The organism is Amycolatopsis ponsaeliensis, from assembly GCF_030182635.1.
GTDB lineage: Bacteria > Actinomycetota > Actinomycetes > Mycobacteriales > Pseudonocardiaceae > Amycolatopsis > Amycolatopsis ponsaeliensis.
In genome coordinates this window covers 1-44,998 of sequence record NZ_JAPZLD010000070.1, presented here as the reverse complement: position 1 = coordinate 44,998, position 44,998 = coordinate 1, and the positions used below count along the sequence as shown (strand labels likewise).

Below are 44,998 nucleotides of genomic sequence, written 5' to 3'. Positions count from 1 at the left end.
AGTGAGAAACAGGGTTCTAACCCTGTTTCTCACTCACGACGGGGTCAGTCCAGGCGCTCGATGATCGTCGCGTTGGCGAGGCCGCCCGCCTCGCACATCGTCTGCAGGCCGTAGCGGCCGCCGGTCTGCTCCAGCACCGACAGCAGCGTGGTCGCCAGGCGTGCGCCGCTGCCGCCGAGCGGGTGGCCGAGCGCGATCGCGCCGCCGTTGACGTTGACCTTCGCCAGGTCGGCGCCGATCTCGGCCTGCCAGGCGAGCACGACGCTCGCGAACGCCTCGTTGACCTCGAAGGCGTCGATGTCGCCGACCGAAAGCCCGGCGCGCGCCAGGACCTTGCGGGTGGCCGGGATGACGCCGGTCAGCATGTACAGCGGGTCGTCGCCGACGACGGCGAAGCTGTGGATCCGGGCCCGCGGCCGCAGTCCGAGCGCCTTCGCCGTCTCGGAGCTGGTGATCATCAACGCGGCGGCGCCGTCGTTGATCGGCGACGAGTTGCCCGCGGTGACGTGCCAGCCGAGGTCCGGGAACCGCTGCTCCCAGACGTCCGCCCGGAACGCGGGCTTCAGCCCGGCGAGGATCTCCGGCGTGGTGCCCGGCCGGACCGTCTCGTCGGTCGTGACGTCGGCGAGCACGCCGTCGGGACCGGGCGCCTTAAGCGGCGCGACCTCGCCGGCGAACTTCCCGTCCGCCCACGCCTTCGCGGCCCGCTGGTGGCTCTCGGCGGAGAACTCGTCCAGCTGCGCCCGGCTCAAGCCCCACTTCGCGGCGATCAGTTCCGCGCTGATGCCCTGCGGCACCAAGCCGTCGGGGTAGCGGGCGGCGACCTGCGTGCCGAACGGGTCGCGCCCGGCCACCTGGCTGCCCATCGGCACCCGGCTCATCGACTCGACCCCGGAGGCGATCACGACGTCGTACGCGCCGGCGATGACACCCTGCGCGGCGAAGTGGACGGCCTGCTGGCTGCTGCCGCACTGCCGGTCGACGGTCACCGCGGGCACCGACTCCGGCAGACCTGCGGCGAGCGCGGCCCAGCGGGCGGTGTTCATGCTCTGCTCGCCGATCTGGCCGACCGCGCCGCTGATCACGTCGTCGACCCGGCCCGGATCGACGCCGGTGCGCTCGACGAGCGAGCGGAGCGCGTGGGCGTGCAGGTCGACCGGGTGCACCCCGGCGAGCGTTCCGCTCGGCTTGCCCTTGCCGATCGGGGTCCGTACCGCGTCGACGATCACCGCGTCCGTCATGGCGTCTGCCTCCTCGCAGATCGGGGATACGTTCGGTATACGCCGGGTAAGTTGGATTCCACAACTCGCTTGTTCGCCAGGTCACACCCGGTCGACGTGCTAGGTTGGATTTTCAACCCCATGGGAGGTGGCATGGTCCGGCGTGGTCGGGAGTGTTCGGTCGCCGAGGCCCTGGAGGTCGTCGGCGAACGCTGGAGCCTGCTCGCGCTGCGCGAGATCATGCTGGGGGAGCGGCGTTTCAACCAGATCGCCGAGAACACCGGCGCCAGCCGCGACATCCTGGCCGCGCGGCTGCGCAAGCTCGTCGACGCGGGCGTGCTCGAGAAGGTCCAGTACGAGGCCCACCCGCCGCGCCACGAGTATTACCCGACCGAGGCCGGCCGCGCGCTGCAGCCGATCCTGCTCGGCCTGATGGCCTGGGGCGACAAGTACGTCCACCAGGGCGAACCGCCCACGCTGTGGCGTCACGCCTGTGGTGAGGTGCTGGAACCGGCGACCGTCTGCGCCCACTGCGGCGAGCCGGTCAACGCCCCGGGCACCCACGCGATCCGCCTGGGCGCCGTCCACTCCTGACTCCGACCTCCGAAAGGCCTCCTCGCATCCCCCGCGAGGAGGCCTTTCCGGCGTTTGGGCGTTGACTTGAGACCCCGGTCACTGTAAGTCTTGAACGAATCAGTGCAAGAACCTGACAACAGTGCGAGAAATTGCGGCAGGCGTCAGGAAGATCCCGCCCAGCCCCTCGAAGAAGAGGTGCCCATGACGGTTGCCCCGTGGTGCTCGCGTGCGCCCCCGGACCGGGTCCGCGCGTCCCCGTTCCCCGGTTTCCGCCGTCCCGCCGCCCACGGGACGTGCGAGCTCGAGTCGTCTCCCCTCCCTCCCCGGATCAGAGGAAACCCATGAGCACGAAGCGACTTCTGTCGCGCGCGGCGACCTACGCCGCCCTGTCCCTCCTCCTGGCCGCACCCGCCGTGGCCGCGAGCGGCGTCCCGGCCGCCGCGCCCGCCGTCCAGCCGGCCGCCCAAGCCGCGGCCGCGACCTACACCGCGAGCAGCCAGCTCGCCGGCTACCCCGTCTCGAACGTCGGCGACGGCAACCAGGCGTCCTACTGGGAGAGCACGAACAACCAGTTCCCGCAGTGGGTCCAGGCCGACCTCGGCGCGGCCACGAACGTCGCCCAGCTCGTGCTCAAGCTGCCGACCGGCTGGGAGGCCCGCACCGAGACCTTCAGCGTGCAGGGCAGCACCAACGGCACCAGCTTCAGCGACTTGAAGGCCTCGGCCGGGTACCGGTTCGACCCCGCCAGCGGCAACACCGTGACCGTGGACGTCACCGGGAACACCCGGTACGTCCGGCTCAACGTCACGGCCAACACCGGCTGGCCCGCCGCGCAGCTGTCGGAGTTCGAGGTGCACGGCCCGGCAGGCGGGGACACGCAGCCGCCGTCCGCGCCCGGCAACCTCGCCTACACGCAGCCGGCGAGCGGCCAGATCCGGCTCACCTGGTCGCCCTCGACCGACAACACCGGGGTCGCCGGTTACGACGTCTACGCCAACGGGCAGCTCCGCGGCAGCGTCGCCGGGACCGTCCTGAACTACACCGACAACCAGCCGGACGGGACGACCGTCGCCTACTTCGTCCGCGCTCGCGACGCCGCGGGCAACCAGTCCGGGGACAGCAACACCGTGACCCGCAACGGCACCCAGGCCGGGACGAACCTGGCGCTGGGCAAGCCGATCACGGCGTCCTCGACGGAGTTCACCTTCGTCGCGGCCAACGCCAACGACAACTCGCTCACCACGTACTGGGAGGGCGGCGGCGGGACCTACCCGAACCTGCTGACCGTCGCGCTCGGCTCGAACGCCGACCTGAACCAGGTCGTCGTGAAGCTCAACCCCGACGCGTCCTGGGGCCCGCGGACCCAGACGATCGCGGTCGAAGGCCGTGACCAGGCTTCGAGCGCGTTCACCACGCTGTCGGCCGCGCAGACCTACAGCTTCAGCCCGTCCTCCGGCAACACCGTGACGATCCCGCTGAGCGGCCGGGCCGCCGACGTCCGCCTGCGCGTCACCGCCAACTCCGGCGCGGGCGGCGGGCAGGCCGCGGAGTTCCAGGTCTTCGGCGTCCCCGCGCCGAACCCCGACCTGACGATCTCGGGTGTGTCCTGGTCGCCGCAGAACCCCGTCGAGACCGACGCGATCACCGCGTCGGCGACCGTCCGCAACGCCGGGACGGCGGCCTCGGGCGCGACGAACGTGAACCTCTACCTGGGCACGACCAAGGTCGGCACGGCGAACGTCGGCGCACTCGCCGCCGGCGCTTCGACGACCGTGTCGGCGAACATCGGCACCCGGGACGCGGGCAGCTACCAGCTGACGGCCAAGGTCGACGAGGCCAACGCCGTCATCGAGCAGGACGAGGCCAACAACTCCTACACCGGTTCGACGGCGCTGGTCGTCAGCCCGGTGCAGAGCTCCGACCTCGTCGCGGCCACCGCGTGGTCGCCGAACAACCCGTCCGCGGGCAACACCGTCACGTTCACCACGACCCTGCGCAACCAGGGCACGGTCGCCTCGGCGAGCGGCGCCCACGGCATCACGGTGACGATCGCCGACCAGAACGGCACCGTCGTCAAGACGCTGAGCGGGACGTACACGGGCGCCATCGCCGCCGGGGCCACCGCGGCGCCGGTGACCGTCGGCACCTGGACCGCGGCCAACGGCCGGTACAGCGTCAAGACGGTCGTCGCGAACGACGCCAACGAGCTGCCGGTGAAGCAAGCCAACAACACCAGCACGCAGGCGTTGTTCGTCGGCCGGGGCGCGAACATGCCCTACGACATGTACGAGGCCGAGGACGGCGTCGTCGCGGGCGGGGCGTCGGTGGTCGGCCCGAACCGCACGATCGGCGACCTCGCGGGCGAGGCGTCGGGCCGCAAGGCCGTGACGCTGAACTCGACCGGCTCGTCGGTGGAGTTCACCACCCGCGCGTCGACCAACACCCTGGTCACGCGGTTCTCCATCCCGGACTCCGCGGGTGGCGGCGGGCAGAACTCGACGCTGAACGTCTACGTCGACGGCACGTTCCTCAAGGCCATCGACCTGACCTCGCACTACGCGTGGCTCTACGGCGCCGAAACCGGTCCGGGCAACTCGCCGGGCGCCGGGCCGCGTCACATCTACGACGAGGCCAGCGCGATGCTCGGCACGACCGTGCCCGCCGGGCACAAGATCAAGCTGCAGAAGGACGCGGCCAACAGCACGAACTACGCGATCGACTTCGTGAACTTCGAGCAGGCCACCGCGACCGCCAACCCGGACCCGGCGCACTTCGCGGTGCCCACCGGGTTCACGCAGCAGGACGTCCAGGCCGCCCTGGACAAGGTCCGGCAGGACACCACCCTCACCGGCGTCTACCTGCCGGCCGGGGACTACTCGCTGTCCGGCAAGGTGAACGTCTACGGCAAGGCCATCACGCTGATCGGCGCCGGGCCGTGGTTCACGAAGTTCTCCGCGCCCGCCGGGCAGGAGAACACCGACATCGGCTTCGACGTCCAGCCGACCGCCAACGGGTCGACGGTCAGCGGGTTCGCCGTGTTCGGGAACTACACCTCCCGCATCGACGGCCCCGGCAAGGTGTTCAACCTGGCCAACGTCGCGAACCTGACGATCGACAACATCTGGGTGGAGCACCAGGTGGTCATGGTGTGGGGCACCAACGTGGACAACACCACGATCAAGAACTCCCGGATCCGCGACACCTACGCCGACGGGATCAACCTCACGAACGGGAGCACCGGAAACCACGTCGTCAACGACGAAGCCCGGTCCACCGGTGACGACAGCTTCGCGCTGTTCGCCGCCACGGACATCAACCAGGGCAACCAGTACGACAACGTGTTCGAGAACCTGACCGCGCTCACCCCGTGGCGCGCGGCCGGGCTGGCGGTGTACGGCGGGTACAACAACACCTTCCGCAACCTCTACATCGCGGACACTCTGACGTACTCGGCGATCACGATCAGCTCGCTCGACTTCGGCTACCCGTTCCTCGGGTTCGGGCCGCAGCCGACGACGGTCCAGAACGCCTCGCTCGTCCGGGACGGTGGCCACTTCTGGGGCCAGCAGACGTTCCCGGCGATCTGGCTGTTCTCCGCGTCCAAGGAGTTCCGCGGCATCCGGGTGTCCGACGTGGACATCCAGAGCCCGACCTACAGCGGCATCATGTTCCAGACCAACTACGTCGGCGGGCAGCCGCAGAACACGGTCCAGGACACGGTGCTGACGAACGTGTCGATCACCGGCGCGCACCGCAGCGGTGACGCCTTCGACGCCAAGTCGGGGATCGGGATCTGGGCCAACGAGCTGCCGGAACCGGGGCAGGGCCCGGCCGTCGGCTCGGCGACCTTCACCGGGCTGACGCTGAGCGACAACGACCAGGACATCCGCAACACGACGTCCACCTTCACCATCAACCGCACCTGACGCAGATCTGATCAAAAGCATGCCGTCAAGGCCACCTTACGGGCGACAGACGCCCGTAAGGTGGCCTTGACGGCATCACAGCGGGAGGCGGCTCGTGCGGATCCTGGTCACCGGCGGGACCGGCCAGCTCGGCAGGCCGGTCGTGGAACGGCTGCGCGCGGCGGGGGAGGAGGTCCGCGTGCTGAGCCGGCGGGCCGCGCCCGGCGTGGTGCCCGGCGACCTGCGGACCGGGCGCGGCATCGACAGCGCGGTGGCCGGGGTGGACGTGGTCGTCCACTGCGCCACCGACTTCTTCGGCCGGGAGACGGACTTCGCGCGCACGCTCGTCGAGGCGGCGCGCTGGGCCGGTGGGGCGCACCTGGTGTACGTCTCGATCGTCGGCGTCGACCGCGTCCCGCTCGGCTACTACCGGGCGAAGCTCGAAACCGAGGAGTTCCTCGCCGCGTCCGGGCTGCCGGTCACGATCCAGCGGGCCACGCAGTTCCACGCGCTGGTCCGGACGCTGTTCGCCGGCGCGGCCCGGCTGCCGGTGGTCCCGGTGCCCCGGGTGTCGTTCCAGCCGGTCGACGTCCGCGACGTCGCCGGGCGGCTCGCGGAACTGGCCCTGGGCGACCCGGCGGGCCGCGCGGAGGACTTCGGCGGCCCCGAGGTCCTTGTCGCGGCCGAGCTGGCACAGGCGGTGGTGGAAGCCAGCGGCCGACGCCGGCGGATCGTCCCGGTGAGCGTGCCGGGGGAGGCGTTCCGGGCTTACGCCGGCGGCGGCCATCTGGCGCCGGAGCACCTCGACGGGAAGATCACGTTCGCGGAGTACCTGGCCGAGCAGGCCGACGCGGGTGTGCTGCGCTACCGGAAGCGTTAGGCGTCACCAGCAGTTTGAGCACGTCGCTGAACAGCGTCGGCGGGACGGCCGCCGCATCGATGCCACGCTCGACGGCCAGGCCGTTCGACAGCGCCAGGACCACCACCGCGAGGTGCTCCGGCGCCAACGGGAGCTCGACGCCGTGCAGAGCAGCCGCCTTGCTGATCGCCGCGGTGACCGCCTCCCTCAGGCGGGCGCGGCGCTCGGCGAGTCCGTTGTGGACGGCCGGGTTGCGCATCGCCAAGCCCCAGTACTCGAGCAGCAGCCGGTGCCACGTCGCGTCGGCTTCGATGCCCGTCAGGAGCCGGGCGCCGGCTTCCGTGGTGGCCTCCTCGAGGTCGGCCAGGTCGGCGAACGCCGTCGTCGCGCGTTCCATCCGCTCGACCATGTGCTCTTCCATGATCGTCAGCACCAGGTCATCGCGGCCGGCGAAGTTCGAGTAAACCGCTCCCTTGGTGAGCCCGGCTTCGGCCGCGATGTCGTTGAGCGACGTCGTGGCGATGCCCTGGCGGGCGAACACCGCGGTGGCGGCGTCGATGATCCGCCGCCGGGTCTCGGCGCGGCTCGGGCGGCGGCGCGGGGAGCCGGTCATGGGGCGCAACGGTACAACCTCGCCCACGCGGAGGGGATTCGTTGACCGTGACCGGCGTCACGTGGTAACTCCTTCACTCGATACCGGTCGGTATCGAAACCGGGAGGTCCCGTGCACACTGTCAACGCCGACACTCGCCGAACCCTCGTCGCCACCGCTGCCGCCGTCCTGGCCGCGGCGGCCCTGACCGCCGCCACCCCCGCCGCTTCGGCGGCCGCCCTGCCCCCGCACCCCGCCGCCGATCCGTTCTACGCGCAGCCGTCGCCGTTTCCGGACGTCGCGCCCGGCACGGTCCTCGACTCGCGCCCGATCACGATCCGGGCGCTCACCCTGCCGGTGCCGATCCGGGCGTGGCAGGTCAAATACCGCTCGTCGGACACCCGCGGCGGCGCGATCGCCGACGTCGCGACGATCATGCAGCCGCTCTCACCGCCCGCCGGCCCGCGGACGCTCGTCTCCTACCAGACCGCGCAGGACGGGCTCAGCCTCGACTGCGCGCCGTCGTACGTACTGGCCACCGGGACCGCGCTGCCCGCCGAGGAACTGGCGCTGATGGTGCCGCTGCTCGCCGCGGGCCACACCGTCGTGACCGCCGACTACGAAGGCCCGGACTCCGAGTGGACCGCCGGCCTGAACACCGCGCACGGCGTCATCGACGGCATCCGCGCGGCCCAGTCGTTCGCGCCCGCCGGGCTCGCCGGGGCGTCGACGCCGACCGCGTTGATGGGCTACTCGGGTGGCGCGCTGGCCAGCCAGTGGGCGAACGAGGTGCAGCCGTCGTACGCGCCGGAGCTGAAGTTCGCCGGGGTCGCCGCGGGCGGCGTGCCGGCCGACATCGAGTACGTCGCGCGCCGGATCGACGGCGGGCCGCTGTCGGGGATCTACATCGGCGCGGCCGTCGGGCTCAGCCGCGCCTACCCGGAGATCGACACGGACACGCTGCTGAACGACCGCGGGAAGCGCGCCTTCGCCGAGGTCGGGAAGCAGTGCATCAGCCAGTTCAGCGTCACGCAGGCGTTCAAGCGGATGTCCGGCTACACGACCGTGCCGCAGCTGCTGGACGTCCCCGCGGTGCGGAAGGTGATCTCGGAGAACGTGATGGGCACCCGGAAACCCGGCTCGCCGACGTACTTCTACCAGGGCATCTTCGACGAGCTGGCGCTCACGCCGCCGGTCGACGCGCTGGTGCGGAAGTACTGCGCGGAAGGCGTCACGATGCAGTACGACCGGATCCCGATCGGCGACCACGTGACGGTCGCGGTCCAGGGTGCGCCCGGCGCGCTGGCCTACGTCCACGACCGGCTGGCCGGGAAGCCCGCGCCGCACAACTGCTGATGTCTCGTATGTAATCGGATTAATTACGAAGAATCTTGACCTCGGATCCGGATAGGTCATATGTTTGGCGGGCTGCACGCCGGTCCCCGCCTTCAACGCCGAACGGATCCGACATGTCGAACCCTTCCCTCCCGCCCTCGCGCCGCACCTTCCTCAAGCTCGGTGGCGCGGTCGGCGCCGGGATCGCCCTCAGTGGCGTTCGTCCTTTCACCGCAAGCGCAGACGTCGTGCGCCCGGCTGACGCGGAGCTCGTTCCCGACAGCCGGGCGACGACGCTGTGGTACCCGGCGCCCGCCGCCGAGGACAAGATCATCGAGCAGGGCCTGCCGATCGGGAATGGTCGGATCGGTGCCCTGGTCGGTGGCGACCCGGCCGCCGACTTCCTCTACCTGGCCGACGCGTCACTGTGGACCGGCGGCGCCAACGACGTCCTCGAGGACGACGGCCAGTTCCCCTACGAGCGCGAGAAGTTCGGCACTCTCGGCCTGCTGGCGAAGGTGCGGATCTCGGTCCCCGCGCACACCGGCGTGACCGACTACCGCCGGACGCTCGACCTGAGCAACGGCCTCGTCGTGATCACCTACCGGCACCATGGCGTGCTCTACCGCCGTGAGTACTACGCGAGCCACCCCGACGACGTCGTGGTCGTGCGGCTCAGCGGTGGTCCGATGACCGGCTCGGTCTCGCTCGAACCCACTCGCGGCGAAGCGATGTCCGGCACCGCCGCGTTCACCGGCACCTTCGACAACGGCCTGAAGTACGCGTGCGCCGTGGCCGGTGGCGTGACTTTCAGCGGGAGCCGTGACGTCGTCATCGTGCTCAGCGGCGGCACGAACTACGTGCCCGACGCGGCCCGGAAGTTCCTCGACGCCTCACTCGACCCGCTGGCGCTGGCGAAGCAGAAGGCGTCGAAGGCCCTGCGGGCCGGGGGAGGGGCACTGCTGGGGACGCACGTCGCCGACTACCGGCGGCTCTACGACCGGATGACCGTCGACCTGGGACAGTCGCCGCCGGCGAAGCGCGCGCTGGACTCGTGGTCGCGGCTGCTGGCCCGCCACGACGACCCGGCGACGCCCGACCCGGAACTGGAGGCGAGCTACCTGCAGTTCGGGCGGTACCTGACGATCACCGGCTCGCGCGACGGCCTGCCGATGGGCCTGCAAGGGCTGTGGCAGAACAACAACACGCCCGACTGGATGAGCGACTACCACACCGACATCAACGTCCAGATGAACTATTGGCTGGCCGACCGCGCGGCCCTGCCCGGGAGCTTCACTGCCCTGGCCGACTACTGCCTCGCGCAGCTTCCCGTGTGGACGGACAGCACGAAACGGCTGTTCAACGACCCGCGCAACAGGTTCCGGAACACCAGCGGCAAGATCGGCGGCTGGGCGGTCGCGTTCTCGACCAACATCTACGGCGGCTCCGGCTGGTGGTGGCACCCCGCCGGCAACGCCTGGCTGTGCAACTCGCTGTGGGACCACTACGCGTTCACCCAGGACAAGGCGTACCTCGCCCGGATCTACCCGTTGCTCAAGGGTGCGGCCGAGTTCTGGGAGGCACGGCTGGTCCCGCTGACGGTCGACGGCCGCGAGGTGCTCGTGGACGACCACGACTGGTCGCCCGAGCACGGCCCGCAGGACACCCTCGGGAACACCTACTCGCAGGAGATCGTCTGGGACCTGTTCGAGCACTACCGCGACGCCGTCGCGGTGCTGGGCCGGGATCGTGCCTACGGCGACCGGATCGCCGGGCTGCAGAAGAAGCTGTACCTGCCGAAGGTCAGCCCGGCGACGGGCTGGCTCGAGGAATGGATGTCGCCGGACAACCTCGGCGAGACGACGCACCGGCACCTGTCGCCGCTGATCGGCTTCTTCCCGGGCGACCGGATCGCCGCCGACACTTCGCCGCCCGAACTGCTGAGCGGCGTGCGCGAGCTGCTGATCGCCCGCGGGATGGACAGCTTCGGCTGGGCGTGCGCGTGGCGCTCGGCGTGCTGGGCCCGGCTGAAGGACGCCGACAAGGCCTACCAGCTGCTGCTCACGGTCATGCGGCCGTCGGTGGCCAACGGGAACGGCACCGCGCCGAACTTCTTCGACATGTACAGCCAGGGCAGCTACACGATCTTCCAGATCGACGCCAACCTCGGCGCCCCGGCGGCGATGGTGGAGATGCTCGTCTACTCGCGGCCGGGAGTCCTCGAACTGCTGCCGGCGCTGCCCGCGGCGTGGGCCCGGTCCGGCCGGGTGACCGGGATCGGCGCGCGCGGCGGCTTCGAGGTCGATCTGTCCTGGCACGACGGGAAGGTGACGCGGGCGGTGATCCGGAGCGTCGGCGGGACCCGGACCGAGGTGCGCGCGGGCGGCTGGCGTCGCACGATCTCGCTGCGGCCCGGCCAGTCGGTCACGGTCCAGCCAAGTTGAGGAATAACCTCCGGAAACGATGTAGTGTTCAATCACTTTCTTCGGACCGGAGGTCTCACCGTGAACGTCGTCCTGTGGGTCGTGGCGGGTCTGCTCGCCGCGCTGTACTTGGCCGCCGGCGGCATGAAGCTGGTGACGCCGCGGGAGAAGCTGCTGGAAAACCCGAACATGGGCTGGACGGCGGACTTCTCCGACGCGGGCGTGAAGGGGATCGGCGCGGTCGAGATCCTCGGCGCGATCGGGCTGATCCTGCCGTGGGCTCTGGACATCGCGCCGGTGCTCACCCCGCTGGCCGCCACCGGGCTGGCGGTGATCCAGATCGGTGCGATCATCGTGCACGCACGGCGCAAGGAGACCAAGGCGCTGCCGATGAACGTCGTGCTGCTGGTGCTGGCGGCGTTCGTCGCGATCGGCCGGTTCGCCGGCTGAAAGCTCGTTCGGAGGATCGATGACGCTTCCCGGTTACACCGATCACGGTGGCGACGGCCCGGTGGTCGTGCTGCTGCACAGCTTCCTGATGGACGGCCGGATGTTCGCTCCGCAGCTCGCGGCGCTGGAGGGCTTCCGGTGTGTCACGGTCGACGAGCGTGGCCACGGCGGCACGCCCGCCACCGGGCCGTTCGACTACTGGGACGTGGCTCGGGACGTCCTGGCCGTGCTGGACGAGCTCGGCGTCGCGCGTGCGGCGGTCGTCGGGACCAGTCAAGGCGGGTTCGTCGCGCTCCGGATGGCGCTGCTGGCGCCTTCGCGGGTCTCGGCGCTCGCGGTGCTCGGGACGTCGGCGGCCGCGGAAGATCCCGCCGTCGCCGCCGGGTACCGCGCGGTGCTGGACGCGTGGGTGAGCGGTGGCGCGCCGCCCGAGGTGCTCGACGGCGTCGCCCAGATCTGCTTCGGCGGCTTTCCCGTGGACGAGTGGAAGGAACGCTGGACGTCGGTCGCGCCGGATCAGCTGAAGCTGACCATGGGGGCGCTCGTCGACCGCGACTCCGTGCTGTCGCGGGCCGGTGAGATCACGTGCCCGGCGCTGGTGCTGCACGGCACGGCCGACCTCGCCTACCCGGTCGAGCGAGCCACCGAGCTGGCGGACGCGTTGCCCGCGGCCGAGCCCCTGGTCGTCGTCGACGGCGGCGCCCACTTCCTCAGCTACACCCACCCGGACGAGGTGAACCCGGCGCTGGCGAAGTTCCTCGGCGCGCACGCGTAATACCCTGGAGGTCTCAGGGAGGTCGGGTGGACGTCGATCTGCGGAAGCTGCGGTACTTCGTCGCGGTCGCCGAGGAGCTGCACTTCGGCCGGGCCGCCGCGCGGCTGCACATCGCGCAGCCGGTGCTGTCGCGGCAGATCCGCGCCCTCGAAGGTGAGCTTCGCGCGCAGTTGTTCGTGCGGGACAAGCGGTCCACGTCGCTGACCGAGGCCGGTCGTCAGCTGCTGGAGGACGCGCGCCCGCTGCTGGCCTCGGCGTCGGCGCTGCGGCGGCGGGTCGCGACGGCCGCGCGGGGGACGTTCACCGTGGCGTTCATGCCGGGCATCACGGTCACCGACGCGGTCCGCGCGTTTTCCTCGCGGCATCCGGACGTCTCGGTGGACCTGCTGCGCACGACGTGGGACGACCAGACCGAGGTCCTCCACGACGGCCGCGCCGACGTCAGCGTGGTCCGCCTGCCGGTCGACCGGCGCGGGCTGAGCCTGCGGCCGCTGTTCTCCGAGCCGCGCGTGGCGGTCCTGCGAACCGATCACCGGCTGGCCGGCAAGGAGTCGGTGCTCGTCGGCGATCTGGCCGGCGAGCACCTGCTCAACGACCCGGACGCGGTGCCGGAGTGGCGCGACGTCGCGGTCGAGCTGAGGGACGGTGCGGCGCCGCGGCGGCGGGGGTTCCGGAGCGTCGAAGAGAAGCTGGAGCACGTGGCGGCCGGGCGGGGGATCGCGGTGATCCCGCGGTCGACGTCGGAGTACTACACGCGTCCCGACGTCGCGCACGTGCCGGTCGAGGACCTGCCGCCGAACGAGGTGTGCCTGGCGTGGGTCGCGGCACGGCGGTCGCCGTTGATCGTCACGTTCGCTGAGGTTTTGCGTTCGGTATAACCGTATAGCAGTCTGACGGTATGACTCGTTGGGCGACGTTCGACTGTTTCGGCACGCTGGTGGACTGGCGGCACGGCATCGCGACCGGGATCGAGCTGCTGTTCCCGGGCCGGGGTGCGGAGCTGCTGGAGGTCTACAACCGGATCGAACCGCAGGTGCAGGCCGAACAGCCGGTGCGGCGGTACCGGGAGGTGCTCGCGGAGTCGCTGCGGCGGACCGCGGCCGAAGCGGACGTCGAGCTGGTGCCCGACGACGCGTCCGTGCTGGGGACCGGGCTGCCGTACTGGCCGGTGTTCCCCGACGTCCGGCCGGCGCTCACGGCGTTGCGCGAAGCGGGCTGGCGGCTCGCGCTGCTGACGAACTGCGACCGCGACCTGATCGGCGAGACCCAGCGGCGGCTCGTCGTGCCGATCGACGCGACCGTGACGGCCGAGGACGTCGGGTCGTACAAGCCCGGGCACGCGCACTTCACGCGGTTCGCGTCTTCGTTCGGTGCTTCGCGCGAGAACTGGGTCCACATCGCGCAGAGCCACTTCCACGACATGGTGCCGGCGCAGGCGCTCGACATCCGGCGGGTGTGGGTCAACCGGCACGGCGAGGGTCACGACCCGTCGATCGCGGACGCGGTGCTGCCCGGTCTGGACGACCTGGTGGCGACGGTCGAGCGGGTGCACGCGTCCTGATGGTGCTGCAGACGACGAACACCCGCGACGCGCTGGTAGCGGAGGTTCGCCGCCAGATCCTCAGCGGAGTGCTTTCCCCGGGGACCCCGCTGACGGAGCAGGGCCTGGCGACGACGTTCGGCGTGGCGCGCCCGACGGTGCGATCGGCGTTGCAGGAGCTGGTCGCCCGGCACCTGGTGGAGCGGTCCGACGGCCGGTCGCTGCGGGTGGCGGTGTTGACGTCCGCCGATGTCCGGGACCTGTTCACGGTCCGCCTGCCGTTGGAGCTGACGGCGGTGCGGCTACTCGCCGGGCGTTCTTTGGAGGGGGTGTGGGCAGCGCTGTCGGCCCTGGAGGCGCTGCCGGCGGGGGCGGGCTGGAGCGAGCGGGTGGAGGCGCACACGGCGTTCCACCTGGCCCTCGTCGACGCGGCGGGGAGCGTGCGGTTGAGCCGGATTTATCCGCCGCTGCAGGAGGAGATGCAGCTGTGCTTGGCCCGGTTGCGGGGATCGTACCCGGACCCGGCCGAGCTGGCGGCCGAGCACCGGCGGCTGCTGGAGGCGATCGCTTCGGGCAATCGGGCGAGCGCGGAGGCCGAGATGCGCGACCACCTCGAGCGCGCGCGGAGTGGGCTGCTGGACCTCTGAGCGAGGTCGGCGATGCCGGATGGTCTTGAATGAGTCATTCAGGTCCTCCGAAGACCTGAATGACTCATTCAAGACGTGGGGGTGGGCCGCCGACGCGAGACCGCGGTGCCGCGCACCGGCGCTTGGTTTGGTGCGCTTCGGTCGGATTCCGGCGAGGTGCGCTTCCTGCCGTGGTCGGATCCGGGCTGCCGCGAGCAGAGCGCGCGCGGCGATCCTCAACCGCACCCGGTGCTCCGGCAGTTCGCCTTGCCTGGCTTTCAGCAGCCTGCCGCGGAACCGCTGTGCCGGACCTCGGCCCGGTGGCCCGCGAACAATCCGGCCCACAACGCCGCCCAATGCCGAGGCGCCGCACGCACCTCGCGCGGCCGATGGGCCACCGGGGGTGGCCCCGCCCGGTACTCCATCTCCACCCGCACCCAGTCGTAGATCCAGTCGCCTCGCATGTCGTTCCTCACCTAGTTCTTCCGAGGAACCTCACGTTCGTCCTGAGGCGACCGCCGCCGCATCGGGTGATCACGTACCTTCGCGCCGTTCGATCCCTTACCCGCGCAGCTCCCTCAGCGCGTCCAGATGCCGGGGCGTCCACCCCAGCTCGCGCTGCGCCCGGGCCGGCGTCAGCTGCTGGTCCAGCGCGAACGCCTCCGCGATCGGGCCCATCCGCTCCACCGCCTCCGCGAGGGTGAGGCGAGCGATCGGACCACCGGCCGCGAGCGCCGAGACGATGTCCGCGAGCGGCACGTTCTGCCCGCTCACCCCCGCGTACACCGACTTCGCCGGCGCCCCCAGGGCGAGCGCGTACAGCTCGGCGATGTCGGAAGCGTGGACGAGCGCCCAATGGTTACTGCCGTCGCCGATCAGGGGCACCGGGGTGCGGAAGAACGTCTCGATGAGCCCACCGCCGAGGCCGTAGACCAAGCCGGGCATGACGAGCACCGGGTGCCCGCCGTGGGACAGGACGCGCTCCTCGTTCGCGCGGCGCCACGCCGTGATCGGCGGCGGGTTCTGCGGTGCGTCCTCGTCCACGACGCCCGCCGTGTCGCCGTACACCCAGACCCCGCCCGTGTGCACGTACGGCCCGCGATCGCCGAGCCCCTCTTGCAACGCCTCCGCGGCCGCGAGGTCGACCTCCGCCGTGTCGTCGCCGTAGTGCTGGCCGAGGTGGATCACGCCGTCGGCGGCCGCGGCGGCCTCGCGCAGGACGTCGGTGGCGGTCAGGTCGCCGGCGACCGGGGTCGCGCCCAGCTCGGTGAGCACCCGCGCCGACGCGTCGCTGCGCGCCAGGGCGCTCACCTCGTGACCGTGCCGCCTGAGCGCCCGGACCGTCGGACGGCCGACGTACCCGGAGCCGCCCGTCAGGAAGACCTTCATCGTGGGACCTTTCGTGGTCGTCAGTGGTTCCCTTCCGACTCTCGGCGCCGCGGACGCCCGCGTCCAAGACCCTTTCCGGTCGCTGTGATACCCGCAGAGCATTACGCTGGGGCCGTGCCCGCGACCACGTTCCTGTTCGTGCCCGGCGACCGTCCCGACCGCTTCGGCAAGGCTGTGGCCAGCGGCGCCGACGTCGTGATCCTGGACCTCGAAGACGCCGTCGCCCCGGCGGACAAGGATTCCGCGCGCGCCCACGTCGGAACCTGGCTCGAGGACAACGAAGCCATGGTCCGGATCAACGCCCCGGGCACGCCCTGGTTCGACGCCGACGCCGCCCTCGTCATCGCCCGCGGGATCCCGGTGGTCGTGCCGAAGGCCGAGACGCCCGGGGTGCTCGCCGGGTTCCGCGAGGTCGTGGCTCTCGTCGAGACCGCGCGCGGCGTCGAACGCGCAGGGGAGCTGGCCGCCGTCCCGTCGGTCACGCGGCTGGCGTTCGGCAGCGTCGACCTGGCCGCCGAGCTCGGTGTCGCGCCCGAGGACCCGGAGCCGTTCGCCTACGCGCGCTCGCGGCTGGTGATCGCGTCGGCGGCCGCCGGGCTGGCACCTCCGGTGGACGGCGTCACCACGGATCTTCGCGACGACGAAGCCCTTGAGGCTGACGTCCGCTACGCGCGCCGCATGGGTTTCGGCGGCAAGCTGTGCATCCACCCACGCCAGATCGCCCCGGTCCGCGCCGGCTTCGCGCCGACGGACGCCGAGCGGGAGTGGGCGCGCAGGGTGCTCACGGCGGGGGAGTCGGCGTCCACTGTGGACGGCCGGATGGTGGACAAGCCGGTGCTGGACCGCGCCCGGCGGATCTTGGGGGAGTGAAGCCGTGAGCCACCAGGTCGCGCTGCGCCGGCTCCGGTCCGGCGACGACGAGTTCTGCTTCCAGCTGCACCGCAGCGCGCTCGGCGAGTACGTCGACGCGATCTGGGGCTGGGACGAGCCGGTGCAACGCGCGCGCCACGAAAAGAACTTCGACGCCGTCCACACGCAGATCATCACCGTCGACGGCCACGACGCCGGCTCGCTGACCGTCCTGGACACCGGCACCGATGTCGTCCTGGGCCTGATCGAGCTGGATCCGGTCTACCAGGGCCGCGGCTTCGGCGGGCACATCGTGCGGGCCCTGGTCGCCGAAGCGGCGTCGCGCGGTCAGGACGTCGTGCTCGAAGTCCTCGACGTCAACACGCGCGCGAAGGCGTTCTACGAGCGGCTCGGCTTCGTCGAGACCGGCCGCCCGCGGGCGCACAAGATCGCGATGCGCTACACGGCGCCCTGACGCCGCAACGCTTCCGCGTCGAAGCCGAACTCCGTCAGGACCGCGTCGGTGTGCTCGCCGAGCGCCGGCACCGGATCCATCCGCGGCGCGCGGCCGGGCACCGTGATCGGCGGCAGCGTGGCCCGGATCGGCCCGCCCGGCGTCGAGACGTCCACGAAGCGATCACGGGCCGTCAGCTGCGGGTGGGCCAGGACGTCGGGCAGCTCGCGACGGCGCGCGTGCGCGATCCGGCCCCGGCGCAGCCGCTCCTCCAGCTCGGTGCCGGTCAACCGCGCGAAGATCGTGTCGATCGCCCGTTCCAGGGCCGGGCGGTGGGCGACGCGGGCGCTGCCGGCCGCGAACCGCTCGTCGGTCACCCACTCCGGCCGCTCGACCGCGTGCTCGCAGAACGCCGCCCACTCGCGTTCGTTCTGCACCGCCAGCACCACCTCGGTCCCGTCGCCCGCGGCGAAGGTGCCGTACGGCGCGATCGCCGGGTGGCTCGTGCCGGTCCGCGGCGGGGGCGTGCCGCCGTAGCCCGCGTAGTAGAGCGGGAACCCCATCCACTCGACCAGCGAGTCGAACAGGCTGATCTCGAGCTGGGTGCCCTGCCCGGTGCGCTCGCGGTCGTACAGCGCCGAGAGGATGCCGGAGAACGCGTACATCCCGGCGCCGATGTCCGCCGCCGGGATGCCGCTCTTGGCCGGCTCGGCCTCGGACCCCGTCACCGAGACCAGGCCGGCTTCGGACTGGATGAGCAGGTCGTACGCCTTCGCGTCGCGGTACGGCCCGCTCGAGCCGTAGCCCGACACCGAGCACGTGATCAGCCGCGGCCGCGTGGCGCGCAGCGCGGCGGCCCCGAGGCCGAGCCGCTCCGCGACGCCGGGGGCGAAGTTCTGCACGAACACGTCGGCCCGGTCCAGCAACGCCGCCATGACCGGTGCCGCCGCGTCGCTCTTGAGGTCGAGCGTGACGCTCTCCTTGGACCGGTTCAGCCACACGAAGTGGCTCGACTGGCCGTGCACGGTTTCGTCGTACGCGCGGGCGAAGTCGCCGCTGCCCGGACGCTCGATCTTGAGCACCCGGGCGCCCAGGTCGGCCAGGTGCCGGGTGGCCAGCGGCGCGGCGACCGCCTGTTCGCAGGACACGACCGTGACGCCGTCGAGGGGCAGGGAGCGCATGGCCGCATCCTGCCACCCGGGTCAGAGCGCGCGGGCGATGGCGATGTTCCCGGCGAGCCGTTCGCCGGCCTCGTAGACCATGTACTCGCGTCCCTGGTAGGTGCCGAAGCTCGGGGCCGCCGACCGGCCGTTGTCCGGGGCGCCGGCGAGCGGGGTGTGGAAGGTGCCGAGGTGGTTCCGCTTCGAGAAGTCGTTGCCGACCTCGGTGATCATCAGCTTCCCGCCGTGCGCGATGTCGGTGTTGTAGACGACGTACGTGCTGTTGTTGCGGTACAGCAGGTGTGGGCCGCCGATGTCGTTCGCGCCGACGTCGGTGTGGCGCACGAGCGGCGTCTGGGAGAACGTCCAGTTCAGTGCGTCGGGTGACCAGCCCCAGCCGATGTCGCGGTGGTTGGTGGTGTTGTTGAGCATGAACACCATGACGTAACGGGCGTTCTTCGCCGGCAGGTCCTGGCGGAAGACCCGTGCGTAGGACGTCTCGGTGGTGCCCGCGGGCTGCAGGCGGGTCGACAGGACCTCCTTCTCGTAGGTGAAGTGGATGCCGTCGGCCGAGCTGGCGAGGCGCGTGACGGTGTTTTCGCCGTGGAAGTAGAGGTAGATCCGGTTGACGTCGTCGTTCCACAGGGCGTGCGGGGAGGAGACGTGGCTGACGGAGTACTCGCCGGGCCAGGAGTTCTTGACGATCGGGTTGCCCGCGTACTCGGTGAACTCCTCGTCGAGGGAGTTCGCGTACGCCAGGCAGATCCCGCCCGGCGCGTCGTGCGGGGCGTAGTAGAGGTAGTACGCGGCGAGCGCGTTCGGGATGCGGCCGCTGGTGCCGCGGATGCAGGGGAAGATCATCTCGCCGGTCGGGTTGTAGCGCAGCTTGCTCTTGACGAGGGCGAGCCGCTGGTACCGGTAGTCGGGGAAGCCGGCGGGGGCGGCGGTGGCGACGGCCGGGATCATCGCGCCCGCGCCGAGCGCGGCGGCGCCGGCCAGCAGGCCGCGTCGGGTGAGGGTCATGACCGCTCCTTCGAGGTCTCTGATGGGGCGACGGTGACACGCGTCAGACGGCGTGGTCAATGGAGTAATACGTATTAGTACGGTCGGGACAGGTTTGCTGGAGTTTCGGGCAAAACGGTTGACGGGCCTGGGGGAGGCCCGCACTCTGAATCGGATCAGCTGACTCCGGGCGAGGTGGCGATGGGCAAGGTGCGGCAGGCCGACATCGCCCGCGTGGCCGGGGTTTCGCAGGCGACGGTGTCGGTGGTGCTGGGTGGCAACCGCACCGGGGTCCGGCTGTCGGAGCGGACGAGGCTGCGGGTGCTGGAGGCCGCCGAGCGGCTGGGGTACGTGCCCGACCCGGTGTCCTCGCGGCTGGCGGCCACGGGCAACAACCTGCTCGGGGTGTATACGTTCACCCCGGCTTTCCCGGACATCGCCGACGTGTACTACCCGATCCTGGCCGGCGTCGAGGCCGAGGCGGCCGCGCTCGGCAAGGACCTGATCATGTTCACGGCATCGAGCGCGGCGCCGGACCGGATCCGCCGCACCCGGCTGGCCGACGGCTGCCTGTTCCTCGGCCGGCACGTCCCGGTGGACGCGATCGCCGACCTGCTGGCCGCCGGGTTCCCGATCGTCCACATCGGACGCCGGACCGAGCTGGGTGGCCGCATCCCGCACGTGGGCGCGGACTACGTGTCGGCGTCGGCGGAGGTGATCACGCGGCTGGCGCGGGCCGGCCACCGGCGCGTGCGGTACCTGCGCGAGCCGGACGACGCACCGTCGTCGTGGGACCGCGAACGCGGTGTACGAGCGGCGGCGGCCGAGGCGGGAGTCTCGCTGGTGGTGAGCCGCACCGACGGGGCGGATCTTTCGGCGGTTGCGGTCCGCGGTTGGCTCGACGACGGCGTGACGGCGTTGGTGGTGGAGGAGACGGACACGGGAGCGGTGTTCGACGCGACTTGGCGAGGGTTGCGGGCGGCGGGGGTTTCGGTGCCGGGGGACGTGTCGCTGGCGGTCCTCGGGCGGCCGCCTGCTGGGGTGGAGGGGCCGGTGATCAGCGGGTTCGAGGTCCCGCGGCGGGCGTTGGGCCGGGCGGCGGTGCGGCTGTTGGCGTCATTGGTGGAGCCGGGGACGGGGGAGCCGTCGCTGCACCGGCTGCTGACGTGCCCACCGGTGGCGGGGGAGACGATCGCGGCGGTCGGTTGACCTACCGAGCTGCTCGAGCCGGGCTCAGAGGCAGCCGGCCAATGCTTCCAGCAGCAGCGAGCCCCGGCGGTCCGTGTCCTCCGGCTGCAGCTCGCTGGTCGTGAACGAGAACCCGAGACCCTCCTCCGGCCACGCTCCATGCCGCCCGCCGCCGGCGCCGGAGTGGCCGAATGCCTCCTCCACCGGGCCGTACGTTCCCAACGAATCCGCCAGCTCGTACCCCAGACCGAAGCGGACCGGGCGGTCGTTGATCGCGTCCGTTCCCGAGGACCACGTCGACGTCGCCGACGCCAGGACCGGCGCCGGGACCAGGCCCGCGCAGATCCGGTCGTAGAGCCGCGCCATCGCCGCCGCCGTGCCGGTTGCGCCGCCTGCCGCCAGCTCCGCACGGCGGTACTCCGCCGAATTGATCGTGGCCGGCTCCAGCAGCCCGCGGTACATCCTGTCCACGACGCGACGCCGGACGGGATCGTGCAGGAACGTGCTGATCCGGTAGTCCGGCGACCGCGTCAACCGCGCGACGCGGTGGTCCTCCGACGCCGGCGTGCCGAGGTGGATGTCGAACCCGCCCAGCAACGACCGCACCACCGAGCCCGCGGACCGGCCCGTCACCCGCCGGATCAGCTCCGTGCACAGGTAGCCGTAGGTCGCCGCGTGGTAGGCGACCCGCGAGCCGGGCGTCCACAAGGGACGTTGTGTCGCCAGGGCGGAAGCGTTCGCCCGATTGTCCAGAAAGGACACGTCCGCCTCGACGTACGGCAGCCCGATCGTGTGGGACAGCACGTGCGACACGTCCCCCGACGGGAACTCCGGCCAGTACCGCGACACCGGCGACAAAGGGTCGATCCGCAGCAGCGCCATCACCGTGGCCACCACGCCCTTGGTACCGGAGAACAGCACCACGAGCGTGTCGCGCGTCCACCCCGGCCCGCCCCACAGCTCGACGAGGACCTCGCCCCGGCGCACGACGCTGAACGCCGCCCCGCCGTCGGTGGCAGCCAGCACGGACGCGAACGCCTCGCGCACCGGCTCGAACCCCGGCGCCACCGTGCCCTTCACAAGCGCGGGGTCGCGGCCAGCAACTCCCGCGTGTACGAGTGAGACGGCGAGTCCAGCACGTCCCGGACCGGCCCTTCTTCGACGATCGCGCCGCCCTGCAACACCGCGATCCGGTCCGCGACCTCGCCGGCCAGCGCGATGTTGTGCGTGACGAACAGCATCGCCATCCCCAGCTCCCGGCGAAGCTCGCCCAGCAGCTCGACGATCGTCGCCTGGACCGAGACGTCCAAAGCAGAAGTCACCTCGTCGCACACCAGCACGTCCGGCGTGGTCACCAGGGCACGGGCGATCGCGGCCCGCTGCCGCTCGCCGCCGCTGAGCTGGTCCGGCAGCCGATCGGCCAGCTCCCGCCCGAGTCGGACCCGGTCGAGCATCTCGTCGACCCGCGCTCGGCGCTCGGCGCGCGACATCGACGTCAGCTGCCTCAACGGAACCTCGATCGACTGCGCGACCGTCCGGCGCGGGTTGAGCGAGGAAAACGGGCTCTGGAAGACGTACTGGATCCGGCGCCGCTGGTCGTCGGATCGCTGCCGGGTGGAGGGCGCGAGCCCGGTGCCCGCCAGCGAAACCGTCCCACTGTACGACGAAGACAGCCCCGCGATGCACTGCGACAGCGTCGTCTTCCCGGAGCCGGACTCGCCGAGCAGCAGCAGGCACTCGCCGCGCGCGACCGAGACGTCGACCCCGCGCAGCACCACGTGCTGTCCATAGGAGACGGACACTCCCCGCGTCGCGAGCACCGCTTCGTCCGGGGGCGGCGGCACGGAAGTGGCGTCCGGATCGGGAACGGCGTCCAGGAGCCGCCGCGTGTAGGCGTGCGACGGCGTCCGCAGCACCGACGAAGCCGCGCCGCACTCGACGATCTCCCCGTGGTACATCACCGCGACGCGGTCGGCGATCTCGGCGACCACCGCGAGGTCGTGGGTGATGTACAGGGCGGCGACCCCGTGCTCGGCGGTCAGCGACCGGACCGTCTTCAGGACCAGGGACTGCGTGACGACGTCCAGCCCGGTCGTCGGTTCGTCCAGGACCACGACGGACGGCCGGGCGGCGAACGCCATCGCGATGCCGACGCGCTGCTGCTGCCCGCCCGAGAGCTGGTGCGGATAGCGCCGCCGGTACGCCGGGTCCGCCGGCAGCCCGACCTCCTCCAGCACCGAGCCGACGCGCTCGTCGACCGAGCCCGGGTATCCGTGAGTCTCGAGGACTTCGGCGATCTGCAGCCCGATGCGCAACGCCGGGTTGAGCGACAGCGCCGGATCCTGCGGGATGTAGGCGACGGTGCTGCCGCGCAGCCGTCGCCGTCCCCCGGCGTCCAGGGAGAGAACGTCGACGTCGCCCACGGCGATCCGGCCGCCGGTCACCGCCAGCCCGCGCCGGAAGTGGCCGAGTGCGGCGAGCCCGGCGGTGGTCTTGCCGGAGCCGGACTCGCCGACCAGTGCCAGGACCTCGCCGGGCGCGACCGCGAACGACACGTCGGTGAGGACGGCCGATCCGGCCACAGTGGACACTGCGAGCCCGATGACCTCGAGAGCGGCGTTCATCGGCGAGCCTCCCGTTTCCGGCCGGCGGCGGCCGCGGCCAGCGCGTCGGCGACGAGGTTGGTACCCACGGCCAGGGCGGCGATCGCCAGCACCGGCAGCAGCACGCCCCAGGGCTGGACGACCAGCGCGATCCGGTTTTCGTTGATCATCAGGCCCCAGTCGGCCGCCGGTGGCTGGATGCCCAGGCCGAGGAAGGACAGCGACGCGATGTACCCGATCGAGTACGTGAGCCGCAGCCCGAGCTCGACCATGAGCGGGCCGGTGATGTTCGGCAGGATCTCGCGCAGCAGGATCCGGGACCGCGGCACGGCGTACATCTCGGCCGCGCGGATGTAGTCCTGCCCCGCCACCGCGACGGTCGCCTGCCGGGCGACGCGGGCTGTCCGCGGTGCGTGCGTCAGCCCGATGACCAGCACGAGCAGCCAGCCTTCCGGCCCGATCACCGCGATCGCGAGCAGCGCGATCACCAGCTGCGGGAAGGACAGCAGGACGTCGTTCCCGCGCATCAGCAGGCTGTCGAGCCGGCCGCCGCCGTACCCGGCGACCATGCCGAGCAGCGCGCCCACGACGATCCCGAGCGCGGTCGCGAGCACGGCGTAGAGCAGCAACGTCGTCCCGCCGGCGAGGAACCGCGTCAGGACGTCGCGGCCGAGGCCGTCGGTGCCGAAGACCCCGTCCGGCTTGAACGGCTTCCCGGCGAAGTCCGTGGTCGTGTGCCCGGTCAGCACCGGGCCCAGCCACGGCCCGAGCAGGGCGATCAGCACGACGACGAGGGAGAGCGCCGTCCCGATCTTGGCCTGCGGGAACGTCCAGGCGGTGCGGAAGAGCCCGCCCGTGCGCACCGGCGGCGCGTCCGGGGTGGCGGTGCCGGGGAGTTCGACGGCGGTCATCGGCCCGCCTCCGTCCTGAGTTTCGGGTCGGCGAGGATGCCGACGACATCCGCGAGGAGGTTCACCACGATGTAGACGCCCGCGATGAGCAGCGTGATCGCCTGGACGACGGCGACGTCCCGCTTGGCGACGGCGTCGATGAGCGCCTGGCCGATGCCGGGGTAGCGGAACAGGAACTCGACGACCACGACGCCGCCGGCGAGCCAGGCCAATTGCAGCGCGACGACCTGCGCGACCGGGCCGATCGCGTGCGGCAGCGCGTGGCGGACCAGCACCGTCCGCTCGCGCACGCCCTTGAGCCGGGCCATCTCGACGTACCCGCTGTCGAGGACTTCGTTCATGGTCGCCCGCATCATCCGCGTGATGTACGGCGTCACGACCAGCACGAGCGTGAGCACCGGCAGCACGAGCTGGGCGGGCTGGCGCCACACCGCCTCGCCGGGCGGGGTGATCGTCACCGACGGGAAGATCTTGAACACCGTCGTCGACAGCAGCACGACCAGCGCGACGCCGATGACGAACTCCGGCAGCGCGGCGATGACCAGGCTCACCCCGGAGATCGCCTGATCGGTGGCGCGGTCACGGCGGATCGCGCTCCACGTGCCGAGGCCGAGCCCGAGCGGGGTGGCGAGCACCGCGGCGATCACCAGCAGCACCAGCGACGCCGAGATCCGGTCGCCGATCAGGGCCGTCACCGGGCCCTGGGTGGACGTCGACGTGCCGAGGTCGCCGGTGAACAGCCCGCCCAGCCAGTCGAGGTAGCGCTGCCACACCGGCAGGTCCAGGTGCAGCTGGTGCTGGAGCGCGGCGATGCGCTCGGGGGTGGCCTGCTGGCCGAGGATGGCTCGCGCGGGGTCGCCCGGCAGCAGCAGCGTCGCGACGAAGACCAGCAGGGACACCACCCAGAGCACGAGCACGCTGACGAGCAGGCGGCGCAGGATCAGTCCGGTCATCTCACGCCTCCCCGCTCGTGCCGAGCCAGGCGGTGCGGAACTGGTAGCCGCTCAGGGAGACCCCGGTGCGGTCCGGGACGAGCCCGGCGACGTACTTCTGGTGGGCGTCGACCTGGTTGACGAAGCCCCAGACGATCAGCCCGCCGCGGTCGTACTCGATCTTCTGGGCCCGTTTCAGCAGGTCCGCCCGGGCGGCCGGGTCCACTGTGGACCCGGCCTGGGTGACGAGGTCGATGAACTCCGGGTCGTGCCAGTGCGTCTCGTTGTACGGCGACTTCGGCAGCGAGCCGTTCGCGACCTGGGGGAGGTAGTTGCGGGTGTACCAGAAGTCCTGGGCGAAGTCCCAGGACAGGTAGTTCTCGCCGTAGAACGTCGTGGTGTCGAGCTTGCGGATCTTGACGGTGATGCCCGCGGCCTTGGCCTGCTGCTGGAACACCTGCGCCGCTTCGACCGCACCGGCCTGGATCGGCGCGGTGACCAGCTCGACGTCCAAAGTGGCGTGACCGGCTTCGGCGAGCAGCCGCCTGGCCGCGTCGATGTCCTGCTCGCGCTGGGGGAGCTCCTTGGCGTACGCGGGGTCGAAGGGTGCGTAGAGGTCGTTGCCGAGCCTGCCCTGTCCACTGAGGACCTGGTTGATCATCTGCTTCCGGTCGACGACCAGCCGCATGGCCTGGCGCACCCGGACGTCGTCGAACGGCGGCCGGTCGACCCGCATGGTGAACGGCAGCCACGTGCCGGTCTCGGCGGCGAGGACCTGCATCCGCGGGTCGCTGCGCAGGACGTCGACCAGGGCCACCGGCACCTGGTCGATGGCGTCCACCTGGGACGAGAGCAGCGCGTTGATCCGGGCGTCGTCGTCGGCGAAGTTGATCAGCACCAGTTCGTCGAGGTAGGGCTGCCCGGGCCGCCAGTAGTGCTCGTTGCGGGTGAACGTGCTCTGGAGCCCGGCGGTGAACGAGCCCGCCTTGAACGGGCCGGTGCCGATCGGGTGCTTCAGGTCGAAGTCCGCCGGGACGATGCCGAGCGAGTACTGGCCGAGCAGGTCGTCGAAGCCGGCGTTCGGCGTGCTCAGCCGGAACTCGACGGCCCGGTCGCCGCTCGGTGCCACCTCGGCCAGCATGGTGAGCCCGGCCGCGCCGCTCTTGGGGTCCTTCGGGTCCATGATCCGCTTGAAGGTGGCGACGACGTCGGCCGGCGTCACCGGGCGGCCGTCGTGGAACTTGACGCCGTCGCGCAGGACGGCGGTCCACGTCCGGGCGTCCGGCGACGACGTCAGGGACTGGGCGACCACGGGCTGCAGCCGGTAGTCGTGGTCGCGGAGCAGGAGCGGCTCGTAGAGGTTGATGACCCGCGCGATGTCCGGGTTGGTCGCCGGGATGTGCGGGTCGAGGGTGTCGGATGCGCCGCCGCCGGTGACGCCGACGCGCAGCCGGCCGCCGGAGCGGGGCGGCCCGGCCGGCACCGGGGCGGCGTACGTCGCGCCGCAGCCGGCGGCCAGCACGGCGACCCCGGTGGCGGCGAGGAACCTGCGCCGGGTGAAGGGACTACATCGCTCTTCCATGGTGGGGACTTCCGGTGGGAGCGGGCGTTCGGGTCAGGCGATGGCGCGCCCCGCGTAGTCCGGGACCGGGTTGAGGTAGCCGCGCAGCCGCTCCGCGATGTCGGCGGGGAGCGGCGAAGCTCTGCTGTCGGTGACGTGGATCGCGAGGATCTCTTCGGTGGCGACGAGGTCCCCGGCGACGCGCAGTTCGTGGCAGAGCCGGACCTTCTTGCCGCCGACGTCGAGCACGCGCGTCGTGACGTCCAGGTCGGCGTCCGGCCCGACCTCCCGCAGGTACCGGACGTGGGCCTCCACTGTGTACAGCGAGGATCCGCTGCGCTCCGGGCCGAGGCCGACGGTGTCCATCAGGTGCGTCGTCGCGTCGCCGAAGACCAGGACGTAGTAGGGCTCGGACAGGTGGCCGTTGTAGTCGATCCACTCCGGACGGACGCGATCGCGGTAGGACAGTTCAGCCATCGCGCGCCTCCTCGACCGCGCGCTGGATCGCGATGATGGCCCGGTCGCGCTCGGCGATGAGGTCCGCGATCGTGCGCTTCCCGGCCTCGTCTTCGCAGCCCTCGACCACGGCGTCGCGAAGTTCGGTGGTCAGTTCCGGCGCGTCGAGGCGGGTCCACGGCGCCTTGAGGGATGGCCCGAAGTGGTCGAGCATGTGCGCCATGCCGCCCTCGCCGCCCGCGAGGTGGAAGGTGAGCATCGGGCCCTGGATCGGCCAGCGCAGGCCGGGGCCGTCGGTGATGGCGGTGTCGATCTGCTCGACCGTGGCCTCGCCGTTCGCGACCATGTGCAGGGCTTCGCGCCAGAGCGCTTCCTGCAGCCGGTTGGCGATGAAGCCGGGGACCTCGCGGTCCATGGTGATCACGGTCTTGCCGACGCGCCGGTAGAAGTCCGCGGCCCGCTCGACGGCCCACGCCGCGGTGCGGTCGCCGCCGACGACCTCGACCAGCGGGATGAGGTAGGGCGGGTTGAACGGGTGCCCGACGACGAGCCGCTCCGGGGTCGCGGCGTCGGCCTGCATCTCGGTCATGCCGTAGCCGGACGTCGAGGAGGCGATGACGATCCCGGCCGGGGTCGTGGCGTCGATCTCGGCGAGCAGCTTCCGCTTGAGGGGGAGGTCTTCGGGGGCGCTCTCCTGGACGAAGGTCGCGTCGGCGACCGCTTCGGCGAGGGTGGGCGCGACGACGAGGTTGTCCCGGCTCGCGCCGTCGGCCAGGCCGAGCGAGGTGAGTGCGGGCCAGGCGGCGTCGACGAGCCTGGTGAGCTTCGCCTCGGCGTCCGGCGCCGGGTCCCAGGCCTGGACGCGGAAGCCCCGGGCGAGGAAGTGCGCGACCCAGCCGCCGCCGATCACGCCGGCGCCGACGCAGGCGACCGTCTCAGGCATGGACGCGCTCCTTCAGGCCGAGGATCTCGCGGGCGCGGGAAGCGCTTACCACGGTGGCGCCGAGGTCCTGGACGATCCCGACGGCGCGCTCCACGAGCTGGCCGTTGGTCGCCTTGACGCCCTTCGCGAGGTAGAGGTTGTCCTCCAGGCCGACGCGGACATGCCCGCCGAGCAGCACGGACTGCGCGACCCACGGCATCTGGTCCCGCCCGATGGCGAACGACGCCCACTGGGCACCTTCGGGCAGCAGGTTCACCATGGCCTGCAGCAGGCCGGGATCGACCGGAGCGCCGTAGGGGATGCCCATGCAGAGCTGGAACAGCGGGGGAGCGTCGATCAGGCCCTCTTCGACCATTTTGGATGCGAACCAGAGGTGCCCGGTGTCGAAGATCTCCAGCTCGGGTTTGACGCCCAGCTCCTGGATCCGCTTGGCGCCGGCACGCAGCATGTCCGGTGTGGACACGTAGAGCTGGCTGCCCTCGCCGAAGTTGAGGGAGCCGCAGTCGAGGGTGCAGATGTCCGGAAGGAGTTCTTCGACGTGGGGGAGCCGGTCCAGCGCGTTGACGAGGTCGGTGCCGTCGACCGGCTTGAGCGGGTCCTCCTGGTCGATGACGAGGTCACCGCCCATCCCCGCGGTCAAGTTGATGACGACGTCCACATCGGACTCTTTCACCAGCCGCACGACTTCGCGGTAGAGCGCGACGTCCCGGGTGGGCGACCCGGTTTCGGGGTCCCGGACGTGGATGTGCACGACAGCGGCCCCGGCGTTCGCGGCCTCGACGGCACTCGCGGCGATCTGCGTAGGGGTGACCGGCACGTGCGGGCTCCGGCCGACGGTGTCCCCGGCGCCGGTGAGGGCGCAGGTGACGATGACCTCGTGGTTCATCAGACCCCTTTCACGATGGACCTCTCGATGAAGTCGTGCAGGTGTGCACGCATGCTCTCGGCCGTGCTGCCAGGCCGGCCGGTCAGTACCTGGATGCCGAGGCCGTCGATCAGGGCGGTGAGCCGGGTGGTCGCGGCGTCCGGGTCGGTCACCGCGAACACGCCCTGCTCGCGGCCGGAGCGGATGGTCATGGCGATCGTGCGTTCCCAGCGGCCGATCGAGTCGTGGTAGAGCGACCGGAACGACGGGTCGAGCGCGACCTCGTTCCACACCTGCAGCCACACCGACCACTCGGCGCGCAGGACGCCGTCGGTGGGCAGCTGCAGCTCGACGAGCCGGTGCAGGCGCTCGTGCGCGTCGGAGATCGAGTGCAGCTCCGCGACCTGGCGGTCGAACGCGAGCTTCACGTTGCGCCGCAACGCTTCGTTGAGGACTTCGGTCTTGCTCGGGAAGTGGTAATGGATGGCCGCGGTGCTCGTGCCGCACGCTTCGGCGATGTCGGCGATGCGCACCTTGTGGTAGCCGCGTTCGGCGATCAGCGCCCAGGCCGTCTCCAGGATGCGGCGGCGCGGCTCGGACTGGGCGAGGTGGTCGGGATCGTCGCTCGCCAGGCGGGCGGCCGGCGCGGGCACCGCCGTGACGGTGACCGCGTCGTCGCTGCCGTTGAGCAGCCAGTTGACCGTGACGCCGCAGTGCTCGGCGACGCGGACCAGTTCGTGCGGCGAGAACCGGCGGGTGCCGTTCAGCGCCTTGGACAGTTTTGTTTCGTCGAGCCCGATCGCGGCGGCGAACTCCCGCTGGGCCCCCGGCATGGCCTTGACCAGACCGCGGACCCGGTCCCGCAGCTCGACGGTTTCGTCCATGCCAGGAGACGGTAAACCGGTATTGCGATAATCGCAATGCTTGACTGATGAGTCAGTCGAGGCGCAAGATCAGCGCGGGACCACCCCGAACCGCCGCAGCGCCAGCGCCGGGTTCTTGCCTCGTACCTCAGTGATCCGCTCGGGCGACACTTCGCCGACGGCTACGCCGGTCTGCTCGCCGAGGGAGGTGACGACCACGCCCATCGGGTCGACGAGCATGCTGGTGCCCGACCCGGTCGGCGCGGACTGGCCGGCGGCGGCGACGTAGAGCGTGTTCTCGATCGCGCGGGCGCGGACGAGCGTGCTCCAGTGGTATTCCTTCAGCGGCCCCGGAACCCACTCGGCTGGCAGCAGCACGACCTGGGCGCCGGCGTCGGCCAGCCGGCGGGTCACCTCGGGAAACCTCAGGTCGTAACACGTCTGGAGACCGAAGCGGACCCCGTCGACCTCGAACGTCTCCGGCTCGGTGATCTCCCCGGCGCGGACGACGTCGGACTCGCGGAAGCCGAAGGCGTCGTAGAGGTGGATCTTGCGGTACAGCGCGGCCACGCCGCCGGGACCGGCGGCGACCAGCGTGTTCGAGATGTGCGAGCCGTCGAGACGCTCGTTCATGCCGCCGACGATCGTGACGCCTCGTTCGGCGGCGAGCGCGAGGAGGCCGGTCACGAACTCACCGTCGAGGTCCTCGGCGGAGTCGACGAACCGCCGGTCCATTGCCGGGACAGTGAACATCGCGTACTCGGGCAGCACCACCACGCGGGCGCCGCGGTCGGCCGCGTCACCCACCAGCTTCGTGATCAGTGCCAGGTTGGCGGCCTTGTCGTCGCCGGGCGCGAACTGCGCGAGAGCCACGTGCGTCATGCGGTTTCCTTCCGGGGAGCGGCGGGCATGCGGTCGAGCCTGCCGAGCACGACCGTGTAGCAGAAGATCCCGGCGAGCAGCACCACGCCGGTGACGAGGAACGCGCCGGCGAACGACCCGGTCAGGTCGACGACCGCGCCGGTGACGATCGGCGCGGCGATGCCGATCATGTTCGCGACGAAGTTGACCAGCCCGCCGAGCGTTCCCGAACAACCTTCGGGTGCGATGACGGCGACGATGCTGGACCCGGCCGGCACGGAGACGGCGAGCCCGGCGGCGCCGACCGACAGGAACACCAGCGCCGTGGCGACCGAGCCGGCATAGGCGGCACCGGCCACCGACAGCGAGACGAGCATGCTCACGACCAGGACGATCCGCCGCGCCTTCGTCTCGTCGCCGGTGCGTGCGATCAGGCGGTCGAGCAGGATCCCGCCGACGAGGAACTGCGCGAGCACCGCGACCAGCCACGGGATCATCGTGTAGAAGCCGCCGGCCAGCAGCTTCACCCCGAACTGCTTCTCGAGGTACCCGGGCAGCCAGGTCAGCAGGACGTAGTAGGCGTAGGTGTAGGACGCGTACCCGAGCGCGAGGCCCCAGGTCTTGCGGCGGCGCAGCAGGTGGCCGAGCCCGGTGAGCGAGCTCGGCGTGGGCGCGTCTTCGTCGTCGGCGCCGCCCTCGCGCAGGTACGCGAACTCCTCGGGGGACAGCCGGCCGCGGGCGATGGCCTGCTTCGGCGTCAGGTACAGCAGCCACCACACCAGCAGGTACCCGAGGCTGAGGACGCCCGTGAAGAGGAAGGCGGCGTGCCAGCTGAACGCCGTCACGAGGAAGGCCATCACCGGGATGCCGAGGACGTTGGAGATCTTGGCGCAGCCGTCGAAGATCGCGGTGGCGCGGCCGCGTTCGGACCGCGGGAACCACTGCCCGATCGCCTTCCACCCCGCCGGGATCGTCGGCGCCTCACCGAATCCGAGGATCAACCGCGACGCCATCAGCAGGCCGAGGCCGCCCGACGCCGCGGTCAGGAATGACGCGATCGCCCACAGGAAAGCGGCGGCGCGGTTCACCCAGCGGACGCCGATGCGGTCGATGATCGCGCCGATCGGCAGCTGCAGCACCGCGTACGTCCACAGGAACGCCGAGGCGACGACGCCGAGCTGGGCCGCGCTCAGATGGAACTCGCGCATGATCTCCGGCCCGGCGATGGAGAGGTTGACGCGGTCGACGTAGTTGACGAACGAGCCGACGCCGAGCACACCGGCGATGGTCCAGCGGGTGCGGCCCGCGGTGCGGGTCCTGGTGCGCTGGGCGGTCGTCATCGCGCCTGCTTCGCGAGCGTGGCGGTCTCCTCGAAGGCCGCGGTCAGCCCGGCGGCGAGCGCGCCGTGCTGCATGGTGAGCGCGAGCTGCCCGGCACCGTGGGCGAGGGCGAACTCCTTCTCTTCGCGGCTCCAGGCGGGCAGGACCCACGGCTTGCCGGCCGCGCGGGCGGCGTCCGCGACGCGCTCGAGGTCGGCGAAGTCCCCGGGCTCGCGGGTGTAGGCGCCGCGTTCCCGGCGCAGGGAGAGGTCGGACGGCCCGACGAACACACCGTCCACTGTGTCCAGAGCGAGGATCTCGGCGATGTCGTCAAGGGCGCCGGCGTCCTCGATCATCGGCAGGCAGCGGGTGCCGCGGTCCTGCTCGGTGACCCACTCGTCGGTGAAGCCGCGGTAGCCGGTGGTGCGGCCGCCGGCGAAGCTGCGGTCACCCAGCGGCGGGAACTTCGCGAACGCGGTGACGGCCTTGGCGTGCGCGGCGTTCTCGACGTGCGGGATGACGACCGCGTCGGCGCCGAAGTCGAGGGCCTGCTGGATCGGGCCGCGCTCGGGGCCGAGGACCTTGGCGAGCACCTCCAGGCCGAGGGCGCGCAGGAACGGGACGAACCGCTCGAGGTCGGCCAGGTCGAAGGCGCCGTGCTCGATGTCGAGGACGGCGGCGCCGTAGCCGATCCCGCGGGCGATCTCGGCGGCCGCGAAAGACGGGTCGGAGAGCCAGACGGCGTAGCGCCGGTCGGCGGGGACTGGGGACATCGGGAACCTCCTGCGCACGGAAGACGGTAGCTCCGGTCGTTGTGTGCACCGTGTATACACGATGGATATTCTTCGGTCCAGACGCTAAGCTGACGACCGGACGAGGGGAGTGGCATGACCACCAGCGCACCGGCCGGGCCGGCGCGGGACCGCGTGTACGCCTGGCTGCGCGACGGGATCATCGCGGGCGAGCTCGAAGGCGGCCGGTTCCTGGACGAGCAGTGGGTCTCGGGCGAAACCGGGGTCTCCCGGACACCCGTACGCGAGGCGTTCCACCGGCTGGAGGCCGAGCGCTTCATCAGCCTGCTCCCGCGCAAGGGCGCGCAGGTCCGCACGGTGACCGCGCGCGAGCTGGCGGAGGTCTACCAGAGTCGCCGCCTGATCGAGGGGCACGCGATCGCGGAGGTCTGCGCGGCCCGGGCGGGCGCACCCGCGGAGATGGCCGGCCTGATCGAGGAGATGGACCGCGCGGGGAAGGCCCGCGACTGGTTCGCGGTGTCGGGCCTGGACCGCGCGTTCCACCGAGCGATCGTGAACGCGGCGGGCAACTCGGTGCTGACGGAGCTGTACGACACGCTGCGGTCGCGGCAGCAGCGGGTCGCGGTGCGGGCGCTGGAGGCCCGCCCGGAGCGGCTGCCGGTGATCGACGCGGAGCACCGCGCGCTGGTGGCGGCGCTGGACGCCCACGACGCCGAAGAGGCGTCGCGGGTGTTGAACCAGCACCTGCGCCCGGTGTCCGAAGTGGTCTCGGCCCTCGACCGCGACTGACCCGGTGGCGGCTGGGCGCGGGTCCGGCGTCTTGAATGAGTCATTCAGGTCTTCGGGGGTCCTGAATGACTCATTCAAGACCCCCGGGAACCCGCGGCGGCAGGGTCGGCACCGCGTCCCACGTGCGGCGCACCCGGCCGGGCGAATGATAGGAATGGCCGGTGACCGAACCGAACCTGATCGAAGCCGCCGCGGCCGAGGCCGTCACGCTGACCAGCGAGCTCATCCGCATCGACACGACCAACACCGGCGACCCCGACACACTGGTCGGCGAGCGGGCCGCGGCGGAGTACGTCGCGGAGAAGCTGACCGACGCCGGCTACGAGATCACCTACGTCGAGTCGGGCGGGAAGAACCGGCACAACGTCATCGTGCGACTCGAAGGCGCCGACCGGTCCCGGGGCGGGCTGCTCATCCACGGCCACCTCGACGCCGTGCCCGCCGACCCGTCCGAATGGTCGGTCCACCCCTTCTCCGGCGCCATTCAGGACGACTACGTCTGGGGCCGCGGCGCGGTCGACATGAAGGACATGTGCGGGATGGCGCTCGCGCTGGCCCGGCACTACAAGATGAACAACGTCGTGCCCCCGCGCGACCTCGTCTTCGCCTTCCTCGCCGACGAAGAAGCCGGCGGCAAGTACGGCGCCCAGTGGCTCGTCGAGAACCGCCCGGACCTCTTCGAAGGCGTCACCGAGGCGATCAGCGAGGTCGGCGGCTTCTCCATCACGCTCAAGGACGACGTCCGCGCCTACCTGATCGAAACGGCCGAAAAGGGCATCCGCTGGATGAAGCTGCGCGTGCGCGGCACCGCCGGGCACGGCTCGATGATCCACCGCGACAACGCCGTGACGAAGCTGGCCGAAGCCGTCGCGAAGCTCGGCAACCACCGCTTCCCGCTCGTGCTCACCGACTCGGTGAAGGAATTCCTCGCCGGCGTCACCGAGATCACCGGCTGGGACTTCCCCGAGGACGACCTCGAGGGCTCGGTCGCCAAGCTGGGCAACATCTCCCGGATGATCGGCGCGACCCTGCGCGACACCGCCAACCCGACCATGCTCACCGCCGGGTACAAGTCGAACGTCATCCCGTCGGTCGCCGAAGCCGCGGTGGACTGCCGGATCCTGCCGGGCCGCCTGGAGGCCTTCGACCGCGAGCTCGAGGAGCTGCTCGGCCCGGACATCGAGAAGGAGTGGATGGAGCTCCCGCCGGTCGAGACGACGTTCGACGGTGCTCTCGTCGACGCCATGACCGCCGCGGTGCTGGCCGAGGACCCGGGCGCGAAGACGCTGCCGTACATGCTTTCCGGCGGCACCGACGCGAAGTCGTTCCAGGACCTCGGGATCCGCAACTTCGGTTTCGCGCCGCTCAAGCTGCCGGCCGACCTCGACTTCTCGGCGCTCTTCCACGGCGTCGACGAGCGTGTCCCGGTCGACGCGCTGAAGTTCGGCACCCGCGTGCTGGACCGGTTCCTGCGCACGTCCTGATGACCGCGTTCGCGCTCGCCGACGGCACGTCCCTGCAGGTGGTGCGCAGGGGCGACCCGGCCGCGCCGGTGACCGTGGTGTTCGTCCACGGCTACGCGCTCGACCAGCGCAGCTGGAGCCGGATCGCGCCGCTGGTGCCGGACGCGGCCGACGGGCCGGTGGCCGTGCTGACCTACGACCAGCGCGGCCACGGCGGATCCGGGCGGGCGCGGCGCGGCACCGCGACGATGGCCCAGCTCGGCGACGACCTCGCCGAGCTGGTCGGGCGTGAAGTCCCTTCCGGGAAGGTGGTGCTCGTCGGGCACGACATGGGCGGCCTGGCCGTCATGTCGCTGTCCCAGCGGCACCCGGAGCTGTTCGCCGCGCGCGTGTCGGGGCTGGTGCTGCTCGCGACGTCGTCGGGGACGCTGGCCACCGAGGTGTCGGCGGCGTGGCCGAACGCGCTCGGAAAGCTGGCCCGCGACCTCGAAGCGGTGCTCGGCTCGAAGCTCTTCGGGGTGGTCCGTGAGCACACCAGCCGGGCGGTGAGCGCGGGCCTGCGGTGGTGGCTGTTCGGCGACGACCCGGACCCGGAGCTGGTCGAGCTGACCGTGAAGATGATCCGCGGCAACTGGCCGCACACGGTGTCGCTGTTCCGCCCGGCGCTGGACGCCTACGCCCGTGATTCGGCTTTGGCGCAGGTCAGCGGGCTGCCGGTGACGGCGATCGTGGGGGAGCGCGACCGCATCGTCCGCGCGTCCGACGTCGAGCAGTGGGCCGGCGGCCTCGGCAACGGGACGGCGGTGGTCCTGCCCGGCGTCGGGCACGTCGTCCCGCTGGAAGCCGCGGCGCAGGTGCTGCCGCGGGTCGTCGCCCTGGTCAACGCCAGCCACCGACAAGACGAGAGTTCTTGACAATTTCTCTGTTCGGCAGCGATGCTGGGCACATGTTCTCCGTGGCGGTGATCGAAGACGCGTCGGCGGCCGAGGTGTCGCTCGACCCGGTCCGGGCCCGGCTGCTGGCCGAACTGGCCGAGCCGGCGTCGGCCACCATGCTGGCCGCGCGGGTCGGCCTCCCGCGCCAGAAGGTCAACTACCACCTGCGGACGCTCGAGGCGCACGGCCTGGTCGAGCTGGTCGAGGAACGGCGGAAGGGCAACGTCACCGAGCGGATGATGCGGGCGACGGCGTCGTCGTACGTCATCTCGCCGGCCGCGCTGGCCGCCGTCCAGCCCGACCCGGCCCAGTCACCGGACCGGCTCTCGGCCCGGTGGCTGCTCGCCGTCGCCGGCCGGCTCGTGCGGGACGTCGGGCTGCTGATCACCGGGGCCGCCAAGGCGAAACAGCGCGTCGCGACCTTCGCGATCGACGGCGAGGTCCGGTTCGCCTCCCCCGCCGACCGCGCCGCGTTCGCCGAGGAGCTGACGACGGCGATCACCACGCTGGTCGGGAAGTACCACGACGAGACGGCCGAGAAGGGCCGCAATCACCGGGTGGTCGTCGCCGTCCACCCGAGCGTTCCCGAGGAGACCGAAGATGGGGCATGAGTTCGAGGCGATCGACACCGCCGAAGTCGACGCCACCCCGGAACAGCTGTGGGAAGCCATCGCGACCGGCCCGGGCATCGACTCGTGGTTCATGGGCCGCAACGAGGTCGAAGGCGGCACGGGCGGTGTCGTCCGCGGCGCGTTCGGCGGATACCGGCCGGAGTACGGGATCCGCGAGTGGGAGCCGCTCGAGAAGCTCGTCTACGGCAACGAACCCGGGCCGGACGGCCGGAAGATCGCCTACGAGTTCCTCATCGAGGGGCGCGAAGGCGGCAGTTCGGTGATCCGCTGCGTCACCAGCGGCTTCCTGCCCGGCGACGACTGGGAGGACGAGTTCGAGGCGATGACCGCCGGCGGCGCGATGTTCTTCCGCACCCTGGTCGAGTACGTCACGCACTTCGCCGGGCGCACGGCGGTGCCGGTCACCGCGTTCGGCCCGCCGGTGGGGGACTGGCCCGCCGCGTGGGCGCGGCTCGGCACGGCGCTCGGGCTGTCCGCACGGCCCGCCGAAGGCGACCGGGTGCGGGTCGAGCTGCCCGGCCGGGCGCCGCAGGAAGGCGTCGTCTACGCCGTGAACGAGCAGAACGCCGGGATCCGGACCGCGGACGCGATGGTCCGGTTCCTGCGCGGCTTCCACGGCCCGATGGTCGCGGCCCACCACGTCTTCACCCCGGGCGCCGACGCCGAAGCCGAGGAGAAGGCGTGGAGCGAGTGGCTGGACCGGGTGTTCGGTTAGGTCGGCAGTCCGCCGGGAAGGCTCTCCGCCGTCTTCTTGCGGCGCAGCCAGACCCGGCGCGTGCCGTCGGCGTAGAGCCGCACGCTCCGGAGTTCCCAGCCCGCGAACTCCGCGTGGATGGAGAGCTGGATCGCCGCCGCACGCCGGGACACACCCGGGGGGAGGTGCAGGCGGCGATACTCCCAATCCCCTTCGACCACCGCCTCGCTGACCGTCGTCATGGCTGGATCACCTGGGTCCCTTCTCCGGCGGCCGAGCCGATGACCACCCGGCCGCTGGTTTCGTCCACTCCGACCGAGTCCGGCTGGCGCACGGTGGGGAACCGGTACTTCTCGACGGGCTCGCCGCCGCGGACGTCGAACCCGACCACCTCGTTGCGTCCGGTCAGCGTCACCCACGCCAGGCTCCGCTTCGCGTCGTAGGCGATCCCGTACGCGCCACCCGGCACCGGGTAGCGCTGCCGCATGATGAGCGGCGAAGCCGAGAACGCGATCAGCGCACCCGCCCGCGCGTCCGTCACCAGCACCCGCCCGTAGGAATCCGCCACGGCGTTGGCGGCACCGTCACCCGCGCGCAGACCTTCGTTGACCTTCCCGGCGGCGACGTCGACCGAGAACACGGCCGTCCGCAGCCGGTCCAGCACCACGACCCCCGCCCCGGCGACGACGACGTCGTCGGCGCTGTAGAGCTGCCCGCCGATCGTCCGCGCGGGACCGCTCGCCGGCAGCACCTGGATGTCCTTCGCCGCCCCCATCGCGACCAGCCGATCGGCGCCGTAAGCGGTGCTCGACGCCGGCTGCCCGCCCGTCTTCGTCTCGGTGAGCTTCCGGTCCGGCAAGGACAGCTGCTGCACCACACCCTGCGCCGGCTCGGCGATCTCGACCCGCCCCGGCGCCACGGACAGCTTCTCCGCCTTACCGTATAACGGCATATTCACCGGGGGCAACGCGAGCGCGTTCAAGTCGTAGAGCTGCAAAGACGGCGGTTGAGCGAGTGCGACGACCAGCGTCCCCTGGGCGACGGCGAGGGCCGAGACGGATCCGGTGGTGATGACCTGACCGGCCGGCTTCACGGTCACGGCGGGGGAGACCGCCGGCTTCGCCGCGACCGGGTTCGCGACGATCTGCAGGTCATCGCTGTCGGACTTGGCCGACGAGCAGCCCGAGAGCACCAGGACACCGGCGAGCGGGATCGCGATCCACGACACGGCGGCGAACCGACGCACGTTGCTGCCTCCAGGTGTCCCTCGACGGGCGGTCTTCACCAGCATCCTCCACGATCGTCTTGCCGTCACGTGCATGTCACCCAACAGACACCTAGCGCGGCCAGCGCTCCGGGTAACCGACCTCGATCGCGCTGACGTCGTCGAGCGCGGAGCGGATGGCCGGCGGCAGGGTGATCTCCTCCGCCGTCAGCGAACCGGTGAGCTGACCGGTGTCCCGCGCCCCGACGACCGGGGCCACGACCCCGGGCCGGTCGCGGACCCAGGCCAGCGCGACGGCCAGCGGCGACGTGCCCAGCCCGTCCGCCGCGGTGGCCACCGCCTGCACTATCCGGGCGGCCCGGTCGGTGCGGTGGTGCTCGACGTAACCGGCGTATGCGCTGTTCGCGCCGCGCGAGTCGGCGGGCGTGCCGGTGCGGTACTTGCCGGTCAGCACGCCGCGGCCCAGCGGCGCCCAGGGCAGCAGCCCGATGCCGTGGTGCTCGGCGGCCGGGACGACCTCGCGGTCGACTCCGCGTTCCAGCAGCGAGTACTCGACCTGGGTGGAGACGATCGGCGCGACCGCGGCGGCACCGGCGGCGGCCGTCGCGAGCTGCCAGGCCGCGTAGTTCGAGACGCCGACGTAGCGGGCCTTGCCGCTGCTCACGGCGTACTCGAGGGCGGCGAGGGTCTCGGCGATCGGCACGCAGGTGTCCCAGGCGTGCAGCTGCCACAGGTCGACGTGGTCGGTGCCGAGCCGCTTGAGCGAGCCGTCGAGCGCGGTGAGCAGGGCGCCGCGCGAGGCGCCGCCGCCGAACGGGCCGTCGGTGCGCCGGGCGACCGCCTTGGTGGCGAGGACGACGTCGTCGCGGGGCACGAGATCACCCAGAAGTGAGCCGAGCACCCGTTCGGCTTCGCCCTCGCCGTAGATGTCGGCCGTGTCCACCAGGGTGCCGCCGGCGTCCACGAAGGCGACCAGCTGGCTGGCGGCCTCTTCCGCGTCGGTGTCGCCACCCCAGGTCATGGTGCCGAGCGCCATCCGCGAGACACGCAGTCCCGAGCGGCCGAGCAGTCGCTTTTCCACGACCGCCGAGCCTAGTGGGCGGTCCCCGGAGAACCTGACCAAGGTGAGTCGTGTCGCCCACAAGGGCCCCGTTAGGGTCTGGCACCGTGCGACTCGGACTGAATCTCGGCTACTGGGGAGCGGGGAACGACCCCGCGAACCTGGCCCAGGCGAAGCAGGCGGACGAGCTGGGCTACGCCGTCGTGTGGGCGGCGGAAGCGTACGGCTCGGACGCCGTCACCGTGCTGACCTGGATCGCGGCGCACACGTCGCGGATCGACGTCGGCGCCGCCGTGCTGCAGATCCCGGCCCGGACCCCGGCGATGACCGCGATGACCGCCGCGACGCTCGACACGCTCTCGGGCGGCCGCTTCCGGCTGGGGCTCGGCGTGTCCGGTCCGCAGGTGTCCGAAGGCTGGCACGGCGTCCGGTTCGCCTCGCCGCTGGGCCGCACCCGCGAGTACGCCTCGATCGTGCGCTCGGCGCTGAAGCGGGAACGGGTGAAGTTCGACGGCGAGCACTTCACGCTGCCGCTGCCGGACGGTCCCGGCAAGGCGCTGCGGCTGACCGTCCGGCCGGCCCGCAAGCACACCCCCCTCTACCTGGCCGCGATCGGCCCGAAGAACCTGGAGCTGACCGGCGAGATCGCCGACGGCTGGCTGCCCGTGTTCTTCTCGCCGGCGCACGCGGGGGAGCAGCTGGCCCAGCTGCGGACCGGTGCCGAACGGGCCGGCCGCACCCTCGACGGCTTCGACGTCGCCCCGAGCGTCCCGCTGGTGCCCGGCGACGACTGGAAGGCGTGCGCGGACGCCGTCCGCGGGTACGCGGCGCTCTACCTCGGCGGGATGGGGAGCAAGGACAAGAACTTCTACAACCGGCTGGCCTGCCGGATGGGCTTCGAAGCCGAAGCCGCCGTAGTACAGGAGAAGTACCTGGCCGGCGACCGGGTGGGGGCGATGGCGGCGGTGCCGCTGGAGTTCCTCGACGCGACGTCGCTGCTGGGCCCGAAGGAACGGATCGCGGAGAAGATGACCGAATACGCCGAGGCCGGCGTGACGACCCTGTCGGTGTCGCCGTACACCCCCGATGCGACGGCCGCGCTGCGCACCGCCGTCGAGGCGCTCGAGAAGGCGGGGGTGGCCTGACGTGGGCTGGTTCGAAGCACTGGTCCTGGGCCTGGTCCAGGGCCTGACGGAGTTCCTGCCGATCTCCTCGAGCGCGCACCTGCGGATCGTCGCGGCGCTCGTCGGCTGGGACGACCCGGGGGCGGCGTTCACCGCCGTCACCCAGATCGGCACCGAGCTCGCGGTGATCATCTACTTCGGGAAGAAGATCGGCCGGATCCTGCAGGCCTGGTTCTACTCGCTGTACAAGCCGGATTGGCGCCGCGACCCGGACGCCCGCCTCGGCTGGCTGATCATCGTCGGCTCGCTGCCGATCGTGGTGCTCGGCCTGCTGCTGCAGGACCAGATCGACAGCGCGTTCCGCGACCTGCGGATCACCGCCACGGTGCTCATCGTGTTCGGCTTGATCCTGCTCTACGCCGACCGGACCGGGAAGCAGGAGCGGACGCTGGACCACCTGACGGTCCCGCACGGTCTCGGCTTCGGCTTCGCCCAAGCGCTGGCGCTGATCCCGGGGGTGTCCCGCTCGGGCGGCACGACGAGCGCGGGCCTGCTGCTGGGCTACACCCGCGCCGAGGCGGCGGAGTACTCGTTCCTGCTGGCCCTGCCGGCGGTGTTCGGCTCGGGTGTGTACAAGCTCAAGGACATCGGGTCGGGTGACGTGCCGGCCCAGTGGGGGCCGACGATCCTGGCCACCCTGGTCGCGTTCGGTGTCGGGTACGCGGTGATCGCGTGGCTGATGGCCTACATCAAGAAGCGCAGCTTCGTGCCGTTCGTGATCTACCGGCTGGCGCTCGGCGTGCTGCTGTTCGTGCTGATCTTCACCGGCGCCCTGGACCCGAACGCGGGTCCGGTCAGCCACTGATCCGCCCGCGTGGGGACCGCTTGATCGGTCCCCACGTAGGGTGGGGCCCGTGAGTACGGTCATTCTGCTGAGGCACGGCAAGTCGACGGCCAACGGCTCCGGCATCCTGGCCGGGCGGTCCACGAAGGTCAACCTCGACGACACCGGCCGCGCCCAGGCGGAAAAGCTGGTCGAACGGCTCGAGGGCGTGCCGCTGGCCGAGCTGGTCGTGTCGCCCATGCTGCGGTGCAAGCAGACCCTCGGCCCGCTGGCCGCCGCGCGCGGGCTGGGCAAGGTCGTCGAACCCGGGCTGTCCGAAGTGGACTACGGGGACTGGACCGGCAAGGAGCTCAAGCACCTCGCGAAGGAGCCGCTCTGGCGGGTCGTGCAGGCGCACGCCTCGGCCGCGGTGTTCCCCGGCGGTGAAGGGCTCGCGGCGATGCAGGCCCGCTCGGTCGCCGCCGTCCGGGCGCACGACCGCCGGATCGCCGCCGAGCACGGCGACCACGCCGTCTGGCTGCTGTGCAGCCACGGTGACGTGATCAAGTCCATCCTTGCCGACGCCCTCGGCCAGCACCTCGACGCGTTCCAGCGGATCGTCGTCGACCCCGCGTCGATCTCGGTGGTGCGCTACACCGAGACGCGGCCGTTCGTCATGCGCGTCAACGACCACGGCAGCGACCTGCGCGGCATCGTGCCGCCGGCGCCCAAGCCGAAGCGGGGCAAAAAGGCCACCGGGAGCAGCGACGCCGTCGTGGGCGGTACCACCGGTCCGTGAGCTTGGCCACCTCCGGAAAGCGCTGACATCCGCACAGGTGGACCACGTAGGGTGGCGGGACCGAGTGTTGCATCCCGACCAGGAGCCTGCCCCGATGATTTCGCCGGACAACCCGTTCGCCGCACCCAGCGAACTGCCCTACGCCCTGCCGCCCTTCGACCGGATCGCCGACGAGCACTACCGGCCGGCGTTCGAGGCCGGCCTGGCCGAGCATTCGGCGGAGATCGAGCAGATCGCGGCGCAGGACGCCGAGCCGACGTTCGAGAACACCGTCGTGGCCCTCGAGCGCGCCGGCGAGCTGCTGAGCCGCGTGGCGAGCGTCTTCTACAACCTGTCCGGCTCCAACAGCACCGACGAGATCCAGGCCATCCAGGCGGAGTTCGCGCCCAAGCTGGCCGCCCACCACGACGCCATCCACCTGAACCCGAAGCTGTTCGCCCGCATCGACTCCCTCCACGCGCGGCGTGACGAGCTCGGGTTGGACGAGGAGTCGCGGCGGCTGCTCGAACGGCGCCACCTCGACTTCAGCCGTGCGGGCGCCGGGCTCGGCGAAGCGGAACAGGCCCGCCTGCGGGAGCTGAACGGGCAGCTGTCCACGCTGCAGACGAAGTTCCAGCAGAACCTGCTCAAGGACACCAACGAGCTCGCCGTCGTCATCGAGGACCGCGCGGAGCTGGCCGGCTTCGGCGACGGCGCGATCGCCACCGCGGCCGAAGCGGCGGCGGCCCGCGGCGAAGACGGCACGTACGTCATCCCCCTGACCCTGCCGACGAGCCAGGCCTCGCCGCTGGAGACGCTGCGCGACCGCGACGTCCGGGCCCGGATCCACACCGCGTCGATGGCCCGCGGCAACCGCGGCAACGAGTTCGACAACAACGCCCTCGTCGCCGAAATCGCGCACCTGCGGGCCGAACGGGCCGTGCTGCTCGGCTATCCGAACCACGCGGCGTACGTCATCGCCGACGAGACGGCGAAGACCGCCGAAGCCGCCGCCGGGCTGCTCGAGCGGCTGGCGCCCGCCGCGGTCGCGAACGCCCGCACCGAAGCCGCGGAACTGCAGGAGCTGCTCGAAGCCGACGTTGCCGGCGCGACGCTGCGGCCGTCGGACTGGCCGTACTACGCCGCCCAGGTCCGCCGCGAGCGCTTCGACGTCGACACCGAAGCCCTGCGCCCCTACTTCGAAGCCGACCGCGTGTACCTCGACGGCGTCTTCTTCGCCGCCACCAAGCTCTACGGGCTCACCTTCACCGAGCGCACCGACCTCCCCAAGTACCACCCGGAGGTCCGGACCTTCGAGGTGTTCGACGCCGACGGCACCCCGCTCGGCCTCTACCTGCTCGACCTCTACACCCGCGACGCCAAGCGCGGCGGCGCGTGGATGAACACCTTCGTCGACCAGTCCGGGCTGCTGGACCGCAAGACGGTCGTGGTCAACGTCCTCAACGTCGGCAAGCCGCCGGTGGGGGAGCCGACCCTGCTGACGTTCGACGAGGTCGTCACCGCGTTCCACGAGTTCGGCCACGCGCTGCACGCCCTCGTCTCCGCGGTCCGCTACCCGACGTTCTCCGGCACCAACGTGCCCCGCGACTTCGTCGAGTACCCGTCCCAGGTCAACGAGATGTGGATGCTGTGGCCGGAAGTCCTGGCCAACTACGCCAAGCACCACGAGACGGGCGAGGCGCTGCCCCAGGAACAGGTCGGCAAGCTCCTCGCCAGCCAGCAGTACGGCGAAGGCTTCTCCACCACCGAGTACCTGGCCGCGTCCCTGCTCGACCAGGCCTGGCACCGCCTCGGCGTCGACGACCGCGTCGAAGAAGTCCAGCGGTTCGAGACCGACGCGCTCGTCAAGGCCGGCGTGTCCGTCGAAGCGATCCCGCCCCGCTACCGCACCACGTACTTCGCCCACGTCTTCAGCGGCGGCTACAGCGCCGGGTACTACTCCTACATCTGGAGCGAAGTCCTCGACGCCGACACCGTCCAATGGTTCCGCGAGAGCGGGGGACTGACCCGCGACAACGGCGACCACTTCCGCCGCACCCTCCTCGGCAGGGGCGGGAGCATCGACCCCATGGACGCCTTCCGGGCCTTCCGCGGCCGCGACCCCGAGATCGAGCCCCTCTTGGCCCGCCGCGGCCTCAACGGAGTCTGAAGCACTCTCCTGCTTTAAGTGTATAACGACCTATACCGCCGGGCAGTTTTGAAGAAAACTGCCCGGCGGTGCCGTTTCCGACGTCAGAACAACCGCAACGACAGAGGGAGTCAGGCCGACGCCGTCTGCGCGCCCGCGACGATGTGGTCGACGAACCCGTAGGAGAGGGCTTCGTCCGCGTCGAACCAGCGGTCGCGGTCGGCGTCGGTGGTGATCCGCTCGACGGTCTGGCCGGTCTGGCGCGCGGTGATCTCCGCGATGCGGCGCTTCATCTTGCCGAAGACCTCGGCCTGGATGGCGATGTCGGTGGCGGCGCCGCTGATCCCGGCCGACGGCTGGTGCATGACGATCCGCGTGTTGGGCAGCAGGTAGCGCTTTCCGGGGGTGCCGGAGGAGAGCAGGAACTGGCCCATGGACGCGACGAAGCCGAGGCCGTAGGTCGAGACGTCCGGTTTGACGAGCTGCATGGTGTCGTAGATGGCCATGCCGGCGGTCACCGAGCCGCCGGGTGAGTTGATGTAGAAGGTGATGTCCTTCGCCGGGTCGTCGGCGGCCAGCAGGAGGAGCTGGGCGATGATCCGGTTGGCGACCTCGTCGTTGACCTCGGAGCCGAGGAAGACGATCCGGTCGCGCAGGAGCTGTTGGTAGACCGAGTCTTCGGGTGCGGTGCTCGGTGAGTGCATGTCGGGTACGGCGAGAAGGGTCATGGCCCGACGGTAGGGCCGGGGGTCACGTGGGCGGGGGTGGTTTCGCTGTGAGCGTGCGGCGTTCGCTCCCGGCGATCATGCGAAAGGGGCCGGGGGGGGGGGGGGGGGGGCCGCGGGGGCGCCCGGGGGGGGGGGGAGGGGGAGGGGCGGCCGCGGGGCCGCGGGGGGGGCGGCCCCCGCCCCCAGCGG

44 protein-coding genes are annotated in these 44,998 nt (G+C 71.4%); 22 read left to right on the top strand and 22 right to left on the bottom strand.

What is annotated here, in order from left to right; genetic code table 11:
• Positions 1-44 precede the first annotated feature (44 nt).
• Positions 45-1,241 (bottom strand): thiolase family protein, encoded by a 1,197-nt coding sequence (locus QQ657_RS52130; protein ID WP_284749921.1) that lies wholly within the window; start codon positions 1,239-1,241, stop codon positions 45-47.
• A 132-nt stretch (positions 1,242-1,373) separates the two neighbouring features.
• Here QQ657_RS52130 and QQ657_RS52125 point away from each other — a divergent pair, with 132 nt between their 5' ends.
• The 3 genes from QQ657_RS52125 to QQ657_RS52115 all read left to right on the top strand — a co-directional run bounded on the left by QQ657_RS52125 (position 1,374) and on the right by QQ657_RS52115 (position 6,581).
• Positions 1,374-1,814 (top strand): winged helix-turn-helix transcriptional regulator, encoded by a 441-nt coding sequence (locus QQ657_RS52125; RefSeq protein ID WP_284749920.1) that lies wholly within the window; start codon positions 1,374-1,376, stop codon positions 1,812-1,814.
• A 323-nt stretch (positions 1,815-2,137) separates the two neighbouring features.
• Entirely contained in the window at positions 2,138-5,722 is a 3,585-nt protein-coding gene (locus QQ657_RS52120; RefSeq protein WP_284749919.1) for a discoidin domain-containing protein, read from the top strand.
• Positions 5,723-5,816: 94 nt separating this feature from the next.
• Positions 5,817-6,581 (top strand): SDR family oxidoreductase, encoded by a 765-nt coding sequence (locus tag QQ657_RS52115; protein WP_284749918.1) that lies wholly within the window; start codon positions 5,817-5,819, stop codon positions 6,579-6,581.
• Here the strand turns inward: QQ657_RS52115 and QQ657_RS52110 are convergent.
• Positions 6,517-7,173, bottom strand: coding sequence for a TetR/AcrR family transcriptional regulator (locus QQ657_RS52110; RefSeq protein ID WP_284749917.1), 657 nt, complete (start codon positions 7,171-7,173; stop codon positions 6,517-6,519). The genes QQ657_RS52115 and QQ657_RS52110 overlap by 65 nt on opposite strands.
• Before the next feature lie 111 nt (positions 7,174-7,284).
• Between QQ657_RS52110 and QQ657_RS52105 the strand changes: the two genes are divergently transcribed.
• The 7 genes from QQ657_RS52105 (at position 7,285) to QQ657_RS52075 (ending at position 14,322) form a co-directional block, all read left to right on the top strand.
• Positions 7,285-8,508 carry a lipase family protein gene (locus QQ657_RS52105; RefSeq protein WP_284749916.1) on the top strand — a complete coding sequence of 408 codons (1,224 nt, stop codon included), beginning with the start codon at positions 7,285-7,287 and terminating at the stop codon, positions 8,506-8,508.
• 113 nt (positions 8,509-8,621) lie between these two features.
• Positions 8,622-10,931: a glycosyl hydrolase family 95 catalytic domain-containing protein gene (locus tag QQ657_RS52100; RefSeq protein ID WP_284749915.1), complete on the top strand. Its 2,310-nt coding sequence runs from the start codon at positions 8,622-8,624 to the stop codon at positions 10,929-10,931.
• Positions 10,932-10,991: 60 nt separating this feature from the next.
• Positions 10,992-11,360 carry a DoxX family protein gene (locus tag QQ657_RS52095; RefSeq protein ID WP_284749914.1) on the top strand — a complete coding sequence of 123 codons (369 nt, stop codon included), beginning with the start codon at positions 10,992-10,994 and terminating at the stop codon, positions 11,358-11,360.
• Positions 11,361-11,379: 19 nt separating this feature from the next.
• Positions 11,380-12,135 (top strand): alpha/beta fold hydrolase, encoded by a 756-nt coding sequence (locus QQ657_RS52090; protein WP_284749913.1) that lies wholly within the window; start codon positions 11,380-11,382, stop codon positions 12,133-12,135.
• A gap of 26 nt (positions 12,136-12,161) precedes the next feature.
• On the top strand, positions 12,162-13,013 hold the full coding sequence (locus QQ657_RS52085) for a LysR family transcriptional regulator (protein WP_284749912.1): 852 nt from the start codon (positions 12,162-12,164) through the stop codon (positions 13,011-13,013).
• Between the two features lie 20 nt (positions 13,014-13,033).
• Positions 13,034-13,696: an HAD family hydrolase gene (locus QQ657_RS52080; RefSeq protein ID WP_284749911.1), complete on the top strand. Its 663-nt coding sequence runs from the start codon at positions 13,034-13,036 to the stop codon at positions 13,694-13,696.
• Complete coding sequence (locus QQ657_RS52075; protein WP_284749910.1) at positions 13,696-14,322, top strand: GntR family transcriptional regulator; 627 nt, start codon at positions 13,696-13,698, stop codon at positions 14,320-14,322. The genes QQ657_RS52080 and QQ657_RS52075 overlap by 1 nt, the downstream gene beginning before the upstream one ends.
• A 257-nt stretch (positions 14,323-14,579) precedes the next feature.
• Here QQ657_RS52075 and QQ657_RS52070 read toward each other — a convergent pair whose 3' ends face one another.
• Together QQ657_RS52070 and QQ657_RS52065 are read right to left on the bottom strand one after the other, a co-directional pair.
• Positions 14,580-14,765, bottom strand: coding sequence for a hypothetical protein (locus QQ657_RS52070; protein ID WP_284749909.1), 186 nt, complete (start codon positions 14,763-14,765; stop codon positions 14,580-14,582).
• A gap of 97 nt (positions 14,766-14,862) precedes the next feature.
• Entirely contained in the window at positions 14,863-15,690 is an 828-nt protein-coding gene (locus QQ657_RS52065; RefSeq protein ID WP_284749908.1) for an NAD-dependent epimerase/dehydratase family protein, read from the bottom strand.
• Between the two features lie 114 nt (positions 15,691-15,804).
• On the opposite strand from QQ657_RS52065, the gene QQ657_RS52060 reads away from it, so the two are divergent.
• Together QQ657_RS52060 and QQ657_RS52055 are read left to right on the top strand one after the other, a co-directional pair.
• Positions 15,805-16,560 (top strand): HpcH/HpaI aldolase/citrate lyase family protein, encoded by a 756-nt coding sequence (locus QQ657_RS52060; protein WP_284749907.1) that lies wholly within the window; start codon positions 15,805-15,807, stop codon positions 16,558-16,560.
• A 4-nt stretch (positions 16,561-16,564) separates the two neighbouring features.
• Positions 16,565-17,014 carry a GNAT family N-acetyltransferase gene (locus QQ657_RS52055; RefSeq protein WP_284749906.1) on the top strand — a complete coding sequence of 150 codons (450 nt, stop codon included), beginning with the start codon at positions 16,565-16,567 and terminating at the stop codon, positions 17,012-17,014.
• On the opposite strand, the gene QQ657_RS52050 is transcribed toward QQ657_RS52055, so the two are convergent.
• Entirely contained in the window at positions 16,999-18,174 is a 1,176-nt protein-coding gene (locus tag QQ657_RS52050) for a CaiB/BaiF CoA transferase family protein (RefSeq protein WP_284749905.1), read from the bottom strand. The genes QQ657_RS52055 and QQ657_RS52050 overlap by 16 nt on opposite strands.
• A gap of 21 nt (positions 18,175-18,195) precedes the next feature.
• Positions 18,196-19,176, bottom strand: a complete 981-nt coding sequence (locus QQ657_RS52045) for a glycoside hydrolase family protein (protein WP_284749904.1) — start codon at positions 19,174-19,176, stop codon at positions 18,196-18,198.
• A gap of 180 nt (positions 19,177-19,356) precedes the next feature.
• Here QQ657_RS52045 and QQ657_RS52040 point away from each other — a divergent pair, with 180 nt between their 5' ends.
• Positions 19,357-20,364 carry a LacI family DNA-binding transcriptional regulator gene (locus tag QQ657_RS52040; protein ID WP_284749903.1) on the top strand — a complete coding sequence of 336 codons (1,008 nt, stop codon included), beginning with the start codon at positions 19,357-19,359 and terminating at the stop codon, positions 20,362-20,364.
• A 24-nt stretch (positions 20,365-20,388) separates the two neighbouring features.
• Here the strand turns inward: QQ657_RS52040 and QQ657_RS52035 are convergent, their stop codons facing one another.
• The 12 genes from QQ657_RS52035 to QQ657_RS51980 all read right to left on the bottom strand — a co-directional run bounded on the left by QQ657_RS52035 (position 20,389) and on the right by QQ657_RS51980 (position 32,430).
• Complete coding sequence (locus QQ657_RS52035; RefSeq protein ID WP_284749902.1) at positions 20,389-21,423, bottom strand: serine hydrolase domain-containing protein; 1,035 nt, start codon at positions 21,421-21,423, stop codon at positions 20,389-20,391.
• Positions 21,420-22,967, bottom strand: a complete 1,548-nt coding sequence (locus QQ657_RS52030) for an ABC transporter ATP-binding protein (RefSeq protein WP_284749901.1) — start codon at positions 22,965-22,967, stop codon at positions 21,420-21,422. The genes QQ657_RS52035 and QQ657_RS52030 overlap by 4 nt, the downstream gene beginning before the upstream one ends.
• Positions 22,964-23,857 (bottom strand): ABC transporter permease, encoded by an 894-nt coding sequence (locus QQ657_RS52025; protein WP_284749900.1) that lies wholly within the window; start codon positions 23,855-23,857, stop codon positions 22,964-22,966. The genes QQ657_RS52030 and QQ657_RS52025 overlap by 4 nt, the downstream gene beginning before the upstream one ends.
• Positions 23,854-24,810: an ABC transporter permease gene (locus tag QQ657_RS52020; RefSeq protein WP_284749899.1), complete on the bottom strand. Its 957-nt coding sequence runs from the start codon at positions 24,808-24,810 to the stop codon at positions 23,854-23,856. Before QQ657_RS52020 ends, QQ657_RS52025 begins: the two co-directional genes overlap by 4 nt.
• Position 24,811: 1 nt before the next feature.
• On the bottom strand, positions 24,812-26,371 hold the full coding sequence (locus QQ657_RS52015) for an ABC transporter substrate-binding protein (RefSeq protein ID WP_284749898.1): 1,560 nt from the start codon (positions 26,369-26,371) through the stop codon (positions 24,812-24,814).
• Between the two features lie 33 nt (positions 26,372-26,404).
• The gene (locus tag QQ657_RS52010) at positions 26,405-26,827 is read right to left on the bottom strand and encodes a thioesterase family protein (RefSeq protein WP_284749897.1); all 423 of its coding nucleotides are present in this window, start codon (positions 26,825-26,827) and stop codon (positions 26,405-26,407) included.
• On the bottom strand, positions 26,820-27,749 hold the full coding sequence (locus QQ657_RS52005) for a 3-hydroxyacyl-CoA dehydrogenase NAD-binding domain-containing protein (RefSeq protein WP_284749896.1): 930 nt from the start codon (positions 27,747-27,749) through the stop codon (positions 26,820-26,822). The genes QQ657_RS52010 and QQ657_RS52005 overlap by 8 nt, the downstream gene beginning before the upstream one ends.
• Positions 27,742-28,635: a beta-keto acid cleavage family enzyme gene (locus QQ657_RS52000; protein WP_284749895.1), complete on the bottom strand. Its 894-nt coding sequence runs from the start codon at positions 28,633-28,635 to the stop codon at positions 27,742-27,744. Before QQ657_RS52000 ends, QQ657_RS52005 begins: the two co-directional genes overlap by 8 nt.
• Positions 28,635-29,498, bottom strand: coding sequence for a TetR/AcrR family transcriptional regulator (locus QQ657_RS51995; protein ID WP_284749894.1), 864 nt, complete (start codon positions 29,496-29,498; stop codon positions 28,635-28,637). Before QQ657_RS51995 ends, QQ657_RS52000 begins: the two co-directional genes overlap by 1 nt.
• Positions 29,499-29,567: 69 nt before the next feature.
• Positions 29,568-30,359 carry a carbon-nitrogen hydrolase family protein gene (locus QQ657_RS51990; protein ID WP_284749893.1) on the bottom strand — a complete coding sequence of 264 codons (792 nt, stop codon included), beginning with the start codon at positions 30,357-30,359 and terminating at the stop codon, positions 29,568-29,570.
• On the bottom strand, positions 30,356-31,678 hold the full coding sequence (locus tag QQ657_RS51985; protein WP_284749892.1) for an MFS transporter: 1,323 nt from the start codon (positions 31,676-31,678) through the stop codon (positions 30,356-30,358). The genes QQ657_RS51990 and QQ657_RS51985 overlap by 4 nt, the downstream gene beginning before the upstream one ends.
• Entirely contained in the window at positions 31,675-32,430 is a 756-nt protein-coding gene (locus tag QQ657_RS51980) for an HpcH/HpaI aldolase family protein (RefSeq protein WP_284749891.1), read from the bottom strand. The genes QQ657_RS51985 and QQ657_RS51980 overlap by 4 nt, the downstream gene beginning before the upstream one ends.
• A gap of 114 nt (positions 32,431-32,544) precedes the next feature.
• Here QQ657_RS51980 and QQ657_RS51975 point away from each other — a divergent pair, with 114 nt between their 5' ends.
• The 5 genes from QQ657_RS51975 to QQ657_RS51955 all read left to right on the top strand — a co-directional run bounded on the left by QQ657_RS51975 (position 32,545) and on the right by QQ657_RS51955 (position 36,943).
• On the top strand, positions 32,545-33,198 hold the full coding sequence (locus tag QQ657_RS51975) for a GntR family transcriptional regulator (protein ID WP_284749890.1): 654 nt from the start codon (positions 32,545-32,547) through the stop codon (positions 33,196-33,198).
• A gap of 161 nt (positions 33,199-33,359) precedes the next feature.
• On the top strand, positions 33,360-34,682 hold the full coding sequence (locus tag QQ657_RS51970) for a M20/M25/M40 family metallo-hydrolase (RefSeq protein ID WP_284749889.1): 1,323 nt from the start codon (positions 33,360-33,362) through the stop codon (positions 34,680-34,682).
• Positions 34,682-35,575 (top strand): alpha/beta fold hydrolase, encoded by an 894-nt coding sequence (locus QQ657_RS51965; RefSeq protein ID WP_284749888.1) that lies wholly within the window; start codon positions 34,682-34,684, stop codon positions 35,573-35,575. The genes QQ657_RS51970 and QQ657_RS51965 overlap by 1 nt, the downstream gene beginning before the upstream one ends.
• A gap of 32 nt (positions 35,576-35,607) precedes the next feature.
• Positions 35,608-36,207, top strand: coding sequence for an ArsR/SmtB family transcription factor (locus QQ657_RS51960; protein ID WP_284749887.1), 600 nt, complete (start codon positions 35,608-35,610; stop codon positions 36,205-36,207).
• Positions 36,197-36,943, top strand: coding sequence for an SRPBCC family protein (locus tag QQ657_RS51955; protein WP_284749886.1), 747 nt, complete (start codon positions 36,197-36,199; stop codon positions 36,941-36,943). The genes QQ657_RS51960 and QQ657_RS51955 overlap by 11 nt, the downstream gene beginning before the upstream one ends.
• Here the strand turns inward: QQ657_RS51955 and QQ657_RS51950 are convergent.
• From QQ657_RS51950 to QQ657_RS51940, 3 genes are all read right to left on the bottom strand, one after another.
• Entirely contained in the window at positions 36,940-37,164 is a 225-nt protein-coding gene (locus QQ657_RS51950) for a DUF5703 family protein (protein ID WP_284749885.1), read from the bottom strand. The two genes, QQ657_RS51955 and QQ657_RS51950, sit on opposite strands and share 4 nt — an antisense overlap.
• A complete protein-coding gene (locus QQ657_RS51945; RefSeq protein ID WP_284749884.1) occupies positions 37,161-38,168 on the bottom strand; it encodes a YncE family protein in 1,008 nt (335 codons plus the stop codon). The genes QQ657_RS51950 and QQ657_RS51945 overlap by 4 nt, the downstream gene beginning before the upstream one ends.
• A 91-nt stretch (positions 38,169-38,259) precedes the next feature.
• On the bottom strand, positions 38,260-39,228 hold the full coding sequence (locus QQ657_RS51940) for an aldo/keto reductase (protein ID WP_284749883.1): 969 nt from the start codon (positions 39,226-39,228) through the stop codon (positions 38,260-38,262).
• Positions 39,229-39,314: 86 nt separating this feature from the next.
• On the opposite strand from QQ657_RS51940, the gene QQ657_RS51935 reads away from it, so the two are divergent.
• The 4 genes from QQ657_RS51935 (at position 39,315) to QQ657_RS51920 (ending at position 44,102) form a co-directional block, all read left to right on the top strand.
• Positions 39,315-40,352: an LLM class F420-dependent oxidoreductase gene (locus tag QQ657_RS51935; protein WP_284749882.1), complete on the top strand. Its 1,038-nt coding sequence runs from the start codon at positions 39,315-39,317 to the stop codon at positions 40,350-40,352.
• A 1-nt stretch (position 40,353) separates the two neighbouring features.
• Entirely contained in the window at positions 40,354-41,196 is an 843-nt protein-coding gene (locus QQ657_RS51930; protein WP_284749881.1) for an undecaprenyl-diphosphate phosphatase, read from the top strand.
• Between the two features lie 49 nt (positions 41,197-41,245).
• Positions 41,246-41,953, top strand: coding sequence for a histidine phosphatase family protein (locus tag QQ657_RS51925; protein ID WP_284749880.1), 708 nt, complete (start codon positions 41,246-41,248; stop codon positions 41,951-41,953).
• Positions 41,954-42,047: 94 nt separating this feature from the next.
• Positions 42,048-44,102, top strand: a complete 2,055-nt coding sequence (locus QQ657_RS51920; RefSeq protein ID WP_284749879.1) for a M3 family metallopeptidase — start codon at positions 42,048-42,050, stop codon at positions 44,100-44,102.
• 110 nt (positions 44,103-44,212) lie between these two features.
• Here the strand turns inward: QQ657_RS51920 and QQ657_RS51915 are convergent, their stop codons facing one another.
• Positions 44,213-44,809 (bottom strand): ClpP family protease, encoded by a 597-nt coding sequence (locus QQ657_RS51915; protein ID WP_284749878.1) that lies wholly within the window; start codon positions 44,807-44,809, stop codon positions 44,213-44,215.
• Between the last annotated feature and the right edge of the window lie 189 nt (positions 44,810-44,998).

What these genes read in the sequence shown, in the direction of transcription:
- QQ657_RS52130 (WP_284749921.1), bottom strand. Translation starts at nt 1,241, where the DNA reads ATGACGGACGCGGTGATCGTCGACGCGGTACGGACCCCGATCGGCAAG.
- QQ657_RS52125 (WP_284749920.1), top strand. Translation starts at nt 1,374, where the DNA reads ATGGTCCGGCGTGGTCGGGAGTGTTCGGTCGCCGAGGCCCTGGAGGTC.
- QQ657_RS52120 (WP_284749919.1), top strand. Translation starts at nt 2,138, where the DNA reads ATGAGCACGAAGCGACTTCTGTCGCGCGCGGCGACCTACGCCGCCCTG.
- QQ657_RS52110 (WP_284749917.1), bottom strand. Translation starts at nt 7,173, where the DNA reads ATGACCGGCTCCCCGCGCCGCCGCCCGAGCCGCGCCGAGACCCGGCGG.
- QQ657_RS52100 (WP_284749915.1), top strand. Translation starts at nt 8,622, where the DNA reads ATGTCGAACCCTTCCCTCCCGCCCTCGCGCCGCACCTTCCTCAAGCTC.
- QQ657_RS52090 (WP_284749913.1), top strand. Translation starts at nt 11,380, where the DNA reads ATGACGCTTCCCGGTTACACCGATCACGGTGGCGACGGCCCGGTGGTC.
- QQ657_RS52080 (WP_284749911.1), top strand. Translation starts at nt 13,034, where the DNA reads ATGACTCGTTGGGCGACGTTCGACTGTTTCGGCACGCTGGTGGACTGG.
- QQ657_RS52075 (WP_284749910.1), top strand. Translation starts at nt 13,696, where the DNA reads ATGGTGCTGCAGACGACGAACACCCGCGACGCGCTGGTAGCGGAGGTT.
- QQ657_RS52070 (WP_284749909.1), bottom strand. Translation starts at nt 14,765, where the DNA reads ATGCGAGGCGACTGGATCTACGACTGGGTGCGGGTGGAGATGGAGTAC.
- QQ657_RS52065 (WP_284749908.1), bottom strand. Translation starts at nt 15,690, where the DNA reads ATGAAGGTCTTCCTGACGGGCGGCTCCGGGTACGTCGGCCGTCCGACG.
- QQ657_RS52050 (WP_284749905.1), bottom strand. Translation starts at nt 18,174, where the DNA reads ATGCGCTCCCTGCCCCTCGACGGCGTCACGGTCGTGTCCTGCGAACAG.
- QQ657_RS52045 (WP_284749904.1), bottom strand. Translation starts at nt 19,176, where the DNA reads ATGACCCTCACCCGACGCGGCCTGCTGGCCGGCGCCGCCGCGCTCGGC.
- QQ657_RS52040 (WP_284749903.1), top strand. Translation starts at nt 19,357, where the DNA reads ATGGGCAAGGTGCGGCAGGCCGACATCGCCCGCGTGGCCGGGGTTTCG.
- QQ657_RS52030 (WP_284749901.1), bottom strand. Translation starts at nt 22,967, where the DNA reads ATGAACGCCGCTCTCGAGGTCATCGGGCTCGCAGTGTCCACTGTGGCC.
- QQ657_RS52025 (WP_284749900.1), bottom strand. Translation starts at nt 23,857, where the DNA reads ATGACCGCCGTCGAACTCCCCGGCACCGCCACCCCGGACGCGCCGCCG.
- QQ657_RS52020 (WP_284749899.1), bottom strand. Translation starts at nt 24,810, where the DNA reads ATGACCGGACTGATCCTGCGCCGCCTGCTCGTCAGCGTGCTCGTGCTC.
- QQ657_RS52015 (WP_284749898.1), bottom strand. Translation starts at nt 26,371, where the DNA reads ATGGAAGAGCGATGTAGTCCCTTCACCCGGCGCAGGTTCCTCGCCGCC.
- QQ657_RS52010 (WP_284749897.1), bottom strand. Translation starts at nt 26,827, where the DNA reads ATGGCTGAACTGTCCTACCGCGATCGCGTCCGTCCGGAGTGGATCGAC.
- QQ657_RS52005 (WP_284749896.1), bottom strand. Translation starts at nt 27,749, where the DNA reads ATGCCTGAGACGGTCGCCTGCGTCGGCGCCGGCGTGATCGGCGGCGGC.
- QQ657_RS52000 (WP_284749895.1), bottom strand. Translation starts at nt 28,635, where the DNA reads ATGAACCACGAGGTCATCGTCACCTGCGCCCTCACCGGCGCCGGGGAC.
- QQ657_RS51995 (WP_284749894.1), bottom strand. Translation starts at nt 29,498, where the DNA reads ATGGACGAAACCGTCGAGCTGCGGGACCGGGTCCGCGGTCTGGTCAAG.
- QQ657_RS51990 (WP_284749893.1), bottom strand. Translation starts at nt 30,359, where the DNA reads ATGACGCACGTGGCTCTCGCGCAGTTCGCGCCCGGCGACGACAAGGCC.
- QQ657_RS51985 (WP_284749892.1), bottom strand. Translation starts at nt 31,678, where the DNA reads ATGACGACCGCCCAGCGCACCAGGACCCGCACCGCGGGCCGCACCCGC.
- QQ657_RS51980 (WP_284749891.1), bottom strand. Translation starts at nt 32,430, where the DNA reads ATGTCCCCAGTCCCCGCCGACCGGCGCTACGCCGTCTGGCTCTCCGAC.
- QQ657_RS51975 (WP_284749890.1), top strand. Translation starts at nt 32,545, where the DNA reads ATGACCACCAGCGCACCGGCCGGGCCGGCGCGGGACCGCGTGTACGCC.
- QQ657_RS51965 (WP_284749888.1), top strand. Translation starts at nt 34,682, where the DNA reads ATGACCGCGTTCGCGCTCGCCGACGGCACGTCCCTGCAGGTGGTGCGC.
- QQ657_RS51960 (WP_284749887.1), top strand. Translation starts at nt 35,608, where the DNA reads ATGTTCTCCGTGGCGGTGATCGAAGACGCGTCGGCGGCCGAGGTGTCG.
- QQ657_RS51955 (WP_284749886.1), top strand. Translation starts at nt 36,197, where the DNA reads ATGGGGCATGAGTTCGAGGCGATCGACACCGCCGAAGTCGACGCCACC.
- QQ657_RS51950 (WP_284749885.1), bottom strand. Translation starts at nt 37,164, where the DNA reads ATGACGACGGTCAGCGAGGCGGTGGTCGAAGGGGATTGGGAGTATCGC.
- QQ657_RS51920 (WP_284749879.1), top strand. Translation starts at nt 42,048, where the DNA reads ATGATTTCGCCGGACAACCCGTTCGCCGCACCCAGCGAACTGCCCTAC.
- QQ657_RS51915 (WP_284749878.1), bottom strand. Translation starts at nt 44,809, where the DNA reads ATGACCCTTCTCGCCGTACCCGACATGCACTCACCGAGCACCGCACCC.